The 57,671-nt window shown below is 64.4% G+C and carries 48 protein-coding genes and 1 riboswitch (2 of these 49 cut by a window edge); of the genes, 24 read left to right on the top strand and 24 right to left on the bottom strand.

Annotated features, from left to right (window positions below; genetic code table 11):
* Positions 1-383, top strand: the 3' end of a protein-coding gene (locus BDD21_RS09555) for an IS1595 family transposase (RefSeq protein WP_120796983.1). It extends 574 nt beyond the left edge of the window; only the last 383 of its 957 coding nucleotides appear in the window; its start codon lies beyond the left edge, outside the window; its stop codon occupies positions 381-383.
* A gap of 129 nt (positions 384-512) precedes the next feature.
* Here BDD21_RS09555 and BDD21_RS09550 read toward each other — a convergent pair whose 3' ends face one another.
* The 7 genes from BDD21_RS09550 to BDD21_RS09520 form a co-directional block, all read right to left on the bottom strand.
* The gene (locus BDD21_RS09550) at positions 513-1,637 is read right to left on the bottom strand and encodes an ABC transporter permease (RefSeq protein ID WP_120796982.1); all 1,125 of its coding nucleotides are present in this window, start codon (positions 1,635-1,637) and stop codon (positions 513-515) included.
* 2 nt (positions 1,638-1,639) lie between these two features.
* Positions 1,640-4,432 (bottom strand): ribosome-associated ATPase/putative transporter RbbA, encoded by a 2,793-nt coding sequence (gene rbbA, locus BDD21_RS09545; RefSeq protein WP_120796981.1) that lies wholly within the window; start codon positions 4,430-4,432, stop codon positions 1,640-1,642.
* An 8-nt stretch (positions 4,433-4,440) separates the two neighbouring features.
* Positions 4,441-5,514: an HlyD family secretion protein gene (locus BDD21_RS09540; protein WP_120796980.1), complete on the bottom strand. Its 1,074-nt coding sequence runs from the start codon at positions 5,512-5,514 to the stop codon at positions 4,441-4,443.
* 76 nt (positions 5,515-5,590) lie between these two features.
* Entirely contained in the window at positions 5,591-14,284 is an 8,694-nt protein-coding gene (locus tag BDD21_RS09535) for a GH36-type glycosyl hydrolase domain-containing protein (protein ID WP_120796979.1), read from the bottom strand.
* Between the two features lie 131 nt (positions 14,285-14,415).
* Positions 14,416-15,003: a carboxypeptidase-like regulatory domain-containing protein gene (locus BDD21_RS09530; protein WP_120796978.1), complete on the bottom strand. Its 588-nt coding sequence runs from the start codon at positions 15,001-15,003 to the stop codon at positions 14,416-14,418.
* 105 nt (positions 15,004-15,108) lie between these two features.
* Complete coding sequence (locus BDD21_RS09525; RefSeq protein ID WP_120796977.1) at positions 15,109-15,327, bottom strand: hypothetical protein; 219 nt, start codon at positions 15,325-15,327, stop codon at positions 15,109-15,111.
* Between the two features lie 45 nt (positions 15,328-15,372).
* Positions 15,373-15,561 (bottom strand): Thivi_2564 family membrane protein, encoded by a 189-nt coding sequence (locus BDD21_RS09520; RefSeq protein ID WP_120796976.1) that lies wholly within the window; start codon positions 15,559-15,561, stop codon positions 15,373-15,375.
* A 562-nt stretch (positions 15,562-16,123) separates the two neighbouring features.
* Between BDD21_RS09520 and BDD21_RS09515 the strand changes: the two genes are divergently transcribed.
* Positions 16,124-16,807, top strand: a complete 684-nt coding sequence (locus BDD21_RS09515; RefSeq protein WP_245969495.1) for a Crp/Fnr family transcriptional regulator — start codon at positions 16,124-16,126, stop codon at positions 16,805-16,807.
* 171 nt (positions 16,808-16,978) lie between these two features.
* On the opposite strand, the gene BDD21_RS09510 is transcribed toward BDD21_RS09515, so the two are convergent.
* The gene (locus tag BDD21_RS09510) at positions 16,979-17,914 is read right to left on the bottom strand and encodes a Gfo/Idh/MocA family protein (RefSeq protein ID WP_120796974.1); all 936 of its coding nucleotides are present in this window, start codon (positions 17,912-17,914) and stop codon (positions 16,979-16,981) included.
* Between the two features lie 131 nt (positions 17,915-18,045).
* Positions 18,046-18,213 (bottom strand): hypothetical protein, encoded by a 168-nt coding sequence (locus tag BDD21_RS27780; RefSeq protein ID WP_170164725.1) that lies wholly within the window; start codon positions 18,211-18,213, stop codon positions 18,046-18,048.
* Between the two features lie 157 nt (positions 18,214-18,370).
* On the opposite strand from BDD21_RS27780, the gene apaG reads away from it, so the two are divergent.
* Positions 18,371-18,745, top strand: coding sequence for a Co2+/Mg2+ efflux protein ApaG (gene apaG, locus BDD21_RS09505; protein ID WP_120799836.1), 375 nt, complete (start codon positions 18,371-18,373; stop codon positions 18,743-18,745).
* Between the two features lie 26 nt (positions 18,746-18,771).
* Positions 18,772-19,659, top strand: coding sequence for a symmetrical bis(5'-nucleosyl)-tetraphosphatase (locus BDD21_RS09500; RefSeq protein WP_120796973.1), 888 nt, complete (start codon positions 18,772-18,774; stop codon positions 19,657-19,659).
* Between the two features lie 183 nt (positions 19,660-19,842).
* Here BDD21_RS09500 and BDD21_RS09495 read toward each other — a convergent pair whose 3' ends face one another.
* The gene (locus BDD21_RS09495) at positions 19,843-20,367 is read right to left on the bottom strand and encodes a dihydrofolate reductase (protein WP_120796972.1); all 525 of its coding nucleotides are present in this window, start codon (positions 20,365-20,367) and stop codon (positions 19,843-19,845) included.
* A 198-nt stretch (positions 20,368-20,565) separates the two neighbouring features.
* Here BDD21_RS09495 and BDD21_RS09490 point away from each other — a divergent pair, with 198 nt between their 5' ends.
* Positions 20,566-21,012: a DUF29 domain-containing protein gene (locus BDD21_RS09490; protein WP_120796971.1), complete on the top strand. Its 447-nt coding sequence runs from the start codon at positions 20,566-20,568 to the stop codon at positions 21,010-21,012.
* A gap of 325 nt (positions 21,013-21,337) precedes the next feature.
* Here BDD21_RS09490 and BDD21_RS09485 read toward each other — a convergent pair whose 3' ends face one another.
* The 7 genes from BDD21_RS09485 to leuS form a co-directional block, all read right to left on the bottom strand.
* Positions 21,338-22,303: a helix-turn-helix transcriptional regulator gene (locus tag BDD21_RS09485; protein WP_120796970.1), complete on the bottom strand. Its 966-nt coding sequence runs from the start codon at positions 22,301-22,303 to the stop codon at positions 21,338-21,340.
* 9 nt (positions 22,304-22,312) lie between these two features.
* Positions 22,313-22,669, bottom strand: coding sequence for a ribosome silencing factor (gene rsfS, locus BDD21_RS09480; RefSeq protein WP_120796969.1), 357 nt, complete (start codon positions 22,667-22,669; stop codon positions 22,313-22,315).
* Positions 22,670-22,823: 154 nt separating this feature from the next.
* Entirely contained in the window at positions 22,824-23,453 is a 630-nt protein-coding gene (gene nadD / locus BDD21_RS09475; protein ID WP_120796968.1) for a nicotinate-nucleotide adenylyltransferase, read from the bottom strand.
* Positions 23,454-23,511: 58 nt separating this feature from the next.
* Entirely contained in the window at positions 23,512-24,786 is a 1,275-nt protein-coding gene (locus BDD21_RS09470) for a glutamate-5-semialdehyde dehydrogenase (RefSeq protein WP_120796967.1), read from the bottom strand.
* A 342-nt stretch (positions 24,787-25,128) separates the two neighbouring features.
* Positions 25,129-26,163 carry a DNA polymerase III subunit delta gene (gene holA / locus BDD21_RS09465; protein WP_120796966.1) on the bottom strand — a complete coding sequence of 345 codons (1,035 nt, stop codon included), beginning with the start codon at positions 26,161-26,163 and terminating at the stop codon, positions 25,129-25,131.
* Between the two features lie 315 nt (positions 26,164-26,478).
* A complete protein-coding gene (locus BDD21_RS09460) occupies positions 26,479-26,979 on the bottom strand; it encodes an LPS-assembly lipoprotein LptE (RefSeq protein WP_245969494.1) in 501 nt (166 codons plus the stop codon).
* Between the two features lie 83 nt (positions 26,980-27,062).
* On the bottom strand, positions 27,063-29,723 hold the full coding sequence (gene leuS, locus BDD21_RS09455; protein ID WP_120796965.1) for a leucine--tRNA ligase: 2,661 nt from the start codon (positions 29,721-29,723) through the stop codon (positions 27,063-27,065).
* A 442-nt stretch (positions 29,724-30,165) separates the two neighbouring features.
* Here leuS and BDD21_RS09450 point away from each other — a divergent pair, with 442 nt between their 5' ends.
* The 8 genes from BDD21_RS09450 to BDD21_RS09415 all read left to right on the top strand — a co-directional run bounded on the left by BDD21_RS09450 (position 30,166) and on the right by BDD21_RS09415 (position 40,292).
* Entirely contained in the window at positions 30,166-30,705 is a 540-nt protein-coding gene (locus tag BDD21_RS09450; protein WP_120796964.1) for a zinc ribbon-containing protein, read from the top strand.
* A gap of 535 nt (positions 30,706-31,240) precedes the next feature.
* A riboswitch (glycine riboswitch) is annotated at positions 31,241-31,329 on the top strand.
* Positions 31,330-31,740: 411 nt separating this feature from the next.
* Entirely contained in the window at positions 31,741-32,832 is a 1,092-nt protein-coding gene (gcvT, locus tag BDD21_RS09445; protein WP_120796963.1) for a glycine cleavage system aminomethyltransferase GcvT, read from the top strand.
* Positions 32,833-33,105: 273 nt separating this feature from the next.
* Positions 33,106-33,498 (top strand): glycine cleavage system protein GcvH, encoded by a 393-nt coding sequence (gene gcvH, locus BDD21_RS09440; RefSeq protein ID WP_120796962.1) that lies wholly within the window; start codon positions 33,106-33,108, stop codon positions 33,496-33,498.
* A gap of 209 nt (positions 33,499-33,707) precedes the next feature.
* On the top strand, positions 33,708-35,108 hold the full coding sequence (gene gcvPA / locus BDD21_RS09435) for an aminomethyl-transferring glycine dehydrogenase subunit GcvPA (RefSeq protein ID WP_120796961.1): 1,401 nt from the start codon (positions 33,708-33,710) through the stop codon (positions 35,106-35,108).
* Positions 35,109-35,325: 217 nt separating this feature from the next.
* Positions 35,326-35,823: a thiol peroxidase gene (tpx, locus tag BDD21_RS09430; RefSeq protein ID WP_120799834.1), complete on the top strand. Its 498-nt coding sequence runs from the start codon at positions 35,326-35,328 to the stop codon at positions 35,821-35,823.
* A gap of 51 nt (positions 35,824-35,874) precedes the next feature.
* Positions 35,875-37,344 carry an aminomethyl-transferring glycine dehydrogenase subunit GcvPB gene (gcvPB, locus tag BDD21_RS09425; RefSeq protein WP_120796960.1) on the top strand — a complete coding sequence of 490 codons (1,470 nt, stop codon included), beginning with the start codon at positions 35,875-35,877 and terminating at the stop codon, positions 37,342-37,344.
* Positions 37,341-37,712 carry a diacylglycerol kinase gene (locus BDD21_RS09420; protein ID WP_120796959.1) on the top strand — a complete coding sequence of 124 codons (372 nt, stop codon included), beginning with the start codon at positions 37,341-37,343 and terminating at the stop codon, positions 37,710-37,712. The genes gcvPB and BDD21_RS09420 overlap by 4 nt, the downstream gene beginning before the upstream one ends.
* 1,062 nt (positions 37,713-38,774) lie before the next feature.
* Positions 38,775-40,292: a hypothetical protein gene (locus BDD21_RS09415; protein ID WP_147431036.1), complete on the top strand. Its 1,518-nt coding sequence runs from the start codon at positions 38,775-38,777 to the stop codon at positions 40,290-40,292.
* Here BDD21_RS09415 and BDD21_RS09410 read toward each other — a convergent pair.
* The 5 genes from BDD21_RS09410 to BDD21_RS09390 all read right to left on the bottom strand — a co-directional run bounded on the left by BDD21_RS09410 (position 40,237) and on the right by BDD21_RS09390 (position 46,624).
* Positions 40,237-40,647: a GtrA family protein gene (locus BDD21_RS09410; protein WP_120796957.1), complete on the bottom strand. Its 411-nt coding sequence runs from the start codon at positions 40,645-40,647 to the stop codon at positions 40,237-40,239. The two genes, BDD21_RS09415 and BDD21_RS09410, sit on opposite strands and share 56 nt — an antisense overlap.
* Positions 40,648-40,789: 142 nt before the next feature.
* Positions 40,790-41,764 (bottom strand): WxcM-like domain-containing protein, encoded by a 975-nt coding sequence (locus BDD21_RS09405; RefSeq protein ID WP_120796956.1) that lies wholly within the window; start codon positions 41,762-41,764, stop codon positions 40,790-40,792.
* Entirely contained in the window at positions 41,757-42,725 is a 969-nt protein-coding gene (locus BDD21_RS09400; RefSeq protein WP_120796955.1) for a glycosyltransferase family 2 protein, read from the bottom strand. The genes BDD21_RS09405 and BDD21_RS09400 overlap by 8 nt, the downstream gene beginning before the upstream one ends.
* Positions 42,726-42,729: 4 nt before the next feature.
* Entirely contained in the window at positions 42,730-43,839 is a 1,110-nt protein-coding gene (locus BDD21_RS09395) for a DegT/DnrJ/EryC1/StrS family aminotransferase (protein ID WP_170164724.1), read from the bottom strand.
* A gap of 136 nt (positions 43,840-43,975) precedes the next feature.
* On the bottom strand, positions 43,976-46,624 hold the full coding sequence (locus BDD21_RS09390) for a glycosyltransferase (protein WP_170164723.1): 2,649 nt from the start codon (positions 46,622-46,624) through the stop codon (positions 43,976-43,978).
* 396 nt (positions 46,625-47,020) lie between these two features.
* On the opposite strand from BDD21_RS09390, the gene hslV reads away from it, so the two are divergent.
* Positions 47,021-47,566, top strand: a complete 546-nt coding sequence (hslV, locus tag BDD21_RS09380; protein WP_120796951.1) for an ATP-dependent protease subunit HslV — start codon at positions 47,021-47,023, stop codon at positions 47,564-47,566.
* 476 nt (positions 47,567-48,042) lie between these two features.
* Here hslV and BDD21_RS09375 read toward each other — a convergent pair whose 3' ends face one another.
* Together BDD21_RS09375 and BDD21_RS09370 are read right to left on the bottom strand one after the other, a co-directional pair.
* Positions 48,043-48,552, bottom strand: coding sequence for a hypothetical protein (locus BDD21_RS09375; RefSeq protein ID WP_120796950.1), 510 nt, complete (start codon positions 48,550-48,552; stop codon positions 48,043-48,045).
* Between the two features lie 200 nt (positions 48,553-48,752).
* A complete protein-coding gene (locus tag BDD21_RS09370; protein ID WP_120796949.1) occupies positions 48,753-49,532 on the bottom strand; it encodes a helix-turn-helix domain-containing protein in 780 nt (259 codons plus the stop codon).
* Between the two features lie 115 nt (positions 49,533-49,647).
* Between BDD21_RS09370 and BDD21_RS09365 the strand changes: the two genes are divergently transcribed.
* From BDD21_RS09365 to BDD21_RS09315, 10 genes are all read left to right on the top strand, one after another.
* On the top strand, positions 49,648-49,914 hold the full coding sequence (locus tag BDD21_RS09365) for a hypothetical protein (protein ID WP_120796948.1): 267 nt from the start codon (positions 49,648-49,650) through the stop codon (positions 49,912-49,914).
* Positions 49,915-50,104: 190 nt separating this feature from the next.
* Positions 50,105-50,422, top strand: coding sequence for a hypothetical protein (locus BDD21_RS09360; RefSeq protein ID WP_211335016.1), 318 nt, complete (start codon positions 50,105-50,107; stop codon positions 50,420-50,422).
* Positions 50,415-50,756, top strand: a complete 342-nt coding sequence (locus tag BDD21_RS09355) for a hypothetical protein (protein WP_120796946.1) — start codon at positions 50,415-50,417, stop codon at positions 50,754-50,756. The genes BDD21_RS09360 and BDD21_RS09355 overlap by 8 nt, the downstream gene beginning before the upstream one ends.
* Positions 50,732-51,079 (top strand): helix-turn-helix domain-containing protein, encoded by a 348-nt coding sequence (locus BDD21_RS09350; RefSeq protein WP_120796945.1) that lies wholly within the window; start codon positions 50,732-50,734, stop codon positions 51,077-51,079. Before BDD21_RS09355 ends, BDD21_RS09350 begins: the two co-directional genes overlap by 25 nt.
* Positions 51,076-52,191: a flotillin family protein gene (locus BDD21_RS09345; protein WP_120796944.1), complete on the top strand. Its 1,116-nt coding sequence runs from the start codon at positions 51,076-51,078 to the stop codon at positions 52,189-52,191. Before BDD21_RS09350 ends, BDD21_RS09345 begins: the two co-directional genes overlap by 4 nt.
* A gap of 10 nt (positions 52,192-52,201) precedes the next feature.
* Positions 52,202-53,941, top strand: a complete 1,740-nt coding sequence (locus BDD21_RS09340) for a DDE-type integrase/transposase/recombinase (protein WP_120796943.1) — start codon at positions 52,202-52,204, stop codon at positions 53,939-53,941.
* Positions 53,938-54,945 (top strand): ExeA family protein, encoded by a 1,008-nt coding sequence (locus BDD21_RS09335; protein ID WP_120796942.1) that lies wholly within the window; start codon positions 53,938-53,940, stop codon positions 54,943-54,945. The genes BDD21_RS09340 and BDD21_RS09335 overlap by 4 nt, the downstream gene beginning before the upstream one ends.
* 502 nt (positions 54,946-55,447) lie before the next feature.
* Positions 55,448-55,627: a hypothetical protein gene (locus BDD21_RS09325; RefSeq protein WP_147431035.1), complete on the top strand. Its 180-nt coding sequence runs from the start codon at positions 55,448-55,450 to the stop codon at positions 55,625-55,627.
* A 224-nt stretch (positions 55,628-55,851) separates the two neighbouring features.
* Positions 55,852-56,472: a hypothetical protein gene (locus tag BDD21_RS09320; RefSeq protein WP_120796895.1), complete on the top strand. Its 621-nt coding sequence runs from the start codon at positions 55,852-55,854 to the stop codon at positions 56,470-56,472.
* A 47-nt stretch (positions 56,473-56,519) separates the two neighbouring features.
* On the top strand, positions 56,520-57,671 hold the 5' portion of the coding sequence (locus BDD21_RS09315; protein WP_120796896.1) for a DDE-type integrase/transposase/recombinase. 207 nt of this gene lie beyond the right edge of the window; 1,152 of the gene's 1,359 nt are visible here — the first part of the coding sequence; it begins with the start codon at positions 56,520-56,522; its stop codon lies off the right edge, out of view.

The raw sequence follows: 57,671 nt of genomic DNA, 5'->3' as shown, positions 1-57,671 counted from the left end.
AGGGCGACACGCTGCGCGCGTGGGTGCGCAAGGCGCTGGATCCCGACGCACACCTCGTCACCGACGCCTTCGCGAGCCTCGGCTGCGCCGGGGCAGAAGTCGCCGCCTACGGGGCGATCGTGGTCAGCCCGCGCAAATCCAGCGAGATCGATGCGTTCCGCTGGGTCAATACCGTCATCTCCAACCTCAAGACCGCGATCCGGGGCACCTATCACCACGTCAACGTCCACAAGTACTTGGCGCGCTACCTCGCCGAGGCGCAGTATCGCCTGAACCGCCGGTTCGATCTGCCCTCGCTGGTCGGGCGACTCCTCCATGCCAGCGTCCGCACCCCGCCCAGCCCCGAGAAATGGCTGCGCCAGGGCGCCGTCCGCACGGCGTGAAATGCTCTGGCTGAGGCACGACGCTAATCACCAAAAAATATATCATTTTAAACCGCGTCTCCGCCAAGAACAGTGGATGGACCAAATGTCGAACTCACTCGAAGATGAGCATCTCGCTCTGGACGCGGTTTAGGCCATCGCGCTGATGGTCCGGCGAAAGCGAATCAGCGCGATGCCGAAGAACACCGCGCCGATCGCGGCGAGCGCGAGGAACGGCGGCCAGACCACGTCGAGGCCGGCGCCGCGGTAGAGGATCGCCTGGGCGGCGGTGACGAAGTGCGTGGTCGGTGCGCCGAGCATCAGGGTCTGCACCAGCTCGGGCATGCTCTCGCGCGGGGTGGAGTTGCCCGAGAGCAGTTGCAGTGGCAGCAGGATGAGCACCGCGAGCATCCCGAACTGCGGCATGGAGCGCGCCAGGGTGGCCATGAAGATGCCGAGCGAGGTGGTGGCGAAGAGATGCAGCGTGGCGGCGACCAGAAAGAGCGCCAGCGAGCCCTCGATCGGGATGCTCAGCACGCCCTGAACGACGAGCACCAGCGCCAAGCCGGCGGCCAGCAGCACCACCAGACCCATCGACCAGATCTTGGCCAGCATGATCTCGGCAGGCGTGACCGGCATCGCCAGCAGATGCTCGATAGTGCCGTGCTCGCGCTCGCGGATCAGCGCCGCGCCGGTCAGGATGATCGACAGCAGGGTGACGTTGTTGATGATCTCCATCAGCGCGCCGAACCAGGCGTGTTCCAGGTTGGGATTGAAACGGGTACGCAGGGCCAGCTCGACCGGCAGGGCCGCGCTTCCACGGTAACGCTGCACGAACTCGCCGACCTCGCCCAGCACCATCTGCTGGACAAAACCGCTGCCGGTAAACGCCTGGCTCATGCGCGTGGCATCGACGTTGAGCTGGACCGCGGGCGAGCGCCCGGCCAGCACGTCGCGTTGGAAGTCCGGCGGGATGTCCAGAACGAAGGTGAAGTCGCCGGAATCCATGCCGGCATCGATCTCCGAGAGGCCGATCATCGCCGGCGGATCGAAGCGCGGGGGATAGAAGGCGCTCGCGATGCGCATCGACAGCGGCGAGCCGTCCTCGTCGACGATGGCGATGGGCGCCTTGTGCAGCGTCTCCGGCATCGCCGTGGCCGCGACATAGATGGACACCGTGAAGGTGTAGGCAATCAGGACGAGCATCATGGGGTCGCGCGCCAGGCTCCAGAGTTCCTTGATGCCCAGGCGGTAGATGTTGGCGAGATGCGGCATCCTCAGCGCTCCTGCTTCTTGAGCAGCACGATCGACAGGAGCAGGATCACCGGCACCGCCAACGCGAGCGGCCAGAAGGAGGCTTCAAGACTGGCGAAGCCCAGCGCCTTGTTGAAGACGCCACGCGTGATGGTCAGGAAGTGTGCGGCCGGGTAGAACTGGCCGATGACATGACCCACGCCTTCGAGCGAGGACACCGGGTTCAACATGCCGGAGAACTGGATGGCCGGGATGATGGTGCCGATGATGGTCACGAACATGGCCGCGATCTGGCTGCGCGTGAAGGTGGAGGCGAAGAGCCCGAAGCCGGTCGAGAAGGTCACGAAGAGCAGCGCCCCCGCCGTCAGCGCCAAGAGACTGCCCTTCACCGGTACCCCGAAGACGGTGACCGCCAGCAGCGTCAGCAGGGCGAAGTTGAGCATCGCCAGCAGGATGTAGGGGAGCTGCTTGCCGAGCAGGAACTCGCTGCGGGTGACTGGGGTGACATAGAGATTGATGATCGAACCCAGCTCCTTCTCGCGTACGACCGAGAGCGCGGTCAGCATCGCCGGGATCATCAGCAGCAGCATGGGGATGACCGCCGGCACCATCGCCGGCAGGCTGCGCACGTCCGGGTTGTAGCGAAAGCGTGTCTCGATCGTGGCCGGGCTGATCGCGGCATCCTGACCGAGCCGCTCTTTCGCCTGCTCCAGCAGCCAGCCCTGGTGCATCCCCTGCACATAGCCCCGCACCGTCTCGGCGCGCACCGGCATGGCGCCGTCGACCCAGGCGCCGATCTGCACGCTGTGACCGCGCCCGATGTCGCGCGCGAAGCCGTGTGGGATCTCGATGGCGAGCGCGAGTTGGCCGGCGCGCATGCGCCGGTCGAGGTCGTGATCGTCCTGGATCGGCGGGCGTTCGACGAAGTAGCGCGAGCCGGACAGGTTCAGCGCGTAATTCTGACTCAAACCGGTCTGGTCGCGGTCGAGCACGGCGTAGCTCAGATCCTCCACGTCCAGGCTGATACCATAGCCGAAGACGAACATCAGCATCGCCGTTCCGAGCAACGCCATGGCGGCCCGCACCGGGTCACGTTGCAGCTCCAGCGTCTCGCGCAGGCCGTAGCTCCAGGCGCGCCCGACGCTGAAGGGGATAGGGCGCGCGCGGGGGGCGGCCGCTGGAATCGTTGAAACCGATGGGGCCGCTATGACAGGCGGGGCTGCCGCCTCGCCACGCGCGCCGGCGTCTTCCAGATAACCGATGAACGCCGCTTCCAGCGTCGCCGCCCCGCGCTGGCGAACCAGCTCGGCCGGGGCATCGGTGACCAGCACCCGCCCGGCATGCATCAGCGAGATGCGGTCGCAGCGCCCGGCCTCGTTCATGAAATGGGTGGAGATGAAGATGGTGACCTGATCTCGGCGCGCCAGGTCAATCATCAGTTGCCAGAGGCTGTCGCGCGCGATCGGGTCCACGCCCGAGGTGGGCTCGTCCAGGATCAGCAGCTCGGGGCGATGCACCATCGCCACGGCCAGCGAGAGACGCTGACGGATGCCCAGCGGCAGCCTGTCGGGCAGCGCGTCAGCCGCCTCGACTAGGCCGAAGCGCTGGATCATCGCCTCCACCCGCGCCGGGATCTCGGCCTCGGGCACCTGGAACAGGCGCGCATGCAGCACCAGGTTCTGGCGCACCGAGAGCTCCGAATAGAGCGAGAACGCCTGCGACATGTAGCCCACGCGCCGGCGCGTGGCGATATCCTTGGGGTCGACCGCCTGTCCGAACAGGGCCGCGTTGCCTTCGCTGGCCGGCAGCAAGCCGGTCAGCATCTTCATGGTGGTGGACTTGCCGCAGCCGTTGGAGCCGATGAAGCCGAAGATCTCGCCGCGACGGATCGAGAAACTCACATGGTCGACGGCGAGGAAATCGCCGAAACGCATGGTGAGATCGTTCGCCTCGATTGCGATGTCCGTTTCACTTGCATCGGTGAGCGGCGGGATGGTCACGGCGCGATGACCGCGCCGCCGGTCCTCCGGCAGCAGCGCGATGAAGGCCGCGTCAAGCGAATCACTGCCGGTGCGCGCCAGCAGCTCGGCCGGCGTGCCGGTGGCCAAGACGCGACCGGCATCCATCGCCACCAGCCAGTCGAAACCCTCTGCCTCGTCCATGTAGGCGGTGGCCACGATCACGCTCATGCCGGTCCGCTCGGCTCGGATCCCTGTGATCAGATCCCAAAACTGCGCGCGGGCGAGCGGATCGACGCCGGTGGTCGGCTCATCGAGGATCAAGAGGTCCGGATCGTGGATCAGGGCGCAGCACAGACCCAGCTTCTGCTTCATGCCGCCGGAGAGCTTGCCGGCCGGTCGCGAGAGGAAGGGCGTCAGACCGGTGCTCGCGGTCAGGGTATCGATACGACGGCGACGCTCGGCGGCCGGGTGGCCGAACAGCCGACCGAAGAACTGAAGGTTCTCCTCGATCGACAGGGTCGGGTAGAGGTTCTTGCCCAGACCCTGGGGCATGTAGGAGATGCGGGGGCAGACGCGGCCGCGATGGCGCACGCTGGCCATGTCCCCGCCCAAGGCGCTCACCCGGCCCTGCTGGATGGCGCGGGCGCCGGCGAGCAGCGCCAGCAGGCTGGATTTGCCTACACCGTCCGGGCCGAGCAGTCCGACCATGCGCCCGGCCGGGATGTCCAGGCTGATATCGTCCAGCGCTACCACCTTGCCGTAGCGCAAACCGACGCCGACCAGGCGGGCGACCGGACTGGCGATTGATGCCGATGCATCCCGCCCCGGTGGATCGACCACGGGCGGCGGGACCATGCCGGGGCTCAATCCGGCACCTTGACGACCAGGTTGGCCGGCCAGGCGGCGTCCGCATCGAGCTTAATCCAGGCCATACCGGGCAGGCCGGTCTTGACCAGCGCGCGGTGTTTCAGCAGCAGCTCCGGATCGATCCGCGCCTTGACGCGGAACATCAACTTCTGCCGCTCGCTGGCCGTCTCCACCGTCTTGGGCGTGAACTGCGCGGTGCTGGCGACATAGGACACCCGCGCCGGAATCACGTATTGCGGCGCCGCATCGAGGACCAGATGCACCTCGCTGCCCAGCGCGACCCGGCCAGCCGCCGTCTCGGGCAGGAAGAAGGTCATGTAGACATCGCTGAGATCAACCAGGTTGAGCACCTTGCCGCCGGCGGCCAGGACCTCGCCGGGCTGCGCGATGCGGTATTGCACGCGTCCGGCCCGCGGGGACTTGAGCTGACTGTCCTCGATGTCGGCCTCGACACGAGCCACCGTCGCCTCGCTGGCCTCCACACCGGAGTCGGCGCCGACCACCGCGGCGCGGGCAGCCGTGGTCGCCGCCTCACTCGCGGTCACCTGGGCTTGCGCACCGGCCAGCGTCGCCTGGGCGCCGTGCACGCGGGCGCGGTCGTCGTCGAGGATCTGGCGGGTCGTCATGCCCTTCTCGGACAGGGTCTCGGAGCGGGCGTAGCGCCGCTGCGCGGCGTCGAGCTCGCTCTCGCGCTGGCCTACCAGGGCCTGCGCGGCGGCCGTATCGCTCTGGTGCACGGCGACTTGGGCCTTGGCGCTGGCGACAGCCGTGACGGCCTGGCGGGACTGCGCCAGCGCCTCGTCGCGCTGGGCGTCGAGCGTGGCGACCCGCATCTGCGCCAGAGGCTGACCGGCCAGCACGAAATCGCCTTCGTTGACCAGGATGTCTTCCACCCGTCCGGCGAGCTTGGTGGCCACGTCGATCTCGGTGGCCTCGATGCGGCCGTTGCCGCTGACGAAGCCGGCGCCCGGCCCCGAGGGTTGCAGGGTGGTCCAGACCAGGACCGCGATGGTGGCGATGGCCACTGCACTGATCAGCAGAACCATGTTCTTCTTGACTGCCAGGGTCATGATGGATCCTGTGTTCCTGAACCTGAAAAGCGGGGTCGACCGCGAGCGATGTGCCTCCAGCAACGATGCCGGACAATCACGGCTCGCCCTGGACGACCACCTCGACCCTGTGCTCTCGCTGGTCGTCCACCAACGGAATCTCAGGCGCGTCTTGCGCCACACCGTCCACCGTGATCCGCGTCCCCCCCTCGCGATTGCCGCGTTGTGTCACGGCGATGTGGTAGAACGTCTCCCGATAGCGGTAGCGCAGCCTGAACCCCTCCCACTCGGCGGGCAGACAGGGCGCGACATGCAGGGTATCGACCTCGAGCCGCAGCCCCAGTAGGGACTCCAGGATCAGCCGATACATCCAGCTCGCCGAGCCGGTGTACCAGCTCCAGCCGCCGCGCCCGATATGCGGCGCGACGCCATAGACATCGGCTGCGACCACATAGGGCTCGACCTTGTAGATCGCGATCTCCTCGGGCGAGCGCCCGTGGTTGATCGGGTTGATCAGGGAGAAGAGCTCCCAGGCGCGTGCCGGATCACCCAAGCGCGCGAATGCCATCGTCGCCCAGATGGCCGCATGGGTGTATTGCCCCCCATTCTCGCGCACGCCCGGCACGTACCCCTTGATATAGCCCGGATTCAAATCGGAGGTGTCGAAGGGCGGATCCAGCAGTTGAATCAACCCGGCATCCCGGCGCACCAGGTGTGCATCCAGCGCCGCCATCCCCGTGCGTGCGCGCTCGGGATCACCGGCCCCGGAGAGCACCGACCAGCTTTGTGCGATGGAATCGATCCGGCATTCCTCCTGACTCGCCGAGCCCAGCGGGGTACCGTCGTCGAAATAGGCGCGCCGGTACCAGCCGCCATCCCAACCGTGCGCCTCGATGTTCCGGCGTAACCGGGCGGCCTCCGTCAGGCAGCGCTCCACGAAGGGCGCATCGCCCTGCAGGCGCGCCACCGCGCTGAACTGGACGAGCACCTCATAGAGGAACCAGCCCAGCCAGATGCTCTCGCCCCGGCCCTGGATCCCGACCAGGTTCATGCCGTCGTTCCAGTCGCCGGATCCCATCAGCGGCAGTCCGTGCTCGCCGAACCGCAGCCCGTGCAGGATGGCGCGCACGCAGTGTTGGTAGAGACTCGCCGAGTCCTCGGACTGACCCGGGAGATCGTAATAGGAGTCGTCCTGCCCGCTGACCAGGCGACCCTCGAGGAACCGGGCCGTTTCGTCCAGCACGTCGGTATCCCCGGTGGCCAGCACATAGCGGCAGGTCGCCAGCGGGAGCCAGAGATAGTCGTCGGAGCAGCGGGTGCGCACCCCCCGGCCCGAGGGCGGATGCCACCAGTGCTGGACATCGCCTTCGGGAAACTGACGCCCCGCGCAGAGCAGCAGGTGCTCGCGCAGCAGGACGGGCTCGGCATGGACGAGCGCCATCGCGTCCTGCAACTGGTCGCGGAACCCGAACGCCCCGCCCGACTGGTAGTAGCCGCTGCGCGCCCACAAGCGGCAGGCCAGGGTCTGATAGAGGAGCCAGCCGTTGGCCAGGACGTCGAGCGCCGGATCCGGGGTGTCGACCTGCACGGCGCCCAGGGTATGTACCCAATGCGCCTGTACGGCCTCCAGCGTGGAGCGGGCGGCGGACGCCCCGCGGTAGCGCGTCACCAGCGTGCTGGCATCATCGGCACCGCGTCGACCGGCCACGCCCAGCCGGAAGACGATTTCACGGGTTTGCCCGGGGGCCAGGTCGATGCCGACCTGGATCGCGGCGCAGGCATCCAGCCCGGCCCCGACCTTCCCGGACAGCCGTAAGCGCGTCAGCGCGGCCGGTGCGCCGAGGGTGCCGTTGCGCCCGATGAATTCGGTCCGGTCCCCGCTCAGGGTGCGGGATTGGTCGTCCACGTCGAAAAAGGCACGGCGGTCGGCGAACTCGGTGTTGTAGGGGTTGTGCGCGAAGAGCGCGCCGCTGAGCGGGTCGATCTCGGTGACGACGTGCAGGGTCGACTTGGGCCGCAGATCCCCGAGCACCCACTCCACATAGCCGGTCGCGGAGAGCCGGCGCGCCTGATTGGAGCAATTGCGCAACTTGAGCACCGAGAACTTGATCGGTGCGTCCACGGCGACGTAGACGCACAACTCCGAGGCGATGCCGTCCTCGGTGTGCTCGAAGACGCTGTAGCCGAAGCCGTGACGGCTGACGTACTCCGACGCGCCGCCCGCGGGCAGCGGCGTGGGCGACCATAGATGGCCGCTCTCCTCGTCGCGCAGATAGAAGGCCTCGCCGCTCGCGTCGCTGACCGGGTCGTTGTGCCAGGGCGTGAGGCGGAACGCGTGGGCGTTCTCGCTCCAGGTGTAGGCCATGCCGCTCGCCGAGACGACCGTCCCGAAGTGCGCATTCGCCAGGACATTGACCCAGGGTGCGGGCGTCGTTTGACCGGGCGCGGTCGTGATGACGTATTCGCGCCCGTCGGGCGTGAAGCCGCCCAGACCGTTGTCGAAGAGGCGCTGCGCGGGGTTGTTCGGCTCCGAGACGCCGGCCGATTTGGGCTCCACACCGCGACTCCATTCGGCAAAACGGGTCCGGGTCGGGCGCAGGCGCGGGATACGCCGTTCCGGCCGAGCGCGCCGACCGAGCTGCTCGGCCAGGGTGCCCCGTGTATCGCTGAGGATGGCCCGTGCCACGGTCTGGAAGAGAACGCGGTCTTCGTTGGAGATCTGATCGGCCGGGCGGAGGAAGATACCGCCGGGCCGATCGATCACGTGTGCATCCGCACCCGCGGCGATCAGCCCCAGGATCTGATCATGGAGCTGCTGGCGGTAACCGGCGCGATCCTCGTTCCAGATCACCAGATCCACCGTCAGTCCCTTCAGGCGCCAATAGGCATGCGCCTGCACCAACTGATGCACCAACTCGATGTTTTCCGGGTCGCCGATCTGCACCAGCACCATCGGGACATCGCCGGAGACCGCATGGCTCCAGAGCCCGGATTGTCCGCGCCGATTTTGAGCGAGCACGCTCGGCTCGGCACGCAGCGAGGCATTGGCATAGAGGATCGAGCTGGCCAGGCGTCCGTAAAGCTGCACGTCGGACTGCCTGGCATTGATCTGGCGCAGCACGACCTGGCTGTGGGTCCAGGCCAGATCGAAGACACGATTGGCGAGTCGCTGATCCTGGTACTTCTCGACCAGGCTCACGGCGATCTCGCGACTGTCGCCGATGCCGGTGACCCGATCGATGGTGGCGAATTCATCCGGATCCAGCGTGATGGCGTAGCGGATGACGACGACGGGATCCAGCACCGAGCCCGCGCTGCCCGAGAGGTCTTCATACCCGCGCATCGCCTGCGGATCGGTGACGCTGCGGTCGCGCCCGATGAAGCGCATCCGGTCCGTCTCGTAAGACGGCGGGCCGCACTCGGCCCCGCGCACCACCATCAGGTGAAACATCCAGGGCGAGGTCTCTTCCCGCGAGCGAGGCCGGCGGGTGCAGAGGATCGCCGGCTGCGGGTCGAGCAGCTCGGTCTGCACGAAGAGGTTGCTGAAGGCCGGATGCGAGGCGTCCGCGGCGGGCGGGGCGAGCACGACCTCGGCGTAGCTGGTGACCTCGATGACTCGGCGGCTGCGCGAACGGTTGGTGATGCGCACCCGGCGCAGCTCGATGTCGTCTTCCGGGGAGACGGCAATCTCGGTATAGGACTCGATCCCCTGATCGCGGCGACGAAACTCGGCGCGTCCCTCCGAGAAGATCGCCTCGTAGCTGTCCGGCTGCTTGAGCGTCGGCTGATAGGCGGTCGACCAGAAGTCGCCGCTCGCCAGGTCGCGCACGTAACAGAAGGTGCCCCAAGGGTCGCGGGTGGTGTCTTCGTGCCAGCGGGTGACGGCCAGATCCTTCCAGCGACTGTAGCCGCCGCCCGCGTTGGTGACCATCACATGGTAGCGGCTGTTCGACAACAGCTTCACCTCGGGGATGGGTGTATTGGGGTTCGTGAACACGCGGATCTCCGCATCCTGACTGCTGGAGGTGGTGCGGATGTCGGTGGGCTCGCCGGTCGCGTGCAGATAGAACGCGGGTGTCTTGGGGATGCGCTCCTGCAGCAGCAGAGCGGTCGCCTGAAACATCGGTGCGGCCATGAAACGCCGCTGCATCGGACGGTCCAGGAGCAGGTACGCCAGCGACAGAAAACTCATGCCCTGGTGATGGGCCATGAAGGAGCGCACCAAGGCGCTGGTCTGCCCGCGGGGCAGTCGGGACGGGGTGTAGTCGATCGCCTCGTAAAACCCGTAACGGCCTTCGAACCCGCTCGCGGCGAGCCGCTGGAGATTCCGGCACGCCGCCTCGGGCGCGACCATCAGCGCGAGTGCGCTGGCGTAGGGTGCAATGACCAGATCCTCGGCCAGCCAGCGTTTGAGCCCCAGACCGGGCACGCCGAAGGCGCGGTACTGATAGTTCAGATGCAGATCGACGGTGTTGTAGCCGGATTCGGACACGCCCCAGGGAACACCGCGCAGCGCGCCGTACTCGATCTGCCGGGCCACCGCCGTGCGATAGGTCCGGTCGAGCAGGGTGTTGTCGTAGGTCGGCATCACCAGCAGCGGCATGAGGTATTCGAACATGGAGCCGCTCCACGACAGGAGCGTCGACTCGCCGGCGGCGACGGTCAGCAGGCGCCCCAGGGCAAACCAGCTCTCCTGCGGCAGCTGGCCCTGCGCAATCGCCACGAAACTGCCCAGCCGCGCTTCCGAGGCCAGCAGGTCGTAGAAGCTCGCATCCTGCCGCCGCTCGGCGACGTTGTAGCCGATCGCCAACAGATGGCGCGACGCGTCGTAGAGGAAGTCATAGTCCGCCCAAGCCAGCTCGCAGGATTGCAGGGCCAGACGCTCGAGCAGGGCGATCCGCTCGCGGGCTGCCCCGTAGGCGTCCCGGCCCGCCTCGCTCTCGGCGAGCTGACGCAGTGTCAGGCTCAGGTCGTGAGTCCCTTCCGCGCCGAGCGCAACCGGGGTCAAAACGGGGGCCGAAACCGTGCTTGCCAGCGAGGGCACCAACACCAACAGATCGTTCAGGATGGCGCGGCATTGACGCTCCAACGCCCATGCCCACTCGTTCGCGGCGCCCTCGGTGTGCGCATCCAACGCCTGCGCCGCAGCCTCGGCCGCCGTCGCCAATGACGCGAGACACTGGCGTGCCGTCGCCAGTGTGGCGGGCGGCGAGCGCGAGGCTGATTCCAGCGCCTGCTTGAACGGCGCGAGCGGGGCCGACAGGACACTGCGTCCAGACGGCTCGGGTTCCTCTTCGACCAGGCCCGCGAGAATCCCGAAGGTGTCGCCGATGCCGTCAAGCCAACGCGGGTGCAGGATCGGTGCCTCGATCAGTGCGAGCAGACCCGGCTGCAAGGTCAGCAGATGACCCGCGAGGTTGCCGCTGTCCACCGACGAGACATAGAAGGGCGCGAGCGGTTTGAGCGTTTGCGTGTCGTACCAATTGAAGAAATGGCCGCGATAACGCTCCATCCCGGCCATCGTGCCCAGGGTGTTGGTCGTGCGCTCGATCAGTCCCGTGACCGGCAGATAGCCGAAATCATAGGCGGCCAGATTTGCCAGCAGCGACATTCCCATGTTGGTCGGCGAGGTGCGATGCGCGAGCACGGCCACGGGGTGCTCCTGATAGTTGTCCGGCGGCAGCCAATGGTCCTCCGGCCCGACGAACCGCTCGAAGAAGGCCCAAGTCTTGCGCGACATGGCGCGCAGAAAGAGGACCTGGTCGGCCGTCAGGCGGGCCTCGCGTCGTGTCAAGGGGCGGCTCATCCACCAGGCGACGGTGGGCGCGGCCAGCCAGAGCAACAGGATCGGCCCCGCGACGATCAGCGCGGCGGGGTTGACCCATGCCAGCACCGATGCCGTCACCAGGGCCAACGCGGGTGCAATCCACATCCTGCTGTGGAAGGCGACGATGCCAGAACGCGAGCGATCCAGATCGCCCGACGAGGTCCATTCGAGCAGGCGTCGATGGCTGACCCGCGTCCGCCAGAGCGTGCGGATCGTGGCATCCAGGCTGAAGAAGCCCTCGTAAGGCAGGCACACGACGGTGAAGATCGCCTGCGCCACCTGCCGGACCGCGGTGCGGAGCGCGGCCGCGAGATGATCGCGCCAGCGCACGTCGCCCGGCTTTTGCAGGCCGTTCAGGAGCGCGGTCAGCAATGACGGAATCAGAGAGATGCCGAGCACCGCCAGGGTCCAGAGTCCGGGGGACGCCGTCAGCGTCCAGCCCAGCACGAACAGCAGCGTCAGGGCCGCCGGCACGAGGCTGCGCCGCAGATTATCGGCCAGCTTCCAGCGCGACAACGCCGAGAGCGGGTTCCGCCGCGGGCGTCCGTCGAGACCGGGAACGCGCGGCAACAGCCAGCGCGCGATTTGCCAGTCGCCGCGAATCCAGCGGTGGCGTCGGCTGACGTCCGCGCTGTAACTGGCGGGAAAGTCTTCATACAACTGCACATCGGAGACCAACCCCGAGCGGACATGACAGCCTTCCAGCAAGTCATGGCTGAGGATGCGATTCTCCGGAAAACGGTCCGTGAGCGCCTGCTCGAAGACATCGACGTCGTAGATGCCCTTGCCGATGAAGGAGCCTTCTTGGAACCAATCCTGATACACATCGGAGACGGCATGCGTATAGGGGTCGATGCCGGCGTCGTCCCCGTGCAAACGCGCATACCGCGACCGGTTGGCGCCGGGCAGACTCACGGCCACGCGCGGCTGCAGAATGCCGTAGCCCTCGGAGACCAGCTGTCGGTCGGGGTCGTAGTGTGCCCGATTCAGCGGGTGTGCCAGGGTCCCGACCAGCTCCCGCGCCGCATCGCGCGGGAGCTGGGTGTCGGTGTCCAGGGTAATGACGTAGCGCACGTCCAGCAGGATGGTCGTCTGGCCCACGATCGTCGCGAAGCGATCGGCGGCCCGGCCGCGCAACAGGGCGTTCAGGTCGGCGAGCTTGCCGCGTTTACGCTCGTAACCCATCCAGATCCGATCTTGGGGATTCCAGCGGCGCGGACGATGGAAAAGGAAAAAGGAATCGCCGCCGTCGCGCGGGTATTTCGCGTTCAGGGCCTCGATCCCTTGAACAGCCAGCCGGACCAGTGTCTCGTCCTCGGGCTGCGTCTGCGTCGGCGCATCGCGAAAATCGGTCAAGAGACCAAAGTGCAGGCTGTCGTCCCGATTGGCCAGGAACCGCACCTCCAGCCCCTCGATCAGCGCCTCGATGCCCGCCGCGCCGGTGAGCATGGTCGGGGTCACCACCAGGGTGCGTGACGCCGCCGGAATGCCATCGGAAAAATCCAGACGCGGCAGCGGATAGGGAGTCGCGAGCAGCGTTGCCAGCCAGTTGACCAGCGCCACCGCGAGCTGACTGGTGCCCAGCACGGCCGGCACCGCCAGGAGCAGGAGCAACCAACCCGGCAGGCTATCGGACGGCGCCTGCCCCAGCAGCGCCCCGGCGAAAAGCATCGTCAACACGACGATCGCGCCCAGATAGAGGACCAGGGGAAACCGGCGCCCCCGTCGCTGCAGCGACTCCAGGGTACAGAGACAGGCCTGCGCCCGGCGCTCCAGTTGCGGCAAACCGCGATCGATCAGGTAAAACCCCACGTGCCCCGCGCGCGCGCCGCCGTCGTCGTTCCCGATTGCGCCTTGGCGCGCCAGCTCGACCGCCCGGCGCGCCACCTCCGCCTCGGACAAGGGGCTGTTCTTCGCGACCTTCTCCACGACGTGCCGATAACGGTCGCGGGTGGCAAAGTCCATTTCCCGGTAGATCCCGCCCGGATCCTCGCGCAAGGTCTGCTCGACCAGGCTCATCGTCTCCACGAACTCGCGCCAGTCCAGCGCCCCGAGGAAACGCAGACTGCCGATGCTGTTGCCGATGGACACCTGATCGGCGGCCTGTTGCTGGTTCTCCGCCTGCACCAACTGCTCGATCGCCAAGCCCGACTCGGCGAGCTGCTGCTCGACCCAGGTCAGCGGCAGGGCCAAGGCGGAACTCTGACCTTGCAGTCGGCGCGCCAACTCCGCGACAAAGGCGCTCGACAGGGGCGGGTTCGACCGCGCCATGTCGGCAATCACCAAGATGAGATTTTTGGGGTCCTGCTCGACCATCTCCATCATCCGATCGGCCCAGACATCGGCCAGGTTCTGGTCGGTTCGGCTGGCGGCGATCAGGACCGCCACCCGGCGCAGATTCTCGATCAGCGCCAATCGCAGCATGATCGGGATGGCCCACAACTCGCCCAGCCTCAGGGTGGTGACCGTTTGATAGGCCGAGACGAAACGGTTGAGGTTCTCGGGGTCGACCCGACCATCGCCGTGGGCGATGATCTCCAGCGCGACGTCATAGACGCGTGGCAGTCCGGCGGATGGGCCTTGGAGCAGACGCGGCAGTTCCCGGCTGTAGCCCTTGGGGAGATGTCGCTTGGCGGTGCGGATCTGATCTTCGATCAGATAAAAATTGTCGAGCAGCCATTCACCGGCGGGCGCGATCCGACGGTTTTCCGTGACGGCGACCATGAGTAATCGGCACACACCGATCAGGATGGTTTCATTCTCGTTCAGGCGAGCAAGAAGGCGATCCGGCGGATGTCCGGGCATCAAGGCATGCGCGTCGGCGAGACGCTTGCCGTGCTCTTCCATCTGCACGGCACTGAAAAGCTCCGAGCGCAACGGTGGCTCGTCGCCGACAGACGCGTTGATCAAACCCTTAGCGGGAAGCCATTTCTTGAATTGGAGCAGAGTGTCGCGAATCGCCAAGTGATCCTCCTTTAAACGCCCTATCTCCGATCCGGAGACACCATCCTCTGCGGACGACGACAGCGCTCAACTTCCGAATTGCCGAATTGCGTTTCATGCAATGATGTTGAGAAGGCGTGAAAACGTCGCGCCTATTTCTTCCAGTAGAAGTCAAAACGCGATTGGCCCGAACCATCCAGACTGAATGTTTTGCGCTGAGTCTCGTCCTGACCGCGTAAACCGGTCGGGGTGACTTCTACACTGTAGTCGCCCGGCGGCAGTTGAGCGAAAAACCAAGGGCCTTTCGATTGGGCGCTCAAGATCGGTCCACCGCGCGCATCCAGAATGTTCACTTTCACCGACGAGAGATATTCCCCGCTGCCCTCTGTCGCGAACAGCAAACGCAGGTTGAACTGACTGGACAAGGCATCGAGTTCGGTTCGTTCACTTTCACCGATGCCGCCCGACACGTAGCGAATGTCGCCATCGGTTTTGATCTCCGATGACCCTTCCCCCGACGACTCACGGCCCGGTGCGGCGAGATCGGACGACGTCTCCGAACCAGAGGTCTCGGCCGGCCGAATTCCATACTCCGTGCGCGTCTCCGCAAGCTGTATACCGGGGGTTGCGGGAATCGGCGTGTCCATGTTGCCCGACTTCTCCGGTCCGGCGGACTGTGCCGCTGCGCCCCCGAACATCAGCGCCATCGCCATCAGGCTTCGTAAATTTTTGTTGGTCATGTGAAGGGACTCGTTTGTCGACGTGAAAGAAGCCGGAACACGCTCTCCGGCATGTGAGTCGCTCCGCCCGGGAGACCTGGATCCAGGTCTCCCGGGCGGTCATTCTCAAGTGCCCTTCGGCACGAGCAGCAGAAGCGCGCCGGCCACGATCGACGCCACGCCGGCCCAGATCGGAATGTTGACCGTCTCGCGGTCTTGGACCGTCAACTCCAGGGGACCCAGTTGGGCCTGCGTGGTCTCCTTCGTATAACTGAAGCCACCATAGGCCAATCCCAGGCCACCGCCGATGATCAGCGCGACCCCGACGATCTTGAGTGCGTTCATCTCACCTCACCTCCCGACATGGATAAACACTTGTGGACCTCATGATTACCCGATGCGTATTCCGGACATGGGGCCGAGGAGCCCGAAAGCGGACAGCAGCCAAAGCACCACGACGATCACGACCACCACATTCAGGATCTTCTTGATGGTTCCATCCATCGGAATGTAGTTATTGATCAGCCATAGGATGACTCCGATGACGACCAAAACGACGATCAAGTTAATCAAATTCATCTTTATTCTCCTGTACTGGTTGGTTAGCGCTCGAGACGCGAGAGCCTGTCGTTCGGCAAACTCCCGTACAAACCCGGCGATGGATGTGGTCCGGCTCCCCCTTTTCGCGGTCGGTTTCGCTCATTGGACCGACCGCTCAAACCCTCAGGGACTCGTGACACCGCTCCGCGGGATCAAGCACGCCCCATGGCGCTCTGCGCCACGTGCCCCGACGGCCGGAATGAAGAAGAAGACCTCGCGGCCGACGAGGGTTACACACGGTGAACGTCAACATGACACGGCATATCCCGCCCGGTCTGTACGCCATCGCACATAAGGGCACGAATCAACGTGCTATGTTTGACAGCGCACTGAATGAACGTGTCTTTTGTCGTAACGTTTGGAACTGAAGGAGTCCACAGGCCGAGCCGGGCTTCAGCAACCACGCGGGGTTACGGCTTGCCACTGCGCGATAAGCCTTCGCCATCGGTTTCCCCGGCAACGCGTTCCGCTTGTCGGGTGTTTCCGTTCCATGCCTGCCATGAGGAAAACGCCCGTGCATCCCGAGAGGAATTCCGCTCTTTTGGACAATCGTCTTCTCGCCTCTCTGCCGGACGAGGATCATCGGCAGGTGCTGACCCGCTGCGAGTCGGTCGAGCTTGCGCTCGACGAGGTGATCAACGAGCCCGGCGAGCAGATCCGCCACGTCTACTTCCCCACGGACTGCTTCTTCTCTCTGGTGACGCCGCCGATCGATCACGCCGGTCTGGAGGTCAGACTGGTCGGCAGCGAGGGAATGATCGGAACACCACTGATCTTGGGGATCGACGTGACACTGCTGCGCACCGTTGTCCGGGGTGCCGGTCCCGCCTGGCGTATGACAGTGGAGCGATTCCCCGAGGCGCTCGGGCAGAGCGTCGCACTCCGGATCACGCTGAACCGCTATCTCTTCGTGTTGACGAATCAGGTCGAGCAGATGGTCGCCTGCACAAGGTTCCATGTGCTGGAAGCGCGTCTCGCCCGCTGGTTGCTGATGACTCAGGACCGGGCGCATTCGGATCACTTCCACGCCACCCATGAGTTCCTGGCCGTCTTACTCGGGGTGCGCAGGGTCGGCGTGACCAAGGCTGCGACGGCGCTGCAAAAGCGCAATCTCATTCACTACAGCCGCGGCGACATTCGCGTTCTCGATCGGGCCGGACTGAAAGCCGCAGCCTGCGGCTGTTACGGGGAGTCGGAATCGATTTACGACCGATTCCTGGGCTGAGAGGCGACATGTCGGCCGCAGCGATCCGGGTCGCGCGCGGGCGGTTGATCCTGCGGGGTACGGGGGCGAAGGGATGCCGACGCATGTCGCGCCGGACGCGGTTTAGGACCGGTTCAAAAAAACCGCGATATGTAGGTCATTAAGGTGTTCACCGAGTTTCTGAATCGTCGCTTAATGACCAGTACGAGCACGAACCTCCAGAGCAACCTCTAGCGCGTTCAACCCGGTTTGACCGTCCACCAGCGGCGGGCGTCCCTCGCGGATACAGCGCACGAACTCGGCAAGCTCGAGATCCAGCGGTTTGACCGGCTCGACATTGATGCGCTCGCGCGTGATCTCCGGGCGTGCGGAACCGGCGATGCTGCGGGGCGCGGCGATATCGATGGTCTGCTCGATGAAGTCGAGCGAGAGATAGCTGCCCGGTTGGAAGACCCGGATCCGGCGCGTGGTCTTCTCCGAGACGCGGCTGGCGACGACGTTGGCCACGGTGCCTTGGTCGAACTCCAATCGGGCACTTGCGATGTCGACATGATCCGTCAGGACGGATGCACCTACGGCCGAGATGTTGGCGATACGGCCCCCGACCAGCGAAAGGATGATGTCGATGTCGTGGATCATGAGATCCGAGACCACGTCGACATCGGTCGCGCGCTCCGTGAATCCGCCCATCCGCTGGGCCTCGATATAGACCGGCGCGTGGATACGTTGCGCCAGGGCCATGACGCCGGCGTTGAACCGCTCGACATGCCCGATCTGCAGGGTGGCATTGTGCGCGCGCGCAAGGCGAACGATCTCGACCCCGTCGGCCAGGCTCGCCGCGATCGGCTTTTCGAGCAGGACGGGAATGCCCCGCGAGAGGAAAGGCGCCGCCGCCTCGAGATGCGCAGTCGTCGGAACGACGATACTGACCGCATCGACCCGCCCGAGGACATCCTCGATCCGCGCACAGGCGGCGCAACCGGCCTCGGCGGCGACCGTTGCAGCTCGGGCCGGGTCGGCATCGACCACGCCCACCAGATCGACATCAGGCATGCGCGAGTAGATCAGGGCATGGAAACGCCCCAGATAGCCGACACCGATGACGGCGACGCGGAGTTTATCGGACATAGGCTGCGACCGGATGCGTTGTTGAGCCTCGGAGATCCCCGGATACGGGCGGTCGGCGTGCGTCGCACGGCATGGCGTCCCGAGAATCGGTTGATGTCACGTTGCCCTCCCGGGTGGCGACGCCTTCAGCCTCAGCCGCCGAAATCCTTCGGTGCGACCGCCTGCTTGGCGATCGGTGCACGCTCGACACTCGCGTACAGGCCGATTTGATACGCCACCGTCGCCACCATTCCGATCAACGCAAAGGCGATCACCAACACCACGAGATCGGGCTTGGGAGGAGATGAGTTGGGGCGCATGCGTCGACCGACCTGAAATTAGGACTCTGGCTGCGTGGCTCGCTGTCCTTGATGGACAGCGAAATGGATTAGGGGCTCCGATGTGCCTGGATCGCGCAACGGGGCCGTGTGTATTATCACGCGATCCGATGCGCTTGTCTGCGACGTGGAGGTTCAGGTGAAAGAGTTTTCGATCAAGATTTCGGCCAATAGTCAGTACCAGCCGGAACGATCTTCCCCCGGAGAAGGACGTTATGTGTTCGCTTATACGATCGTGATCGAGAATCACGGAGACCAATCGGCGCGACTGCTCGATCGGCACTGGATCATCACGGACGCTGACGGTAAGGCTCAGGAGGTCAGGGGAGAGGGTGTTGTCGGGGAGCAGCCGCACCTGAAACCGGGTGAACGTTTCGAGTATACGAGCGGCACCATCATCGCTACCCCGATCGGCAGCATGCACGGCAGTTACGGCATGATCAGCGACGATGGGACCCGCTTCGATGCCGATATTCCGGCCTTCTCGTTGGCGTCCGCCATGACCATTCACTGAGCGAGACGAGCGGGACCGACACGGCCATGTCCATCTATGCCGTCGGCGACATCCAGGGATGCTATCGGGAGCTGCGGCAACTGCTCGACAGGCTCCGGTTCGATCCGGGTGTGGACCGACTTTGGCTCGTCGGCGACCTGGTCAATCGCGGGCCTGAATCGCTAGCCGTACTGCGGTTCGTGCACGATCTAGGCGATTGTGCCGTCACGGTCCTCGGCAACCACGACCTGCATCTCCTCGCCTTGGCCGAAGGCAATACCCGGCACGCGGGCAAGAGCACGCTCGACGAGGTCCTGCGGGCGCCGGACCGCGACGCACTCCTGCACTGGTTGCGCCATCGCCCGTTGCTGCATCATGATTCTGACATCGGTTTCGCGATGATCCATGCCGGTGTTCCGCCGCAATGGAGCCTTCAAGACACTCAAGCCCGCGCAAACGAACTCGAGTCGGCCCTTCGCGGGCCGGACTATCGCGCTTACCTGATGGCCATGTACGGCAACAAACCCAAGCGCTGGTCACCCGATCTGACCGGCATGGACCGTCTGCGGTTCATCACCAACTGCCTGACGCGACTGCGGTTCTGCGCGTCTGACGGCGCCCTTGCCCTGGGCGAGAAGGGCGAGATCGGGAGTCAATCGGCCGGACGCCTGCCCTGGTTTCGGATGCAGGACCGGCGCACCCGCAATGATCGGATTATCTTCGGCCACTGGTCCACCATCGGCTATCTCGCCGAGCACAACGTCTGGGGACTCGACAGCGGCTGCCTTTGGGGCGGCGCGCTGACCGCGATCCGGATCGACGGCGACGGCGACGGCGACGGCGACGGCGACGGCGACGGCGACGGCGACGGAAAGAGGTCGATCACACCGATCCAGATCGACTGCGCGGGCTATCTGCGGCCCGGATCCGACTGAAGCCCGGGCCTTGTTCATCTGCCCGCCGTCTGGACGAGACCCGTATGAACAAGCGCTGTAGGGTAATGGACAAGCGCAGCGCAGCCCACCGGCGCCGGCGCAGGGTTCGGTGGACTTCGCTCTCGCTCGTCCACCCTACCGCGCTTGTTTGCACTACTGCCGCGATCAGCGTCGCGGCCCGGTTTATGGGCAAGCCCCGGACACGCGGCAGAGCTCCGAGAAGGTCATCGCATACGCATTGCGCTCGTCGGACGGACGCTCGACCCGGCTCACCTCGACCCAATCCGCCGGATCCCAGCGCGGAAACCAGGCATCGCCCTCGATAACGGCACGCACCTGGGTCAAATAGAGAACGTCTGCGCGCGGAAGCGTCTCGGCGTAAAGTGCTGCCCCGCCGACAATCAAGAGCTCGGGGACCGGCCCGGCCGCATCGATCGCGGCATCCAATGAATCCACGACGAGACAGCCGTCCGGGCGAAATGCCGGATCACGCGACAGCACGATGTGGCGTCGACGCGGCAACAGGCCGGGCAAGGACTCCCAGGTCCGCCGCCCCATGACGATCGTCTTGTCGAGCGTGAGCTGTTTGAAGTGACCCAAATCGGCCGGCAGATGCCAAGGCAGTCGATTCTCTCGACCGATCACACCGTTGTCCGCGATGGCGGCGACCAGACAGAGGGGCGGGGCTTGGCGTTCGGTCGATGTCATGGCAGATCTCACCTTGTTTGACTTTGCGTCCCTAAGCACCGAGCGGTTTCCGGAATCTCTCACGGAGTCACGAAGCGCACGAAGGAAAGCCTGAAGGGCGATGCATGCGAACACATTCGCACCCACACGCCGCTTGTTCCTTTCCCGGACATCACCTCATCATACCTGCACCGCCGCAGCCATTCCCCGAGGACTCAGATGGAGAGCACCTACGACGCGGATTTTTACGCCTGGGCCAACACCCAAGCCGCACTCCTGCGCAGCGGACGGATCGACCAGGCCGACATCGAGCATATCGCGGAGGAGATCGAGAGCATGGGCAAGAGCGAGTTGCGGGAGCTTGAAAACCGACTCGCGCGGCTATTTACACATCTGCTCAAGTGGCAATTCCAGCCCAATCGGCGCAGTCGAAGTTGGACACTGACGATCAAAGAGCAGCGCCGACGTCTTCATCGGCACCTCGCACAGAACCCCAGTCTCAAGGCGAAGCTGGAGCAAGCCGTCGTGGACGCCTATGGCGATGCCATCCTCGAAGCGGCCCGCGAGACCGGCCTCGCCGAGGAGACCTTCCCGCCGGTCTGCCCCTTCACCGTCGAGCAGATCCTGAACGAAGATGTTCCGGGCGACGAGCCAAAAGCCATCTAAACCGTGCCCTGCGCGGTATGCGATGTTCTCGGATGGGATCGACCCCGGCAGTTTTGACGACCGCCGGAGCCGACCCGGTTTAAGATATTAAAAAATATATTATTTTAAACCGAGCCCCCGCTAAGGGCCATGCATGCACCAAACGTCGAGCCCACTCGAAAGTGAGCATCTCGCTCTGCGCACGGTTTAGGGGCGACTTCCGTTGCCGAATCACGACGATGGTTCCTTTTTCTGTAAATCATCCTAAACCGCGTCACCTCCGACGCCCAAGGATCTAGCCGAGGCAGGCCAATCCAAAAACGATGCATTTCGCTCCGGACGCGGTTTAGCCGTACTGTGCGAGCGCCGCAGCGAGACGATCCCGAACCAGATCGCGCAGGATCGCCGGCTCGACGACCTCGACATCCGGCCCGTACCTGAGCACATCCATCGTCAGCTCGAGCGCATTGCTGTAGGGGATGCGCAGCTCGTAGCGCCCGTCCTCGAGGAATTGCCCCGTCTGATCCCGATGCCATTGTTCCTTGGCGACCCAGCGGGCGCGCTCGGGGCTGAATCGCAGCACGGCCGTTTGCTGCGGTGTGCCGGCGAAGATCCCGTAGGAGACGGCGAAGTGTCGATCGAGCTCCTCGTCCGCCACCGGCAAGGCCGTCGTGGACAGCTGGCGCGCCGCCTCGATCGCATCCAGTGCAAAGGTCCGCAGGCCCTCGCGCAGATGACACCAGGCGTCGAGATACCAGTTGTCGCGGTAGTAGGTGAGACGCTGGGGCGACACCTCGCGGTCGCTGTGCCGATCGTCGCCGCGATTGAAATAGCGGATCCGCAGCCGCTGATGTTGAGCCAAGGCGCCGGCGACCGTCTGAAAGTGGCGGCCGCTGCGCCGCGCGCCCACCTGCATGATCCGCACCCGCGCCGAAAGCCCGTCGAAACCGGGGCGTTGCAGCTCGAGGAGATCACCGATGCGTTTCTGCAGCGGCTTGAGATGCGGATCGAGCAGACCCGGCTCGACGCTCGTCAAGAGCTGCTGCACCGTCAGCAGGGCATGCAGCTCGGAGGCGTTGAACCAAAGACCGGGCAGCTCGTACATCGCCCCGTCGGCCAGATCGTACGTGTAGCCGTTGAGATCCCGGTCGTAGACGATCGGCGCATTCAGGTGCAGACGCATGTCCTCGATGAGCCGCGTAACGGTCGCGCGCGAGCACTCGAGTGCGTCCTGCAAGCGCTGCCGCGAGACCGGATGTCGAGCCGCCTGAAGGATGCGGTTGAGCTCGAAGATCCGGTCGAAGCGGTCCACCGGGTCGGCCTAGAGCGGCACGGCGGCGACCTTCGCAACGGCGGCCGGTGCGGCCCAGAGCTTTTCGAGATTGTAGAAGTCACGCACCTTGGGGAGCATGACATGCACCACGACCCCGTTGAGGTCCACCAAGGCCCACTCGCCCTCGGTGACGCCTTCCAGACCCAGCGGGGTCTCGCCCGCCTCTTTGGACTTATAGGCGACGGTCTCGGCGATGGCCTTCACATGCCGGTCCGAGGTGCCGGACGCGACGATCATATAGTCCGTGATGGCGGTCTTGCCCCGCACGTCCATCACCTCGATGTCGCGGGCCTTCATGTCGTTCAAGGTCTCGACCACCAGTTCCCGAAGTGTCTCAAGCTGCATGCGATCTCCTCTGCTGTTGAATTAGGGGCGCGACGCGAGCGGTCGCACGGGGGTTTGCGTCGCACCGCGATCCGCGGCGACGACCACACCCTCCTTGGTCTGATCCGACGGGCGACGGTGCAAACGTTGCCCTTCGGGTCGGCGGGCCTCCGGCCTACCGATACAAACCTTCCGCCGCGATGATCGCGATCACCGTATCGGGCAACAGCCAGCGCGGGCTCAGACCCTGTCGGATCAGCGCGCGCACACGGGTTGCCGAGACATCGATCTGGGTCACGTCCTGAAAGAGGATGCGGCCGGCCGGCATCTCTGCCAAGTCGTCGGCCCGGTCTCGGATACGCCCCGTGCAGAATGCCTGCAGGGCGGGATCCGGCGCGACGGACGCACCCGGTCGCCGCATCACCACGAGATGCGCCAAGTCCAGGATATCGGCCGGGCGATGCCAACCCGGGAAGCCTGCGAAGGCGTCGGCGCCGATGAGCAGACACAGGGGGCGGTCTCGGCCCAGCTCGGCACGCAGCGAGATCAGGGTGTCGTAGGTGTAGGAGCCGCCCGGCCGCTCGATCTCGCGGGGGTCCGCGACGAATCCCGGCTGTCCGGCGATCGCGGCCTCCAACATGGCCAAGCGCAGTATCGAGGAGGCGACCGGCGGCGCACGATGCACCGCGACATTGAGCGGGACGAACCGGACCTCGTCCAGACCAAGCGCTTGGAGACAATCGAGTGCCGGGCGCAGATGTCCGAAATGGATGGGGTCGAAGGTGCCGCCGAGGATGCCGATCATCAAGGCGTCGACGCGCGAGCGGTGGACCGATCCGCGAACTCTCGCAGCCCCTCGGCCATCAGGTACGGACCTCGCCGTCGCCCAGCACCACGAACTTCACCGAGGTCAGACCCTCCAGCCCGACCGGGCCGCGCGCATGAAACTTGTCCGTGCTGATCCCGATCTCGGCACCCAGGCCATACTCGAACCCGTCGGCAAAGCGCGTCGAGGCATTGACCATGACGGAGCTCGAATCGACCTCGCGCAGGAAACGTCGGGCACGGCTGTAGTCCTCCGTGACGATCGCATCCGTATGGGCCGAGCCGTGCGCGGCGATGTGATCCATCGCCGCATCGAGCCCGGAGACGACCCGGATGGCGAGGATCGGGGCCAGATACTCGGTGTCCCAGTCGGCCTCGGTCGCGGCGATCGTCTCGGGCAGGATCTCGCGGGTGCGCGCACAACCGCGCAGTTCCACCCCCTTCTCGCGATAGGCGATCGCCAGACGCGGCAGGATGCTCGCCGCGACGGACGCGTCCACCAAGAGGGTCTCCATGGTGTTGCAGGTCCCGTAGCGCTGCGTCTTGGCGTTCATGGCGATGTCGAACGCCTTGTCGAGATCCGCATCGGCGTCGATGAAGACATGACAAATGCCGTCGAGATGCTTGATGACCGGAACCCGTGCCTCGCGGCTGATCCGCTCGATCAGACCCTTGCCGCCGCGCGGGATGATCACATCGACACACTCGGGCATAGCGATCATGGCCCCGACCGCCGCGCGATCGGTCGTGGCGACCACCTGCACGCCGTCGGCGGGCAGACCGGCCTCGACCAGACCCTGCCCGATGCAGGCCGCGATCGCCTGATTCGACTCGAATGCCTCGGAGCCTCCGCGCAACAGCGTTGCGTTGCCCGATTTGAGACAGAGTCCGGCGGCATCCGCGGTCACGTTGGGTCGTGATTCGTAGATGATGCCTACGACTCCCAGCGGAACACGCATGCGCCCGACCTGGATGCCGGACGGGCGGTAATCCAGATCCGTGATGGCGCCGATGGGATCCGGCAGGGCGGCGATCTGGCGCAGGCCCTCGATCATGGTGTCGATGCGACCCTCGGTCAGCTCAAGCCGATCGAGCAGCGCGGCATCCAGACCCTTGGCCGCACCCTGCTCGAGGTCGATCCGGTTGGCGGCGACGATGGCTGCGCGCCGGCCATCGATCGCGTCGGCGATCGCCGACAGGGCATCGTTCTTTTGGCGAGTCGTTGCACGCGCCAGAGCGCGTGACGCGGCACGGGCGCGGCGTCCAAGGTCGGCCATGTAGGCGTCGATATCGGTGATCTGTCGTTCGCTCATCTCGGACCTAAACCGCGCCCGGCGCGGCATGCGATGTTTTTGGATGGGGTCGGCCCCGGCGGACTTGACGACCGTTGGAGCTGGCGCGGTTTAAAGTAAAAAAAGATTAAAAACTTAAACCGCGTCTCGCCAAGGTCAAGGAAGTCCCCGACGCTGAACACAAAACAAAAATGACTCATTTCGCTCTGGACGCGGTTTAAGGCGAGTCATTTGGGGTCAGTGTAAGACGCCGCCTCTGGTCTGTATAGGCGAAATGAGGCCGAAAAGGGACTCGAAAAGCGGCGATCGATCAGACAGAAGCAGTCACTGCGCGAACACCGGAAAGACCGGGCCGGACGCGTCTCAGCGCTGCGGGATCGGCCGACCCGCCCGAAAGCCACCGGCGGCCAAGGCATCGGCGACCACGGCCAGGCGGTGCCAAGGGTCGCCGACGGCCAGACCTTTGATCGACTGATCGATCAGCGAACACTGATGAAGCAGCGCGCGCAGCAGGGTCGGCGACAGACGCGAAAGGGCGCGTTCCATCGCCTGAAGACGTTGCGGCGGCATGCGGGCATTCTCAGCACCCGGCCCACGCGCACCGCCTGCCCGCGCCCCGGCCGCCTCGGCCAGGGTCCGAAGCTCCCGTGCCAAGACCCAGAGCACCAGGACATCGGCGGTTCCTTCGGCGCGCAGGACCGAGAGTATGCGCTGGGTGCGGGCGCGGTCTCCCGACAAGGCCGCGTCGGTCAGCGAGAAAAGGTCGAAGCGAGCGCTGTCGGCGAGGTTCCCGAGCAGGTCCTCGAGCGCGAGCGGTCCCGGATCACGCAGCAGACGCTGCTTCTCGATCTCCTGCACCGCCGCCAGCAGGTTGCCCTCGGCACGCTCGGCGAGCAGCTCGGCTACACCCGGCCCCGGCTGAAGCCCGACCGACTGCAGACGCTGACCGAGCCACTGCACCAGCTCCCGACCCTTCAAGGGCCAGACCTGCACCAGGGCGCCAACCGACTCGACTCGCTTGGCCCACTGACTCTGCAGCTCTTTGCGATCCAGCTCGGGCGCGATGATCAGGAGCAGGTTGTCCGGACAGGGCCGATCGCAATAGGCGCGCACCGATGCACCTCCGTCCTTGCCGAGCTTCGCCGTACCGATGCGCAGCTCGATGAGCTTGCGCGAGGAGAAGAGCGACATGGCGTCGGCGGAGGCGGCCAGGGCATGCCAATCGAAAGCAGCATCCTGATCCAGGACCTCGCGCTCGGCGAACCCCTGACGGCGGGCCGCCTCGCGAATCAGACGCGCCGCCTCGCCGAGCTGATAGGGTTCGTCGCCGCAGACCAGGTACAGCGGGGCCAGACCGCGGGACAAGGCGTCTTGGAGCTGGTTGAAGCGCAGGCGCATGGGGTCGGGGGTCGGGGTTCGGGGTTCGGGGTTCAGGGTCGGGGTTCGGGGGTTCGGGGGTCGGGGGTCGGGGTTCGGGGTTCGGGGTTCGGGGTTCGGGGTTCGGGGTTCGGGGTTCGGGGTTCGGGGTTCGGGGTTCGGGGTTCGGGGTTCGGGGGTCGGCCCTGATTCCAGCTTGAGATGTCTCTCACGGAGACACGGAGACACGGAGTGCACGAAGCAAAGATCTCGAATTCTCCGTGCTCTCCGTGTCTCCGTGAGAGGTCCTAGCCTGTAGGTTGTGCTGACGTTAAGAAGCACAACTTGGGCCGACGGTCAGATCAGCGTCACGCGCAGACGCATCAGGATGCGATCCGCGGCGTCGCGTGCGAAATCCTGATAGATCAGTGCCTCTTCGAGCTGTTTACCCAGGACCTCCACGTCCGGGTTGTCGAAGTTGCGCACCAGATCGAGCGACTGCCCCGGCACCTTCTGAGTGCCGTCGGGCGTGACGGCATCGTAGCTCACCAGATAGTGCAGCTCGTAGGCCAGGACGCGACCGCCCGAGTCGACGGCAACCACTTGCGAATACCGACTCTCCGAGAGGATGCGCAGGATCAACTTCGCCTCGCGCGCCGTTTCCGCCAGGGTGACGTCGCTGCCCGCAAGCTGATCGACGAGGGCTTCGCGTACCGGCGAGTTGCCGGCGGCCTGGATGTAGATCGGACTGAGCTCGGCCGGGATCTCCACGACACCCCGCAAGCGAAAACCGCAGCCGAGCTGAGCCAGACAGAGCAGACCCAGGATGAGGAGAACGGCGGTTCGGCCCGACGCCATGGAGCAAGCGCGCGACGGGCGACCACGCCACCCACCGGCCGGGGCTTGAACGCGCATCTCGGATCGTCCGGCGGGCATCGGCATCAGTTGGCGACGATGTTGACGAGCTTGTTCGGAACCACGATGACCTTGCGCACGCTCGCCTCGCCGATGAAGCGGCGCGCGTTCTCGCTCGCCAACGCGGCGGACTCGATGGTCGCACGATCGGCGTCGGCAGGGACCTTGACGCTATCGCGCAGCTTGCCGTTGACCTGGACCACATAGTCGATCATCGACTGCACGAGTGCCGCGGCGTCGACCTCGGGCCAGGTCGAGCCCAGGATGTCCTCGCCGAACCCCAGCTCGCGCCACAGATGATGGGTCACGTGAGGCGCGATCGGCGCGAGGAGACGCAGCACGATCGCCAGACCTTCCCGCAAAATGGTGCCGCGGGCGGGGGAGTCCGGGTCGAGCTTGTAGAGCACGTTGACCAGGGTCATGCAGCCGGAGACGACGGTATTGAACTGCTGGCGCTCGTAGTCGAAGCGCGCCTTTTTGAGCACGTTGTGGATCTCGCGCCTGGCATCACCGGCGGCCTCGTCCAGATCGCTCGCCGCCGGATCGCCCGCGCCGCGGATGGTCTCCGCCTCGGTCGTCGCCAGCCACCAGAGCCGCTTGAGGAAACGGAAGGCACCCTCCACACCCTCGTCGTTCCATTCGAGCGACTGCTCGGGCGGCGAGGTAAACATGGTGTAGAGCCGCACCGTATCGGCGCCGTAGCGCTCGGTCAGGACCTGCGGGTCGACGCCGTTGTTCTTGGATTTCGACATCTTCTCGATGCCGCCGAAGGTGACCGGCAGACCATCGGCCGCGAGCCAGGCGCGAACCAAGCGACCCTTCTCGTCGCGCTCGGTCTGCACCTCGGCCGGATTGATCCACTGCTTGCGCCCGTCCGCGTCCTCGCGGTACCAGGTCTCGGCGACCACCATCCCTTGCGTCAACAAGCGAGCAAAGGGCTCGTCGCAGTCGACCAGACCCTCGTCGCGCATCAGCTTGTGGAAGAAGCGCGCGTAAAGAAGATGCAGGATGGCGTGCTCGATCCCGCCGACATACTGATCGACCGGTAGCCAGTAGCGTGCCCGCTCGTCGAGCATGGCGGTGTCGCAATCGGCCGAGCAGTAGCGGGCGTAGTACCAGCTCGATTCGAAGAAGGTATCGAAGGTGTCGGTCTCGCGGGTCTCGCCGCCGGGGAGATCCGAGAAGGACGGCATCTTTTTCAGCGGCGAGCCGGAGCCGTCGACGACGACGTTCTCGGGCAGGCGCACCGGCAGGTCGGTCTCGGGGCGCAGACCGCCGTCTGGGCCGTTGACCACCGGGATGGGGCAGCCCCAATAGCGTTGGCGCGAGACGCCCCAGTCGCGAAGCCTGAAGTTCACGCGTTTGCGGCCCTTTTCGTGCTCCGTCAGCCAGGTCGCGATGGATTCGAAGGCATCGCTACTGGTCAATGTCGAGAAAGGGCCGGAGTTAATCAGGACGCCTTTCTGCTCGAATCGTTCGTCCCAGTGCGACCAGTCCAGGGGGACTCGGGACGCGTCTCCGGGCACCGCGACGACCGGGCAGCTTTCCGCGGGTGTTCCGGCAGCTGACGTCACCTCCAGCGCGAGATCTTTCCAATCCTCGGGCACAATCACCGGCCGGATCGGGATGCCGTATTTATGCGCAAAATGAAAATCGCGCTCGTCGTGCGCCGGGACCGCCATCACCGCACCCGTCCCGTAACCCATCAGCACGAAATTCGCGGCAAAGATCGGCACCGCCTCGCCGGTCACCGGATGCAGTGCGTTCAGGCCGAGCGGATGGCCCTTCTTCTCCATCGTCTCGATCTCGGCCTCGGAGGTCCCGCCCTTGCGGCACTCATCGATAAAGGCCGCGAGTGCAGGCTGATCCTCGGCGGCACGTCGCGCGAGCGGATGCTCGGCGGCGACGGCGACATAGGTCACGCCCATGAGGGTATCCGGACGGGTCGTGTAGATCTCCAGCGTCTCGTCCGATCCCTCGATCCCGAAGCGCATCTCGACACCCTCGGAGCGCCCGATCCAGTTGCGCTGCATGGTGCGCACCTGCTCGGGCCAGCCGTCCAGGCCGTCGAGCGCGTCGAGCAGCTCCTGGGCATAGTCGGTGATGCGCACGAACCATTGCTGAATCTCGCGCTTCTCCACGGGCGCGCCGGAGCGCCACCCCTTGCCGTCGATGACTTGCTCGTTGGCGAGCACCGTCCGGTCGATCGGGTCCCAGTTGACCGTCGCCTGCGAGCGATAGACCAGCCCCTTCTCCATCAGGCGCGTGAAGAGCCATTGCTCCCAGCGGTAATAGTCCGGATTACAGGTCGCAAGCTCGCGGTCCCAGTCATAGCCGAAGCCGAGATGCTTGAGCTGGGTGCGCATGTAGTCGATATTCGACTTGGTCCATTCCGAGGGCGGGATGCCCTTCTGGATGGCCGCGTTCTCGGCCGGCAGACCGAAGGCGTCCCACCCCATCGGCTGGAGCACGTTCTTGCCGAGCATGCGCTGATGGCGGGCGATCACGTCGCCGATGGTGTAGTTGCGCACATGCCCCATGTGCAGCCGCCCGGAGGGATAGGGGAACATCGAGAGGCAGTAGAATTTCTCGCGCGAGCGGTCCTCGACGGCCTTGAAGGACTGATGATCTTCCCAATAGCGCTGGGCCGCGGCCTCGACGGCCTGCGGGTCGTAGTCGGTCTGCATGGATGTTCGGTCTTCCGGCAAGGGGGGTGACGGCGATGGGCGTTAGGATACCGCAGCGGACGGATCCGCGGCGACTTGGGACACATCGGGGGGTTCAGCACCGATCAGTTGCAGAATCTCTCACGGAGACACGGAGACACGGAGACACGGAGATTCCGAGATTTTTCCTGCGTATGCTCCGTTTCTCCGTGAGAGGCATTTCGAGATGCACCGGGGCCTTGCGAAATCGCGGCCATACTGCACACTTTAACCTCATGCAACACGGCAGATGTGTCGAAACCGTTCGTTGTCGTTGTCGTTGTCGTTGTCGACCATCGATTAGGATTACGATTACGACAACGACAACGACAACGGAGATGATCATGGACGGTCTCGGAATCCACGCGTCAGGCGCTGACGCAGCGGCAAGCGCTGCCCCGCGCTCTACCCACCGGAGAGGATGATGAACGAAGAAGACAAAGGCTCGACGACGGACAAACTGGTGGATGCCTACGAGCGGATGCTCAACGAAACCCACGAGACCATCGAAAAGACCCGGGAAGAATCGGCACCCAAGTTCCGCGAGATCCTCGAAAAGGCGCGCGACAACATGGTCGAGCTCGGCGAGCTGACCCGCGAAGAGGCCGACAAGGTCTCAGACTACATCAAGCGCGACATCGAGGATGCGGCCAACTATATCGCCGAGACCGGCCAGGACATCCGCGATTGGTGGCGTTTCGACCTGCAGTTGATCGAGCAGCGCATGATGGACGCCTTTACCAAGGTCGCCGACCAGACCAGCCTGCAACTGGCCCAATGGGCCGAGGTTGCGCGCCAGATGAGCCTCTACCAGGCCGGAGAGGTCACCGGCCCCGGCACCCTGGTGTGCGACCGCTGCGGCGCCGAGACCCATTTCGTCAAGGCCGGGCGCATCCCGCCCTGCGCGGACTGCGGCGGCATGAGCTTCCGCCGCCGCAGCGATGAGCCTCGCGACAAGCGTTGAAGTCCGTAGGTTGGGCAAACCGTAGCGTGCCCAACTGCTCCCCGTGATGCCGACGCGGGTTGGGTACGCTGCGCTTCGGCAGTGTCCAGGTCGCCGACCGCGACCGCCCGGGTACGCCGACTTCAGTCGGCCCCCGAGCATGCCCGCACGGCGGACTGAAGTCCGCCTCCCCGGGGGCCGACTGAAGTCGGCGTACCCGGGTGTGGGGCCGAAGTCTTGCGTCCGGTTGGGGAACAAAAGAGGCATGGACGAGAGGATGACCAAAGCCTCGTTGTCGTTGTCGTTGTCGTTGTCGTGTTCGCCCGGAATCTGATTACGACAACGAGTAGAGCCTTCGACCACTTTTCCTGGTTGCGCCTCTTCCGGTAGATCCTTTCCCGGGACTCACCTTAAACCGCGCCAGCTCCGAGGGTTGTCGGAGCTGGCGCGACCAATCCAATCCAACAAAGGCCGCATACCGCACCGGGCGCGGTTTACGACCGCAACCGCCACGTCTGGAAATCCGACCGCACCGCGCTTATAGTCTCGTTTCGCGTCAAGTCCCGCGGGAGAGTCCGGCCTCGGCCGGCGCCGAAGGCGCAACACTGCCCGGAATCGCTCAGGCAAAAGGACCGCGGGAATAACGACCGACTCTGGAGAGCGGTCCGGACTGCACAGACAGTCGGGACCCACCGAAGGGGCAGCAGCGACCGACGTGTTCGGCCGTCTGCAAACTCTCAGGTCTGGGACAGAGGGGCGGTGACGAGGATCCGGGTGGATCCCGAAGGATCGTGTCTGCACGAGCCTGGAACGCGCCGCGCGCCTGCTCCGTCGTCCCCGAATCCGGGGTCGCGCCCTTGAGCGCATTCGCATTCCAGCTCGCCGTCCTGTATCGGACAGTCGACCCGCACGCGGCCTTCGCGCATCACCCGTTTCCTCCGCCCTTTGGTATCGTGCGTACCTGCGCCCGATATTGACCCTTGTCGACGCCTCGCGAGCGGTGACGACTCAACAGGCCAGCCCGTCGGGCGAGCCACCAGGCGAACGGAGAGTCGGATGGGATTGCGCACCCCCCTGTTTTCGGAGCACGAGCGTCTCGGCGCCCGGATCGTGCCCTTCGGCGGCTGGGACATGCCGCTGCACTACGGCTCGCAGATCGAGGAGCATCACGCGGTACGCCGTGCCGCCGGGATGTTCGACGTCTCCCACATGCGCCCGGTCGATATCGAAGGCCCGGATGCCCTGCCCTTCTTGCGCCATCTGCTCGCCAACGATGCGGCCAAGCTGACCGCACCGGGCAAGGCGCTCTACACCTGCATGCTCAACCCGCAGGGCGGCGTGGTCGACGACCTCATCCTCTATTTTCGCGGACCCGAGCGTTACCGCGCGGTGGTCAACGCCGGCACCGCCGAGAAGGATATCGCCTGGATGCAGGCACAGGCCGAGGGCCGGCAGCTGAACATTCAAAGTCGCGACGACCTCGCCATGATCGCCGTGCAGGGACCGGATGCGCGTGCCCGCATCGAGCCGCTTTTGCCCGACGGACTGCGCGTCTCGGCGATGCAGGTCGAGCCCTTCTTCGCCGCCGAGGACGCGCACTGGTTTGTCGGACGCACCGGTTACACCGGAGAGGACGGCTTTGAGATCATGCTGCCGAGCGCGGATGCCGTGACACTCTGGCGCGCGCTCCTCGCGGCGGAGGTGCGACCCTGCGGCCTCGGCGCTCGGGATACGCTGCGTCTGGAGGCCGGCATGAACCTCTACGGCCAGGATATGGACGAGACGATCGGCCCGCTCGACGCCGGCCTTGGCTGGACCATCGCCTGGCACCCCGATGAGCGCGACTTCGTCGGCCGCGAGGCACTGACCGCTCGGCGCGATCATCTCGAGCGACGCGACTTCGTCGGTCTGCTCTTGACCGGCCGCGGCGTGCTGCGCCCACATCAGAGCGTCCTCGCGGACGGCCGGGTGGTCGGTGAAGTCACCTCGGGCGGCTTTTCGCCGACCCTGGAGCGCTCGATCGCGTTCGCGCGGGTTGAGGCCGGCACACCCGATGACTGCGCGGTCGACATCCGCGGCAAACCCGTCAACGCGCGCATCGTCAAACCGCCGTTCGTCCGACACGGCCGGATCTTGGTCGACCTCTGACCCGTATGGTCAGGTTGAAACTGCGTCTAGCGCGAGAGGCCAAATTTTCGAGTGAGCTCGACGTGATGGTGATTCCACGCCCCTGAGCGGAGACGCGGTTTAAAGTTGAATAGTTCTAATCTCTTAAACCGCGCCAACTCCAGCGGCCGCCAAATCTGCCGAGGTCGGTCCCATCCAAGAACAACGCATACCGCTCCGAGCGCGGTTTAAGCGGTTTAAATCGCAACGGCGCGAAGAGCGCACAGACAACCCGTCGATTGATCGGAGAGAACCATGAGCGACGCACCTACTGACCTGAGATACACCAAAAGCCACGAGTGGATCAGAGACAACGGCGACGGCACCGTCACCGTCGGCATTACCGATCACGCCCAAGAGGCGCTCGGCGACATCGTCTTCGTGGAGATCCCGGATCAAGGGCGCGAGGTCGACGCCGAGGAAGCCTGCGCCGTGGTCGAGTCGGTCAAGGCCGCCTCCGACATCTATTCCCCCCTCGCCGGCGAGGTCATCGAGTCGAACGCGCTCCTGAACGACAGTCCGGAGGCAATCAACAACAGCCCCTACGACGAAGGCTGGATCTTCCGCCTCGCCCCGAACGACATGACGGCGCTCGCCGGTCTGCTGGACGCGTCCACCTATCAGCAGGTCGTCGAGGACGAGACCTAAGTAAACCGCGTCCGGTAGGACATGCAGTGCACTCATGTGGTCGAGCCGAGCAGGCGCCACAAACGCCCGCAGGTGACGCGGTTTAGTGTTTAGAAGATTTTAATTGTCTGAACCGCGTCCGCTGCGAGGCTTGTGAATGAGTGCGCGGCCGATCCGATACTCGAACAACGCGAACCGCACCAGACGCGGTTCAGCCGGGACCCTGAGCTATGCCCTTTGTACCCCACACCCCGGACGACATCGCCGCGATGCTCGACACCGTCGGCGTCGCCTCCATCGACGATCTCTTCGACGAGATCCCGGCCGAGCTTCAGATCGGGGAGCTGGCCGCAATCCCCACCGGCATGGCCGAGATGGACATCGGCCGACTCATGCAGTCGCGTGCGCGCGCCGACGGCCAGCCGCTCTGCTTCATCGGCGCCGGTGCCTATGATCACCATATCCCGGCCGCCGTCTGGCAGATCGCCACCCGCGGGGAGTTCTACAGCGCCTACACGCCCTATCAGGCGGAGGCCAGCCAGGGCACCCTGCAGCTGCTCTACGAGTTCCAGTCCATGATGGTCGCCCTGACCGGGCTGGACGTCTCCAATGCGTCGCTCTACGACGGCGCCTCGGGCCTGGCCGAGGCGGTCTTAATGGCCGTGCGCGCGAACCGCAAGGTCAAGTCCGAGAAGGTTCTCGTGCCGCGATCTCTGCATCCGGCCTATCGGCGCACGCTGCAGAGCATCGTTTCCACACAGGGGATCGAGTTGGTCGAGGTGCCCTTCGACCCGCGTGGCGGACACACCGCGATCGAGGCCCTGGATGCGCTGGCGGAGCAAGGCCCCTACGCCGCGCTGGTGGTCAATCAGCCCAACTTTTTCGGCGTGCTCGAAGACGTCGACGCCCTGACCGACTGGGCCCATGCCCGCGACGCCCTGGTCATCGGGGTCGTCAACCCGGTCGCGCTCGCCCTGCTCTCCCCGCCTGGCGACTGGGGCAACACGGGCGCCGATATCGCCTGCGGAGAAGCCCAACCCTTGGGTATGCCGCTCGCCTCCGGCGGACCCTATGCCGGGTTCCTCTGCTGTCGTCAGGAATTCGTCCGTCAACTGCCCGGGCGCATCGTCGGCCGTACGCTCGATCTGGACGGCAAGCCGGGCTTCACCCTGACCCTCCAGGCCCGCGAGCAACACATCCGGCGCAACAAGGCGACCTCCAACATCTGCACCAATCAAGGGTTGCTGGTCACCGCCGCGACCATCCACATGACGCTCTTGGGCGCCGAGGGGTTGGAGCGTGTCGCCGCGGCTTGTCATGCCAATACCGGACGCCTGACGCAACTGCTGTGCGAGGTGCCGGGTGTGGAGCCTTTGTTCGATCGTCCGGTCTTTCACGAGCAGGCGCTGAGGCTGCCGGGGCCCGCGGCGGACGTTCTGCGCCCGCTGGCCGCGCACAATGTCCTGGGCGGATTCGATCTCGGTACGGAATATCCCGAGCTCGATCCAGCGGTCCTGGTCTGCGCGACCGAGCTGAGAACGGAGGAAGAAATGCAGTCCTACGCAAGCAAGCTGGGGCGTATCATCGCCACCCGTACGCAGGCATCCTGCCCGGTGGCGCCCGAGTTCTAGAGGCGCTTGCGTCAACCCTGTCGGTCGGGCCGAACGCGCGTAGGTCACGCGTCAAAAACAAGGTACATGCCGGTAAAGGATCTACTCGTTGTCGTTGTCGTTCGGAATCCGACTACGATTACGACAACGACAACGACAACCGCAGGAGGTCGGGCTACGCCAGGTCGACCGACAGACGCGGATGAAACATCCAACCACCAACGATCGGGACACACTCATGGCTCAAACAGCACTGCAAGGCAACCCCGTCCAGCTCGCCGGCGACCTGCCCGCCGTCGGCAGCACCGCACCCGACTTCAAGCTGGTCGACAAGGATCTCGGCGACAAATCATTGGCCGATTTCGCCGGCAAGAAGAAGCTGCTCAACATCGTTCCCAGCTTGGACACGCCGGTCTGCGCGACCTCGACCAAGCACTTCAACACGGCGATGGCCGGCAAATCCGACGCCGTCGCCCTGGTGATCTCGGCCGACCTGCCCTTCGCGATGGGCCGCTTCTGCGGGGCCGAAGGGATCGAGAACGTCGTCTCGCTCTCAATGATGCGCTCGCGCAGCTTCGCGAAAGACTACGGCGTGCTCATCGAGGACGGACCGCTCGCCGGTATCACCGCGCGCGCCGTCGTGGTCCTGGATGCCGACAACACCGTCGTCTACACCCAGCTCGTATCCGACATCACCCAAGAGCCCGACTACGACGCGGCCTTGGCTGCACTCTGAGGCGCGTTCTTTTGCGGTTCCGACTCGATTCACTCACCGAAGCCGACTGCCATGCTGATACATGACCGCTCCAGACCCGGACGCCGCGCCACCGCGCAGGCACCGCTCGTCATGCCCGAGGTGACCGACATTCCGGCGGCGCTGCGTCGTCGGAGCCGACCCGTCCTGCCGGAGGTCTCGGAGCTTCAGGCGGTGCGTCACTACACACGGCTGTCGCAGAAGAACTTCTCGATCGACACCCATTTCTATCCGTTGGGCTCCTGCACGATGAAGTACAACCCGCGGGCCTGCAACAGCTTGGCGATGCTGCCCGGGTTCCTGGCACGGCACCCGCTGGCGCCCGAGTCCCACAGCCAGGGCTTCATGGCCTGTCTCTTCGAGCTGCAGGAGATGCTCAAAGAGGTCACCGGGATGCATGCGGTCTCTCTGGCCCCCGCCGCCGGTGCCCAAGGCGAGCTGGCGGGTGTGGCCATGATCCGCGCCTACCATCTGGCCCGCGGCGATCTCGCCCGCACCGAGATCCTGGTCCCCGACGCAGCGCACGGCACCAACCCGGCCTCCGCGGTCATGTGCGGTTTCAAGGTCCGCGAGATCCCGACCGGACCCGACGGCGACGTCGACCTCGCCGCGCTCGAGCAGGCCGCCGGACCTCAGACCGCCGGCATCATGCTGACCAACCCGAGCACGGTCGGCGTGTTCGATCGCAACATCCAGGCGATCGCCGCGCGCGTCCATGCCGCCGGCGGGCTGCTCTATTACGACGGGGCCAATCTCAACGCCATCCTCGGCAAGGTGCGCCCGGGCGACATGGGCTTCGACGTCATCCACATGAACCTGCACAAGACCTTCTCCACGCCCCACGGCGGGGGCGGTCCGGGTGCAGGACCGGTCGGTGTCTCGGCGCGCCTGGAGCCCTACCTGCCGGTCCCGCTGGTCGCCTACGACGGGGACGCGTACCGTTGGCTCGCCGAGCATGAGCGCCCCGAGAGCATCGGGCGCCTCACCGCATTCGGCGGCAACATGGGCATCCTGCTGCGTGCATACATCTACGCGCGGCTGCTGGGACGCGAGGGGATGCGCCGCGTCTCCGAGTTCGCCACCCTGAACGCCAATTATCTAATGGCACGACTGAAGGCGGCCGGCTTCGATGCCGCCTACCCGCAACGTCGCGCCAGCCACGAGTTCATCATCACGCTCAGACGCGAGGCGAAGGAGCTGGACGTCAATGCGATGGATTTCGCCAAGCGCCTGCTCGACTATGGCTATCACGCCCCGACCACCTACTTCCCGCTGCTGGTTCCCGAATGTCTGCTGATCGAGCCGACCGAGAGCGAGAGCAAGGAGGATCTCGACGGCTTCGTCGCGGCCATGATCGCGATTCGCGAGGAGGCGCAAACCAATCCCGAGTTGGTGAAGACCGCCCCCCACACCATGCCGGTACGCCGACTCGACGACGTGCGCGCCGCACGTCAGCTCGATCTGGCCTGGCAACCTCAAGGGCAGCAGCAAGGATCCACATGACCAAAGGAAAATCCAAGGGCTGGCGGCGTGTCGTTTACGCCTTCGGCTACTCGATGAAGGGCTTCAAGGCGTGTTTCGAGCTCGAGGAGGCATTCCGCCAGGAGGTCTTCCTGCTGATTCCGCTCATCCCGCTGGGCCTATGGCTGGGCGACTCCGCGGTGGAGCGCGCCTTGCTCGTCGGCAGCCTGCTCGTGGTCCCCATCGTCGAACTCCTGAACTCGGCGATCGAGGCGAATGTCGACCGTGTCGGCATGGAGCGCAACGAGCTCTCGGCACGTGCGAAGGACATTGCCTCCGCTGCGGTGTTTTCGAGTATCGTGTTTGCCGTTGTGGTCTGGGGGCTGATTCTGATCCCGAAGCTCCTTTAACCCGCGCCGACACATGACGCATACCGCACCGGGCGCGGTTTGGTACGGTGGGATGCGTCATGCGGCCTCGCTCGTAAGACCGTTGCGCCAGGCAAAGCCTGGAAGGAGAGGAAGATAGCGAACGGATAAGCCAATCGGAAACTCCTTTTTGCGACCCACCGGGTGCAAGTCCCGAGCCGGTAAGGAGTGGCCATCCACCGGAACCGAGTGTTGTGTGGTGCGGGAGCGATCCCGCCTGCGAAGCGTACACAGGGGGCGTGCAGGCCGTGTGATGGAGCCCCGTTACTGAGTTCAGCGGAGCCGACGTATTCGGAACACCGGAAGGCAACAGTTTCGGCATCGTAACGGCCTGATGTCGAGACTCCGCCGGGGTCTAAGAGCAGGGCATGTACGCACGGGTCGTCCAGGAACCTGGGAGCGCTCAGTTGCTCCTTGCCCGAGACGCGGCGCGGGCACCGCGTAAGAAGCCGCCCCGGCCCGACGGCGCTGGTCCGGCCGACGGGAGCGAACAGGACCGACGGCAAGGTAGCGCCAAGCGAAGGCAACGAAGTGCGGCGCGATGGCGACTGAGCAGTCAGAGTCGGCTGATAGTACCGTTGAGCGTGGGGAACGCACCCGAGCGGACCCATGGGAGGGAAGCGGCCGATCGGTTGAGACACCTTCTGAAGGGACGATGGCGTGAACATCGAGTCACCTGACCATCTGAACAGAACGACAGGAGATCGCGACATGGGCTGAATGGTCCATCGGGTGTGCGACAGTTGTCGTGCAGCGAGCGCTCAACCGAGGAGCCGGATGCGGTAGTCCCGCACGTCCGGATCTGTGGGAGCCGCGGGTGGGTAACCACCCGCGGCCACCCGGTGCCACCCAAAACATCAGTCGCTCGTGACACCCGCTCTGCGGTGTCACGCGTGCCCCTGGCGCTCCGCGCCACGTGCCGCGATGGCCGGAGTTACGATCAAGGCCCGTCATGCGCAATACGCGCCGAGCACCCGAGCGTCGCTGTCGCTCATTCACCAGCCTGCAGGCTGCTGTCTTGATGGAATACAAGGACCCGTCACCATGTTCGTAGTCGAGAATCCGTCGGCCAACCGATCCTATACATCTGTCGTCTTATTGTTTTCAATGCTGCTGTGCGCGCTCGCTGCCGCCTACGGCGCTTACGCATTACGCGGCCTTCATGCCGATGGGGCCTTCCATCTCCTAAGTCTGGCGACCGGCGAGAAGTTTCTCTTCTGGGAGACACCACGCAACGCATCCTATTTCCTGCATCAGTGGGCCACGATCCTTGCCGTGAAACTGGGCATCGACGACCTGGTTGTGTTGGCCCGCATTCACGGTCTGACGATGTTGATGACACCGATCGTCTTGATCGCACTCTCCTACTTCGTGCTCCCGAAAGAGTACAAACATCTCTTCATCTTCCCGGTGTTCTATTATCTCGCCGGCGTCATGGCCGGCGCCTTCTCCGCAATCGGCGAGGCGCAGCTCGCCGGGAGCTACTTTTGGCTGCTGTTCTTTACGATCTTGTTTTTCCGGACCGGGCTCTTTACCAACCTGCTCGTCTTCGCACTCGTTCTACCGATCTTCGTCATCCACGAGACCTTCGTTCTGATGGCGCCGTTCCTTGCCTTGGCGGGACTCTACCGATTGCTTCGCTCGAAAAGCACCAAAGACCGCCTGTATTTCGCCGCTCTGACCGCACTCCTCATCGCGGTCACGGCCGTGGTACTGTCGTTTATCTTGATGCCGAAATCCGAATACTACGAAAGCCGCTCTCTGTCCTATTTCTCCACCATCACATCGCTGGCGTTCATCCGGAGCTACGGCTACTACAATCCACCCGCGATTCTCGGCCTGATCGCCGGCTTCATCCTACTCGTCGGGGTCTATGCGACACGCCGTGGACTCGTGAAGGTCCAGCGGATTCTGTGGATCGTCATCGCTCTGGCCGCGATCCTCGCCGCCATCTCTCCGCTGATCGCCGAACGGGCACTGTCCGCCAAACTGCAGTTCGATGCGAGAAGCTACGGACCGATCCTGATCCCCCCACTGGTCTTGTTGATGGCGGTTGTCTCGCTACGCGCGACCCAAACCAAGGCATACATCCAATCCGGTTTCGTTGCAGGCGTGATGCTTGCGCTGGCGCTCGGGCAGGTCGGCTGGAACGTCGCCGCAACAAACGAATGGCGCCATTACATCGCGAGCTTTCGCGGCCTTTTGGACGACCATCGCGGTCTTCTTTCTCACGAGCAAGCCCTCGCCGAGCTGCCCCCGGAGTCTCAGCGCCAGCTTGTCAACATGAGCTGGGGTTGGACCTATCCGACCATGAGCGTGATCCTGGCCGAGCAGGGCAAGGTACAGACCATCATCGAGAATCCCGATTGGGGCGAGGATGCCTGGGAGCCGTTCGACCCCAAGACACTGAGCGACGAGATCCTGAACAGCCATCGGTTGGATTTCTCCGCCTACTTGAGCGCCTTGACGGAGCAGCTCGCGCAGAGTCCCGAATCGGCGGACCCGATTAAACCGGATTCGGCCGAATCAACCGATACACCAGCCGAGATGCTGCAAAATTAAAAAGGGTCGTGAAGCCGATCGCAATCAGGATCCCGAAACGCGGATTGATTCCGAATGCCGTCAACTCGCTCAAGAGGACACCGCCGATCATGAGGCTTGCGAGATAGATAGCGACCGTCGATGCGGCACGCCAGACCGTCGCGGAGCTGCCTTTGAAGACATACCGCGGAAAGGCGACGAGCAGAACCGCAAGCCCGATCGCCCAGGAGAGATAATAGGAGATCAGAGGCGATAGCCAAAACAGCAGAAGCTGGAAAACGAGAAGGGTGAAAGCCGTATTGCCAGCGCCGACGAGGGCAAACCGCAAACCGTCGCCGATTAGACCCTGCCCGCCCAAAAGGTGGACCTTGCTCATAAACCCGGCCAAGTCGCCGAGCGCAGCCGTAGGGTGGACAAGCGCAGCGCAGTCCACCAGCGTCGGCGCTGGGTTCGGTGGACTTCGCTCTCGCTCGTCCACCCTACTGCCGGGATGATGAACAGTGCCGAAAGCTGCTGCGTCATGTCGGCGATCCAGACACGGTCACCAGACGCAAAAAGTCGTCGTAGTCACGGATGTATTCGTTCGACTCATAGTCATGCGACGCGAATACCCCAAGCACCGCATCCGCGGAGAAGCGGTACTGGATTCCCCAGACCAGCGGCGGGATGAGCAGACCGACGCCGGGGTGATCGAGTCGGATCTCCTGTCGTTCCACGCCGTCATCAACCACAACCGAGAGAGCGCCGTTGAGGGCGACCAGAAACTGCGCACATTCGCGATGAGCGTGCTCGCCGCGCACGTGATCGTTCGGGACATGGTAGACAAAGAAGACGCGCTTCGGTGAAAACGGCAGATGCCGATCGAATTGGGCGACCATCAGATCGCCGCGCAGGTCATTGAAGACCGGCAATTGCACCAGGCTGCATCCCTTGACCGCGAGCGCGGGCAGACCGTCGACGGCAAGGCGGCTTGTCTCCAGAACGGATAGAGTGCCGAGCCGCGCCCGCTTGGTCTCTGACGCCGACTGATATCCGATGATCTGCGCCGGGTTGCCGGCAACGACGGCGTTCGGCGGAACCGACCGCGTCACGACCGCACCGGCACCGACCATGGCACGTTTCCCGATCGTCAAGCCCGGCAGGATGGTCGCATTCGCGCCGATCGAGGCGCCGTCCTCGAGCGTCGTTACCGCAAAGCTGTCCGGATAGCGTTTGGACCGCGGAAACCGATCGTTGGTAAAGGTCGCATTCGGGCCGATGAAGACATCGTCGCCCACCCGAATCCCGTCCCAAAGCTGCACGCCGCTTTTGATGGTGACACGGTCACCGAGACTGACATCGTTCTCGATGAAGACGTGATCGCAGATGTTGCACTCGCTGCCGATTTGCGCGCCCGGAAGGACATGCGAAAAGGCCCAAATACGGGTTCCCGTGCCGATCGTGCTGCTTTCGCAGATCCCGGCAGGATGAACGAAATAGGCTTGCTCAGTCATCGTCTTGACTCGTCTCTCGGCCGGGAAACACGCATTCATCGGAAATCAGGCTCAAGGGGCGATGCTTCGTATTCTCCAAGGTCCGCCAGAGATAGCATCCCATCAAGCCCTGCGAAAAAAGCGTGATGCTCCCCATAACGAGGATCGTCAACATCACCGGGGTGTAACCGGCAACCTCGATGAATCCCAGCATCTTCGCGATCAGAATGAGTACAGACAGAAGCAGGGAGAAGACAATCCCGAGGATACCCGTCCACAACAAGACCATGACCGGCAGATCGGAGTAGGAAAAGATGCTGTCCAGCATGTAATTGAAGCGACGCTTGAACGACCAGGCACTTTTTCCCTTCGCCCGAGCGCGCCGGCTGTAGCTCGCGAACTTGCGGCGGAAACCGACCCAAAAGAGCTGCGCCACCAGCGAGCTGTTGCTCTCCTCGATCGACAGCAGCGCATCCCTGACCTTGCGATTGCAGGCGAAGATATCCACCCCGCCTCTCGGGACATCGGGCACCACGAAGCGCCGATAAAAGCCCCAGAACAGATTCGACAAGAACATCGAGGATCGACTGTCGTTGCGCTCGGCGCGGTGGCCGAAGACCACATCCGCCTCGTCCCGTTCGAGCGTGCGGAAAAAATCCAGGATCAGCTCGGGCGGCTCCTGAAGATCAGCCGCCATAGCGGCGAAGTGCGCGCCCCGTGCATGGACAAGCCCCGTTCGGATGGCCGCGAAAGACCCGAAGTTGCGACTGTGAAACAGCACACGCGCCGGAAACGCACAGCCTTCGAGACCGGCCCGCAGCCTGTCTCCGGAGCGGTCGGGTGATCCGTCGACGACGAAAACGACCTCCGTGACACCCGCCAGGGACTGCGTGAGCTGCCCGAGCACCGGGAGAAGATCCGGAATGTTCTCCTCGTTCCGGTACACCGGGATGATGATGGAGCGATCGATTGACTGAGGCATGGGCTCAACTCGCCGAGGGCAGCGACGCGAGTGCGTCGCAAACAACCGTCAACTCGGACTCTGAAAGATGGGGATAACAGGGCAGCGTCAGGATCCGCTCGACCGCGTCACGACTCCTCGCCAAATCGCCGGTGCGCATCGGCAGATCCCGCCAAGCCGGCTGGTCGCAGTCCAGGGTCGGATAATGGATATCCGTCTGAACCCCATGACGCTTGAGATGATCCGCCGCGGCGGCACGATCCGGACAGAGGATCACCGCGAGATGTCCAACCGAGGCCGCTCCTTCGAGCGCGCAGAGTCGGTAGCTCGACGGCAATGCGGCCCGGTAGCGCGACAGGACAGCGCGGCGCGACGCGGTGATGGCATCGAGATGTCCGAGTTTAATCGTGAGGATGGCGGCCTGCACCTCGTCCATCCGGCTGTTGCGCCCGTAAGGCACGACACTCCTGTACCGACTTTCCCAACCGTATTGAGCAAGCAACCGGACCTGACGCGCGAGATCCTCTCGCCCCGTGACCACGGCACCCGCGTCGCCGAGCGCACCGAGGTTCTTGGACGGATAGAAGCTGAAGGTGGAAAGGTCGCCGAGACTGCCGCCTCTGCGCCCCGGATCGCCGACACCATGCGCTTGCGCGCAGTCCTCGACGATGGCGACATCCTCGCGTCCCGCCGCGGCGAGGACGCGACGCACGCCATCGACATCGCCCAGATTGCCGTATAGATGCGTCACCACGACGGCCTTGACCTTCGGCGACAGCAGGGCGGAAACGTCCTCCGGATCGATCGTCATACCCGGAAGCACGATGTCGGCATAGACAGGCACGGCCCCGATGATCCGACAAGCGATCGAGGTGTACCCGCCCGCATTGGATACCGTGACGACCTCGTCCCCGAGCCCGACGCCGACCGCGCGCAGCCCGAGCTCAAGTGCATCGGTCCCGTTCGCGACCGGGATCACATGCTCGACGCCGACAGACTCCGAAAAACGCTGCACGAAGGCTTCGGTTGCCTTGCCGAAAAGCCAGCGCCCGCTCCGTAAGGCTTCGAGGACCGCGGCCTCGATCTCCGAGGACAAGGCTTCGTATTCGCGCGCGGGTTCGTTGATGTTGATCAAGGTCAAAGCCCTATGGATAAGCGACAAAGCAAGGGCGCGATTCGGCCACACAACCCGCCGAATGCCCTGCAAGACTGCCGTGGGACCGACCCGCCCGGCAAGTCGGCAAGCATAACATAGCCCGATTGCCAGACCTTCATTCGAGTAGGCTCAAATACTGATCGGCAATCGATTTCCAATCCGAACGTTCGACGATGTCTTTCGCGCGCCGCGCCATCGCCGTTCCCTCTTCGGGGTGCTCGAACAATCGAATGATCGCATTCGCCATACCGTCGAAGGTATCTTCGATGAGGATCTGCGAACCGTTCTCGGCGGGGATCCCCTCGACCCCTTTCGAGGTGGTCACGACCGGTATCGAGGCGGCGAAATATTCCAAGATCTTCATCCGCGTTCCGCCGCCTTGCTGCAACGGAACCACGGCCAAATCCCCGCTCTTGAGATAAGGCGCGAGCTCATCGACCGAACCGGTAAAGACGACATCCGGATCGATCGCTTCGAGAGGCGCCGCGGGTCCGATGGCAAACACCTTTGCCTTCCAGCCCCGAAGCCTCAATCGCGGCAAGATCTCTGTCGCGAGCAGACGGACAGATTCGAGATTCGGCGCGTAACTGTAAATTCCGTGGTATAGAATGATCCGCGTATCCGCGGGCACCCCATAGGTATCGCGCAAGCTGAACGCATAGCTCTTCTCGAACGCACCGAGATCGACGCCATGCGGAATCACATGCACCTTGTCCGGAGCCACGCCGTAACCGATGAGCAAATCCCGATCCGGCTGCGATACCGCGATGACCTTGTCGACCTGATTGCAAAGCGTGACCTCCTGATCGCGAAGCCACTCGTAGGTCTGCGCCGATACCTCCGGATATTGGGTCTGGATCCGATCGCACTCGACGTTGTGCTCGACCAACAGGGTCTTTCCGCGAAGAAGATGCTTCGCCCAGACACACGCCTGTGCGTAGGCCGGAAACTCCGCCTGGTACAGGACGATGCGATAGCGCAAGGCGATATACATGAGACGAACGAAATAACCCCAATCAAACAGCGCTTGGTAGATGTAGGCCTCATTGATCGGAATGCCCGTTCGCAGCAGCCATTTTCTGAACACCATCCCGGAGACCCCGGAGAGCCTGATCGGCAGCGGAAAATATTTCTCCGTAGCACTTCCGTTTCTGAACTCGTAATAGCGGCCCCAGTCAGCCGTAATCAGAAAGACCCCGTCGACGAAGTGCGAGAGGCCCCAAGCGGTTCGCTCGATCTTCACCGCCGCGCCGTGATTCGTCGGAAAGACATCCTCACGACTGACGATCGCGACATAGCGACCCTTGCGATCAAACCATCTGTCCCGCGACGAGTCAGCCGCCCGCAGGGCATATCGACCCGACTCCAACGCGAACTCCTCGCGCGGTCCGGGACGCTTCCATCCGCGCCGATAGACGCTCGCGACGGCACGGAGGAGCAAACCTTTGAAGGTCACCAGTTTCCGGGCGACGTTTCTGACCGGTTGAATGAGCCGCCAGCTTGCGCTCCCGAGGACATCCTCCAATTGCGCCTTCAGACTCTCCCCATCCCGGCGCAAATCGGCGATCTGTTTGTCGCGGATACGCAGTTGATGATCCAGCTCGCTGACCTGGTGATAAAGATCCAACGCCAGTTTCTCGGATCCACGAAAGAACCAATCATCGGTCTTTTCCGGTACCTTCGGGTCCCGAAGATATTCCACCAAAGGGACAATCGTCTTGAGATAATGGTAGCGCTCTTCGACCAATCGAATGGCATTGGCGGATTTCCGATCGTAATCGAGAGGATTGTTCGAGATCGTTTCGAGCAGCGCTGGCAGTTCGTGCGGACCCTCGATGACCCAGCCGGCGTCATAGTCGTCGACCTGTCGGGCCAACTCCAGCGTGTGGTTGCAGATCACGGGCAGCCCGCACCGAAGAAACTCGATGGAGCGGAAGGATGCGCTGAAATCCCGCTCGATGTTGTAGTCGGAGAGCTCGATACCGATATCGCACTGCTCGCTGAACAACCGCTCCATGTCACCGTAAGGCAAAAGACCGACATGTTGGAGCGTCGCGTCGTATTGCCTGTCTTCATTCGCGGAGACCGCACTCTCGGAGTCGGCTGCGCTTTCGTGAACATAGCCGCCCGAGAGCATAAACAAACGCCCATTCATCGCACTTGCCTCGGCAAGCGTCGCGCGTATTGCATCCGTATAACGCTGGCTCATACGCCAAGGCCAGGACACGCCGCCCGTCACGATGACCCAGGGATCCGTCGGATTTGCGCGACGCCGCGGCAACAGGGGCTCCGTCGAGATCGGGATGATATCGATGGGCGCCCCGAAGCGGCAATCGAATCCGGCCAGAATGAGCCAGGGCATCAGAAACTGACGCTGCCGCTGGGTGCCGCAGATAAAGCGACTGGCTTTGCGATACAAGGCAAGCATCTTGCTCGCGTGCAGGTTCACGTCCTGATGATCCTGAAAAAGCGCCTCGAGGATACGCGGTGCGATGATGTCCGCGATCAGCGGGATCTCGTAATCGTCGGGGAAATGCTCCAAGAACTCCCAATAGCCGACCAGGATCGCTTGCGGCTTCACCTCGCCGATCAGCTCATGGAGTTCGGAGCGACTCTCGAAGAAGCGAAGATCGCTCGAAGCGGCATCCGATTCATTTAGCTCTTCATCCGAAGCCAAATCCTTGGGATAGGCGAAGGTGACATCAATACCGTTCTGGAGAAGCCCTTTACCGAAATAGTGCGCTCGAACCGCGTTTCCCGACACGATTCGATCGGCCCGAAAAGAAGCGGCATGCGTCACAATCAACACTCGCATGATAAATCCGTCGTAAATGAACTGAAAAAAGTCGGAAATTTCCTTAAAGAGCATGCCGGAAATGCCAAATCGTGACAAGCCAGCACCAAACCTTGCTCATGAGCCGGCCAGTAGGTTGGACAAGCGCAGCGCAGTCCACCAGTGCCGGCGCCTGCCTCGGTGGACAGCGCTGCGCTTGTCCACCCGACGGATGCGATCGGCGAACGAGCCGTTTTTGTGATCCATGCCTGCCGGGCGCGTGAGGCCGCCGGTCGACCTGCGATGCAGCAACACCGCCTCAAAGCGCATCGCTTCGCGCGCCGATGCCGTAGAATAGCGGTATCGGAACAACAGCGAAGCATCACGATGGAAAGTTTTCGCGGTACGACGATTCTCTCGGTTCGGCGCGGCGGCAAGGTCGTGATCGGCGGCGACGGGCAGGTCTCGCTCGGGCAGACGGTCATGAAGGGCAACGCGCGCAAGGTTCGCCGCCTTTTCAAAGGCCAGGTGATTGCGGGGTTCGCTGGCGCCACGGCGGACGCCTTCACGCTCTTCGAGCGCTTCGAGGGCAAGCTGGAGAAGCACCAGGGGCACCTCACCCGGTCCGCCGTCGAGTTGGCGAAGGACTGGCGGACCGATCGCATGCTGCGTCGGCTCGAGGCGTTGCTCTGCATCGCCGATGCACAGACCTCGCTCATCATCTCCGGAACGGGCGACGTGGTGGAGCCCGAGAACGACCTCATGGCGATCGGGTCCGGCGGGTCCTTTGCTCAGGCTGCGGCTCGCGCTCTGCTCGAAAACACCGAACTCTGCGCGCGCGAGATCGTCGAGAAGGGCTTGAACATCGCCGCGGACATTTGCATCTATACCAATCACAATCTGGTACTTGAAGAACTCAACACCGACCGGTGAAGCCTGGCCATCGGGCTTAGACCGAGCCGCTTGCCGGAGACCGGTATCGATGACCGCAAAGACGATCGACGCGCGCAGCGTCGACGACCCTAACCGCGTGTCGACGGCGATCCGCAACGCAGCCTCGTGAGGTCACTCCTCCATCCAACCGGTCGCTCGGCCCGGGCGACCCTCTCGACGGACAGTGTCCCCGCCTGAGATAAGAAAACAGGTCGACGCGAGAAAACTCGAAATTTCGACGTTTTCCCAAGAGAATCGACGAGTATCGATTTAAGACACGCAAGACCGTTGCGCGTGGCGGAAGCCCTGAGTTTTGCACACGGACGGTGAACCCATCGGGCGCTGAGTTGGGCGCTGGCGACCAGCCCAATCCGCACTCGCGGCACCCTCTTCGGGCGTCGATCGCTCTACCCAAAGTTGGCCGGGCGGACGCTCGGCGCTCCATCCGGCATAGGCGCCCGGTCGACCGGGTCCGATCATGCCTTCCTCTGTCCCTTCCGCCCTTTCGGCCGGATCGGCTCCTCAGTGGTCTCGCTCCCGTCTTGAGCCTTCCAGCGGGCTACCCGGCTTCGCAGATGCTCCAGATCCGCGACGAGCTCGTCCTGCCGCTTGCGCAGGCGGGTGTTCTCGTTCTCGCCGGCCTTCAGATCGCGGGTGAGCCGATCGACCTTGTAGGCGAGGGCGTCGTTCTCCTTGTTCAGCCGCGCGACCTCCTCCAGGGCGTCCGCCAGCTTGCGATTCAGCTCCTCGGCGCGCGCCTCGCCCTCCGCGTCACGTGCCGGGATAGCCGGCGCTGCGGCGAGCTTCGCCTTCTGGCGCTCCCGATAGAGCCGCTGGCGTTCCGCATTACTCTTTGCCGTGCCGGTGGGCGGCCGCCCGCGGCGCCGGTCGTTGCTCATGAGTTCCACGACGCGCGCGGTGTAGCTGTCAAGCGCTGTGTCCGTCGCGGAGGATGTGTCGTTGTTGTTCGGCGCTGGTTTGCTCATGGCGATTCGTTCTGCTTAATCGATCGTAGCTGAATTATTCGTTACGTGACGATAAAGTCAAGGCCATGACCGATGCAGCGGGTTCAAAAAGTCGCGCCGCGGCGCGACTTTCCCCGGAGTCTGATTTATATAGATCAATTGGTTACGCGAACGGCTCGCAAAAAAGTCGCGCCGCGGCGCGACTTTTGGTGCGGCTCTGGTTATCCGCCAAGCGCCTCCAGGCGGCTCAGGTCGTCGCTAGGAATGCCCTCGCTCCATTCGATCTGAATGATTTCGCGCTCAAACTCGTGAAGCGGCCTGCCCCACGCGCTCTCCAGCGCCTGCAGCGCAACGTCTAGCGGAGTCGTGGCCGCCTGCGGATCTCTCGCTGTCATGAGCTCGTCGGCCCGTGCGAGGCCGACCTGCTCGTAGAGTCGAGCCATTCGGAGCGTTGTGGACAGCAGCTCTTCAAGGCTCTGTTGGTCCTTCTGTAGCGCCAGAACATCTCCTGGGTACTTCTTTACGGCTTCGCGCCTCGCCTCGTAAGTGCTCAGTTGCTTTCGGATGTTGTGGGCCGCCTCGTTATGGGCGTCGACATTCTTCCGCGCAAGTACGAAGGCGATGAACGACCCGCGCACGGCCGGGTCGCTGCCTCTCGGCGACTTGGCGATGAGGTTATAGAGCAAGGCGGCGTGCGTGGCGAAGGCGCGCCCGCTGAGTTTCTGGGCGCTGCTGCGGCCGCTCGCGAGGGCCGTCACGACCTCGTCAAAGATGTCCATGTCAATGCCGGTTTGGGGCTGCCCGCTCTTTCCAAGCAGCAGGTAGTCGAGTGACAGCCCGCGCTCTTCGGCAAACAAGCAGATGCTCTCGTACGGGATCGTCTTTCGGCGCCTGGCGTTTCTGACCCCGCCCGGCGTCAATCCGATCGCCCTGGCGATCGCCGAGTCGGTTGGTGCATCCGCCGCCTGCGCGACGCGATCCAGAATCTGTTCGATGTCCATCTGAGACGTACCTCTAATTTTTCGCCTGCGTAGCTACGTACTGGCTTGCGAACTTCGTTACTGTGGTTTAAATTAGTCTCGTCGATATCTTTTCGGTTAAACGAGGAACCACAGTATGCCAAAGACCATCTTTCCGGTCGGCGAGCGCCTCTATTTGGAGGTCCGGATCGGATTCCTCCGCCGCGAACAAACCCTGTCCGGGTGGTGCCGGGAGCGCGGGATCGCGCCCTGCAACGCGCGGCAGGCGCTGATCGGTTCGTGGCGCGGCCCGAAAGGGCAGGCGCTGAAGAGCGAGCTGATCCAGGCATCCGGTGTCGAGCCGTTGGTGGTTGTCCCGTCCGACACCGACAGTCTGGCCGAACCCGGTCAGGCCGGCCAGTAGCACGGCCGCCGTCTTTTTGGGCCTAGCCATGTCGCGCACTCGCAATCGCCAACCGACCAGTCTCAGGCACGCCATGGAGCTGTGTCTGGGGCATGCGCGGGAGCGGCGAAACATGAGCGTCGACCGCGTGGCCGATGCGATGGGTCTGGCCTCCAGGTTCACTTTGTACAAGTGGCTCGAGTCCGGGCGCATGCCCGCGGTCCTGATCCATCCGTTCGAGCTCGCATGCGGCGCGACGTTCGTCACCAGCTACCTCGCCGCATCGGCGCACAAACTTTTGATCGACATGCCAACGGGTCGAGCCGTCGACGGCGACGACATCGCCGGGCTGCATGGGTCGTTTGCGTCCGCGGTCGAGGCGCTGGCGGGTTTCTACGGCGGACGGTCGGATGCCCCCGCCACGCTGGGCCGTCTTCTGGAGCTGATGCAGACGGTCGCTTGGCATCACGGCAACGTCGAGCGGCACAGCCAACCGCAACTTGATTTCGAGGTGAGTCCTGATGAGTAACCTGAATTCCGACGCGGCGCGGATCGCCGCATCGCTGGCCGGCATGACTCCGGCGAACGCGGCCCGGACGCTGGCACAGGCGCAGATCGCCGTCCTGTCGGGCGCGATCGATGACGAGATGCTCGCTCGCCGCCGGACGCGTGCGCGCCGCCGGGGACGAAAATTCCTTTTCGAGATGCGCCCGGAGGTCGCCGAGGCGGCGCTGGAGCTGGCGCACGGGGATGGATATCTGACGATTACCGACATCGCCGCGGAGCTGCGCAAGCGGTTCGGCGATGTCGAGGGACTGAGCACCTCGGCGACGGGTCGATGGCTGGCCAAGGTCTCGTCGTGACCGCGCCCGCCGAGCTGCAGACGCTGGCCAACGGGCTCGAGGTCCTCGAGGCGCTGTTCTCCCATGACTTCCGCGGCCGCACGGTCCGCGAGCTGGCGTCGGCGACCGGGCTGGACCCGTTGGCGGTGCGTCGCGTGGTGCGCACGCTGGCGGGTCGCGGATGGGCGATCGAGGCGCCGTCGGCTACGGGCTCGAAGGAAGCGGTTTGGCGAGTGGGCGACAAGCTCTCGTTGATCAGCGAGAGCTACCGGCGGCACATGCTGCGCCGGCTGCGCGCCTTGGAGGATGAGTTTCAGGCTGTTACCGGAGAGGATCTGCGATGAACGACCCCGTCACGATCGATCAGGATGCCCGCGAGATGCGGGTGGTGCAGAACGAGCTTGAGTTCAACGAGGCTCGCGACCTGCGTCGCGCCGAGGATGAGCATGCAATCGCGAGATACACCATGGGGCGCGATGAGTGCGTCGGCCTCATCAATCAAATGCTGGTCAAGTCTGCGTCCGCGAGGTTGTTTGAGGCGAGTCTCCTGGCTGACCTGCGTCGCGTGAAGGATGATAAAGCCTACCGCCATGCGATGGGTGCGCCCATCACGCTCCCGGACGGCCGCACAGTGAACGCGGGCACGTGGGAGGGCTTCTGTCGGGCGATTGGCTGCAGCGCGCGCGCTCTCGACGAGCGCATTTCGATGCTGGATCAGTTGGGACCGGAGGCGTTTGACGCGATTCAATCCGTCGGGTTGGCTCGGCGTCACGTTCGACAGATCCTGGCGCTGCCGGATGCCGAGCGAACCGTGGTGATCGACCAAGTCGAGGTTGCCGTCGGCGACAAGGATGCGATCGCCGACCTGGTTGAAACCTTGGTCGCACGGCATGCAACGGAGAAGGGGCGTGTCGAGCGGGAGCGCGACGAGGCCGTCGCAAAAGCCGAGAAAGAGCGTGACGACGCCGCAAGGGCGCGCGAGCGCGTGACGGCTCGCGACCGGGAAATCGACGACCTCAAGCGGCGCCTCGAGGGCGCGGGTGGTGGCGATGAGCCCTTGCGGTTTCTCGAGGAGGAAAAGCAGGCCCTCGCTGCGCTGTCTCGCCTGCTCCCCGAGCGTCTGGAGGCGTGCGGCCCGGAATCTCGCCAGAACGCGTTCCACGTCGCTCGACTGATCGCAAATAGAGCCGAGCGCATTGCCGGCATGATCGTGGATGTCTACTCGGGAGACTTCTCTACCGACTTGGCGCCTGAGCCCGAAGAGTGGCCGGAGTATGACCGCGCGGCGGCGGCGATCCGTGCGCAGATGCATCCGCGTACCCGGGAGGATGCGCTGAGTGCGCAGGCGCCGTTCATGCAAGATCCCGAGGGCGAGCCCCCGGGTAGCTCCGGAAGTCGGTTTCTCGAGGAGGTGCTCTCCACCACGGACCAGTCAGAAAATACCGGTCTGAGCTGAGGGCCTGTCCATGTCAAGGAGGTCGTCTACGTTATCCCCCGAGGCCGAGTTCGAGATCCTGCGCGATTTCAATGCGGGCGACGACGCCAGAAAGGCGGTCATCGCGAAGTATCAGGCGCTGGGCTATAGCGCCAAGACGGTTTACCGGGTTGCGAAGGATTTGGGCTGGGATAGCGGGCGGAAGCCCCGCGCCGACCGAGGAACAATCCGGATCCCCGGTGTCGATGATGCCGCGATCGAAAACTGCGCCCTGGTGCAGCTGGAGGCGACGCGCAAGAGAACGGGCAAGGGGCTGATGTGCGCGGAAGACATCATTACCCAGATGGCGCTGAACGGGCATGAGGAGTTCCTGGGCATGACTCCGAGCACGCTGAATCGTCACCTGCGCCGCCGGGAGCTCGATCATGCCAGCCTGACGGCCGGCAACCCGGCCACCGCGATGCGGAGCACGCATCCGAATCAGATCGGATTTCTCGATGCGTCGATCTGCGTTCAGTGGGACCTGAAAGGCAGCGCCGGACGGATGGTGTCGCGAGACATGGAGCGCTCCTTCTACAAGAACAAGCCGGGCTACTGGAAGACCGTGCGAAAGGTTCTTGTTCGGTGGCTTTACGTCGACCACTTCTCCGGGGCGTTTTGGGTTGACTACACCTATGCGGGCGGCGAGAACACGGCCGACATGATCAGCTTCCTGCTCGACGCGTGGGCGCCGAAGCGCGATCCGGAGCGCTATCCGCTCCAGGGCGTGCCCGAGATGCTCGGACTTGATCCGGGTGCCGCGAACATGTCCCACGAGACGCAGAACCTCTGCAAGCGTCTCGGGGTGACGATAGAGAAACACGCCCCCGGCAACTCGCGCGCCAGCGGCGTCGTGGAGAAAGCTCATTCGTTTTGGGAGCAGCGCTTCGAGTACGAGCTGCTGCTCAAGTTGGCCGACAGTCTGGAGGATCTGCGGGAGCGCGCCTGGGATCGCGCGCTCTACCTCAACAGCAATCTGAAGCATAGCCGTCACAAAACAACGCGGTTCTTGAAATGGAACGAGATCAAGGAGGGGCAGTTGAAAATCCTGCCGCCGAAGGATCACTGCATGCGCCTGGCAACCGGCCGGGCCGAAGAGCGTGTCCCGAACGAGCAGTTGCGCATCAGCGTGGACGGCACCGAGTACCAGTTGTCTGCGCCGGCACGCAAGCGCCGAAAGGTCATGTTCGACCGCGACCCCTGGAACGTTGGCGAGCTGGCCAACGTGTGGGTGGAATTAGAGGGCGGTGTGCGTGATCCAGTGCCTTGTCGGCGGATCGTAAAGGACGGCGCCGGCTTCGATGAGACGGCGCCCGTCTACGGAGAGGGTCGGTATCGGAGCCATCCGGATACGCCGGCCATGACCTTGAAGAAGCTCTCGCCGGATGAGCGGGCGGCACGTCTGGGAGGGTTCGAGCCCAAGCCGACATCGGTCCTGGTGCCCGATGTCGTGCACATGCCCAAGCGCGGCACGCCGATGACGCCCGAGATCCCCGCGGCGCCGCCGGTGCCGGCGGTGCATGTGCGGCGGCAGGTGCGCGAGCGGCTCGGCCTGGAGCGGCTGACTCCGCAGCAGGGCGACATGATTACGGGGCTGCTGGCCGGCCGCGAGGCGATCACAGAGTCGGAGCTTGACGAGCTGATCGCGCAGTTCGAAGCCAATCTCAAGGCGACGGAGGGCGGTGCGAGGGTGTCGGTCCTGCGCGTCGTCGGAGGAGGAGGGATGCGATGACGAAGGAGGTTCGTGACGTGAAGAACGTCGTGGTGCGAAAGCGCGTCCGGGCGTGGGCGCAAGAGGGGGCCGGCAACGCCCCCGATACGGGCGTTGCCGGCGAGAGTCGAGAAGATGCAACCAACTCAACCGTGGGAAACCATAGCATGCCGATGAACCATCTTAAAGAATCCCTGGAGCCTGAGCACCTCAGGCACTTCGGGCTCGCCGCGGATCCGTTCTTCGATCTCAACGACCCCGGCGATATCTGGCGGAACGACCGCCTGAAGCTGGTGCGTGCGAAGCTCGAGCAGGCGATCGAGCACCAGGAGATCGCGGTCGTCACGGGCAATTTCGGGGCCGGCAAGAGCACGATCCTGAGGCATTGTCTCGGGGCGTTGGCGCGGCGCGGGCGGGTGCGGATCATTACTCCGGACCGTCTGAATCGGCGCGAAATGACCGGCGACATGTTGACAGCCGGGATCTTGGACGAGCTGGCCAGCGATGAGCGTAGGCCCCGTGAGGTGGTCAAGCGCGACCGCCTCGCCAAACGGTTGTTGAGTCAGGCGATCGAGCGCGGAGAGCGGCCGGTCCTGGTGATCGACGAGGCCCACGATCTGCGCGACCAAGTGATCATCAGTCTCAAGCGGTTGTGGGACTCCGGGCTATTCTTGCGGACGCTGGCGATCGTGTTGGTCGGTGCCGGCGGTAAGGACGAGGCCGGGCGCTCGTGGGGGTTGCGCTGGGAGCTGGAATCCAATCCGGATCTCAGGGAGTTCTCGGAGCGGACGCGTCTGATCGATCTGGGGCGCATGGTCGACGACCTGCCGGACTATCTGGCGTGGCGGTTCGGGCGCGTCGGGGTGGAGCTCGGGGCGGTGTTCGAGGGGCTTGCCGTCACGGACCTGGTCGAGCGCGCGCGCACACCCCAGCTGCTCAACACGTTGGCGGTGAAGGCAATGAAAGCGGCATACATCGACGGCCATCGGCGGGTCATGGCGCATCACGTGGGAGCCGTGCACTGATGGCCGCGACGACACGATTCGACGCAATGACCGATGCCGCGGGTTCGCGGCCAACAACAAGGAGTGAGTGTGTGACGACGACTACGACGATTGATTCCGACACCATCGGCGCAGCAATGGGGGCGCCTCGAGCGGAGGTGCACGCCCTGGCCGACGCGGAGCGGGAGATCTGTGAGCTGATGGGTATTGACCCTGCCGACTACGTGCGTCGCCGTGCCGCGGCGTCGGCGTCGGCGGCCGAGGCCGTGCGCGTCTCCGGATGTCCGCCCCGCGAAAACGAGCCCTCGGGGCGTTGCGCCGTCGAGGTCGCCCCGTCGCAAGGGGCTGACCCCGCGGCGGGCTCTCCGGGCCTCCCCGAAGTTCATGACACGTTTCCGAACAGCGGGGCAGGGTCTGGGTTCGCGTCGAGCGCTCGCAGATTGGTCCGGGGCGTCTTTTTGACTCTGAATCGAGGTATCAAGTAATGAAGGCTCAGCCCATGACCGTTGAAGAGTTCCTTGACATGAAGAACAGCGACGCGGGACTCGGCATCGTCCTCGATGACGTAGCCCGCGAGAACGGCATGCTCCGCTACTTGAGCGGTTGCATGCATGAGGACGAAGATGAGCAAGGCGACAAGTATTGGGCCGTCGAGGATTTGGAGTCGGCCCTCGCAGCGTACGAAGAATACTTGACTGACTAGCCCAGCTGTTGTTTCCCATCCTGATCCGCAAACCACCGGCAGTTTTTGCAGGAAGTATTCCACCGGTGATGTCATTTTCCGGTGAGGCAATGCGGTAGGCGCGGAGCGCGGATGTCCCGCACGCTTCACCGGCGTGCATCCTCGCGGTCGTCCCGGCACAATCGCCTCACCCTCCTCCACATGAGAAGGCCCGCCACGGGTGCAACCGTGCGGGCCGATGGCCGGTGCAACTACGCTTCGAGTGTCATCTCACCGGCGCGGACTACGTTACGCAACAAGGCTGGTTGAGCGCAACGCTTCCGTGCTGTCCGCTGCATCCGCATGGCGATTGCGGCTTTGCGCGTCACGGCACCTATGAGCGCGTCTCCCCGCCCGGCACGCGGGTGGCGCGCTGGTACTGTCCCGAGGGGCATCGCACCTTCAGTCTGCTCCCCGACTGTCTGGCGGCGCGCCTCTCGGGCACCTTGAGCGAGGTCGAGGCGGTGGTGCGTGCGGCCGAGCAGGCGCCGAGTCTGGAAGCGCTGTGCAAGCACCAACGTCTGGACATCGAACTGCCCGGGGCGTTGCGCTGGGTCCGTCGGCGTGTGCAGGACGTGCACGGCGCGTTGCATCGTATCAAGGGTGTTCTCGGGGACACGTTCGCGAACGTGGCGCCGACGCTGACGGCGTTCGCCGACCACCTGGAGGTGGAGCCGGTTCTGGTGGCGTTGCGCGGGATCGCCGCGGCCTGGCTTGACGTGCTGCCCAAGCCGCTCGGATTCGCGCCCCGGCGCCGCCGGGGCCGCAGTGCGCTCCCCCGCCTCCAACACCGTGCGGGGCCTGACCCGCCGGGCTGCCCGGCGTAGGGTCGGCGGCGCAGGCAAACCGCCTGCGTGATCCGGAGCGCCCGTCCATGACCGATCCGCAGACCGATCTTCAGCACGACATCGCCCTGTTTCGCTACGGGGTGATTGCCGAACTCGTGCAGTGGCCCAAGGAAGAGAAAGGCCTCTACGAGGCGATCCAGACCAAGGCCGAGCGCGACTACGCCATTCCGGGCAGCACCCGCACCCGGGTCGCCGCCGAGACCATCCGCGATTGGCTCAAGGCCTATCGGCGCGGCGGCTTCGAGGCCCTTCTGCCCAAGCCGCGTGCCGATCGCGGTCAGGTGCGCCGCCTGCCCGCGAACGTGGTCGAGGCGCTGCTCGCCGCCAAGGAGGCCAACCCGCAGCTGTCGGTGCAGTTGGTGATCCGCGCGGTGCGCCGGCGCCCCGAGGTCCCGCCCGATCTGCCGTTGCCGCCCTCCACCGTGCATCGCCTGCTCGCCCGTCATGGCCTGATGGACACGGCCAAGACGGCGAGTCAGACGCAGGACCGGCGCCGCTTTGCCTTCGAGCAGGCCGGGGAGCTGTGGATGAGCGACGTCATGCACGGTCCGGCCGTGGTGGTCGGGGAGCGGGTCAAACGCAAGACCTACCTGATCGCCTTCATCGACGATGCGACCCGGGTGATTCCCTACGCGAGTTTCGCCCTCTCGGAGAACACCCGGACCTTTCTGCCGGTGCTCGCGCAGGCGATCCTGCGCCGTGGCTTGCCGCAGAAGCTCTATGTCGACAACGGCGCCAATTATCGCTCCAAGCAGCTGGCCCTGGTTTGCGCCAAGCTCGGCATCGCGCTGATCCATGCCCGGCCCTATCAACCGCAAGGCAAGGGCAAGATCGAGCGCTGGTTCAAAACGGTCCGTGCGCAGCTGTTGACCCGGCTGACCGATGCCGATACCGCCAGCCTCGCGGCGCTCAACCGCCGCCTCGCCGGCTGGATCGAGGGCGAGTATCACCACACCCCGCATCGCGGCCTGGACGGCGCCACGCCGCTCGAGCAGTGGGCGCGCACCGGGGCCGCGGTGCGCTTTCCCGAGCCCGGCCTGGACCTGGCGGATCTGTTCCTGCACGAGGCGGTGCGCAAGGTGCAGAAGGACCGCACGGTCAGCCTCCACGGGGTGGTCTACGAGGTCGACGCCGCCTTGGTCGGGGAGAACATCACCCTGCGCTACGATCCGGACGCA

This window comes from Thiocapsa rosea, assembly GCF_003634315.1.
GTDB classification, from domain to species: Bacteria; Pseudomonadota; Gammaproteobacteria; order Chromatiales; family Chromatiaceae; genus Thiocapsa; species Thiocapsa rosea.
Note: the sequence above shows the minus strand (reverse complement) of the source record. Positions and strands in the feature narration are given on the sequence as shown.

Coding starts and splice junctions, on each gene's coding strand:
- BDD21_RS09550 (WP_120796982.1), bottom strand. CDS start 1,637: ATGCCGCATCTCGCCAACATCTACCGCCTGGGCATCAAGGAACTCTGG.
- rbbA (WP_120796981.1), bottom strand. CDS start 4,432: ATGGTCCCGCCGCCCGTGGTCGATCCACCGGGGCGGGATGCATCGGCA.
- BDD21_RS09540 (WP_120796980.1), bottom strand. CDS start 5,514: ATGACCCTGGCAGTCAAGAAGAACATGGTTCTGCTGATCAGTGCAGTG.
- BDD21_RS09530 (WP_120796978.1), bottom strand. CDS start 15,003: ATGACCAACAAAAATTTACGAAGCCTGATGGCGATGGCGCTGATGTTC.
- BDD21_RS09525 (WP_120796977.1), bottom strand. CDS start 15,327: ATGAACGCACTCAAGATCGTCGGGGTCGCGCTGATCATCGGCGGTGGC.
- BDD21_RS09520 (WP_120796976.1), bottom strand. CDS start 15,561: ATGAATTTGATTAACTTGATCGTCGTTTTGGTCGTCATCGGAGTCATC.
- BDD21_RS09510 (WP_120796974.1), bottom strand. CDS start 17,914: ATGTCCGATAAACTCCGCGTCGCCGTCATCGGTGTCGGCTATCTGGGG.
- BDD21_RS27780 (WP_170164725.1), bottom strand. CDS start 18,213: ATGCGCCCCAACTCATCTCCTCCCAAGCCCGATCTCGTGGTGTTGGTG.
- BDD21_RS09500 (WP_120796973.1), top strand. CDS start 18,772: ATGTCCATCTATGCCGTCGGCGACATCCAGGGATGCTATCGGGAGCTG.
- BDD21_RS09495 (WP_120796972.1), bottom strand. CDS start 20,367: ATGACATCGACCGAACGCCAAGCCCCGCCCCTCTGTCTGGTCGCCGCC.
- BDD21_RS09490 (WP_120796971.1), top strand. CDS start 20,566: ATGGAGAGCACCTACGACGCGGATTTTTACGCCTGGGCCAACACCCAA.
- rsfS (WP_120796969.1), bottom strand. CDS start 22,669: ATGCAGCTTGAGACACTTCGGGAACTGGTGGTCGAGACCTTGAACGAC.
- nadD (WP_120796968.1), bottom strand. CDS start 23,453: ATGATCGGCATCCTCGGCGGCACCTTCGACCCCATCCATTTCGGACAT.
- BDD21_RS09470 (WP_120796967.1), bottom strand. CDS start 24,786: ATGAGCGAACGACAGATCACCGATATCGACGCCTACATGGCCGACCTT.
- holA (WP_120796966.1), bottom strand. CDS start 26,163: ATGCGCCTGCGCTTCAACCAGCTCCAAGACGCCTTGTCCCGCGGTCTG.
- BDD21_RS09460 (WP_245969494.1), bottom strand. CDS start 26,979: ATGGCGTCGGGCCGAACCGCCGTTCTCCTCATCCTGGGTCTGCTCTGT.
- leuS (WP_120796965.1), bottom strand. CDS start 29,723: ATGCAGACCGACTACGACCCGCAGGCCGTCGAGGCCGCGGCCCAGCGC.
- BDD21_RS09450 (WP_120796964.1), top strand. CDS start 30,166: ATGAACGAAGAAGACAAAGGCTCGACGACGGACAAACTGGTGGATGCC.
- gcvT (WP_120796963.1), top strand. CDS start 31,741: ATGGGATTGCGCACCCCCCTGTTTTCGGAGCACGAGCGTCTCGGCGCC.
- gcvH (WP_120796962.1), top strand. CDS start 33,106: ATGAGCGACGCACCTACTGACCTGAGATACACCAAAAGCCACGAGTGG.
- gcvPA (WP_120796961.1), top strand. CDS start 33,708: ATGCCCTTTGTACCCCACACCCCGGACGACATCGCCGCGATGCTCGAC.
- tpx (WP_120799834.1), top strand. CDS start 35,326: ATGGCTCAAACAGCACTGCAAGGCAACCCCGTCCAGCTCGCCGGCGAC.
- gcvPB (WP_120796960.1), top strand. CDS start 35,875: ATGCTGATACATGACCGCTCCAGACCCGGACGCCGCGCCACCGCGCAG.
- BDD21_RS09420 (WP_120796959.1), top strand. CDS start 37,341: ATGACCAAAGGAAAATCCAAGGGCTGGCGGCGTGTCGTTTACGCCTTC.
- BDD21_RS09415 (WP_147431036.1), top strand. CDS start 38,775: ATGTTCGTAGTCGAGAATCCGTCGGCCAACCGATCCTATACATCTGTC.
- BDD21_RS09410 (WP_120796957.1), bottom strand. CDS start 40,647: ATGAGCAAGGTCCACCTTTTGGGCGGGCAGGGTCTAATCGGCGACGGT.
- BDD21_RS09405 (WP_120796956.1), bottom strand. CDS start 41,764: ATGACTGAGCAAGCCTATTTCGTTCATCCTGCCGGGATCTGCGAAAGC.
- BDD21_RS09400 (WP_120796955.1), bottom strand. CDS start 42,725: ATGCCTCAGTCAATCGATCGCTCCATCATCATCCCGGTGTACCGGAAC.
- hslV (WP_120796951.1), top strand. CDS start 47,021: ATGGAAAGTTTTCGCGGTACGACGATTCTCTCGGTTCGGCGCGGCGGC.
- BDD21_RS09375 (WP_120796950.1), bottom strand. CDS start 48,552: ATGAGCAAACCAGCGCCGAACAACAACGACACATCCTCCGCGACGGAC.
- BDD21_RS09370 (WP_120796949.1), bottom strand. CDS start 49,532: ATGGACATCGAACAGATTCTGGATCGCGTCGCGCAGGCGGCGGATGCA.
- BDD21_RS09365 (WP_120796948.1), top strand. CDS start 49,648: ATGCCAAAGACCATCTTTCCGGTCGGCGAGCGCCTCTATTTGGAGGTC.
- BDD21_RS09360 (WP_211335016.1), top strand. CDS start 50,105: ATGCCCGCGGTCCTGATCCATCCGTTCGAGCTCGCATGCGGCGCGACG.
- BDD21_RS09355 (WP_120796946.1), top strand. CDS start 50,415: ATGAGTAACCTGAATTCCGACGCGGCGCGGATCGCCGCATCGCTGGCC.
- BDD21_RS09350 (WP_120796945.1), top strand. CDS start 50,732: ATGGCTGGCCAAGGTCTCGTCGTGACCGCGCCCGCCGAGCTGCAGACG.
- BDD21_RS09345 (WP_120796944.1), top strand. CDS start 51,076: ATGAACGACCCCGTCACGATCGATCAGGATGCCCGCGAGATGCGGGTG.
- BDD21_RS09340 (WP_120796943.1), top strand. CDS start 52,202: ATGTCAAGGAGGTCGTCTACGTTATCCCCCGAGGCCGAGTTCGAGATC.
- BDD21_RS09335 (WP_120796942.1), top strand. CDS start 53,938: ATGACGAAGGAGGTTCGTGACGTGAAGAACGTCGTGGTGCGAAAGCGC.
- BDD21_RS09325 (WP_147431035.1), top strand. CDS start 55,448: ATGAAGAACAGCGACGCGGGACTCGGCATCGTCCTCGATGACGTAGCC.